At 41.6% G+C, this 57,671-nt stretch carries 53 protein-coding genes (2 of these 53 cut by a window edge); 29 read left to right on the forward strand and 24 right to left on the reverse strand.

Annotation, left to right across the window (positions count from 1 at the left end):
* The 17 genes from BMX56_RS25515 to BMX56_RS25595 form a co-directional block, all read left to right on the forward strand.
* Positions 1-920: the 3' portion of an NAD-dependent epimerase/dehydratase family protein gene (locus BMX56_RS25515; protein ID WP_090652540.1), read on the forward strand. The gene continues 16 nt to the left of window position 1, outside the view; 920 of the gene's 936 nt are visible here — the last part of the coding sequence; its start codon lies off the left edge, out of view; it ends in the stop codon at positions 918-920.
* Between the two features lie 74 nt (positions 921-994).
* Positions 995-2,155 carry an acyltransferase family protein gene (locus BMX56_RS25520; protein ID WP_090652541.1) on the forward strand — a complete coding sequence of 387 codons (1,161 nt, stop codon included), beginning with the start codon at positions 995-997 and terminating at the stop codon, positions 2,153-2,155.
* Between the two features lie 26 nt (positions 2,156-2,181).
* Positions 2,182-3,291, forward strand: coding sequence for a hypothetical protein (locus BMX56_RS25525; RefSeq protein WP_090652542.1), 1,110 nt, complete (start codon positions 2,182-2,184; stop codon positions 3,289-3,291).
* Between the two features lie 39 nt (positions 3,292-3,330).
* Positions 3,331-4,572: a glycosyltransferase family 4 protein gene (locus BMX56_RS25530; RefSeq protein ID WP_090652543.1), complete on the forward strand. Its 1,242-nt coding sequence runs from the start codon at positions 3,331-3,333 to the stop codon at positions 4,570-4,572.
* A gap of 29 nt (positions 4,573-4,601) precedes the next feature.
* Positions 4,602-6,020 carry a hypothetical protein gene (locus BMX56_RS25535; protein WP_177183917.1) on the forward strand — a complete coding sequence of 473 codons (1,419 nt, stop codon included), beginning with the start codon at positions 4,602-4,604 and terminating at the stop codon, positions 6,018-6,020.
* A 29-nt stretch (positions 6,021-6,049) separates the two neighbouring features.
* Positions 6,050-6,649 (forward strand): D-sedoheptulose-7-phosphate isomerase, encoded by a 600-nt coding sequence (locus tag BMX56_RS25540; protein WP_090652544.1) that lies wholly within the window; start codon positions 6,050-6,052, stop codon positions 6,647-6,649.
* Positions 6,650-6,652: 3 nt separating this feature from the next.
* Positions 6,653-7,663, forward strand: coding sequence for a bifunctional heptose 7-phosphate kinase/heptose 1-phosphate adenyltransferase (locus BMX56_RS25545; protein ID WP_090652545.1), 1,011 nt, complete (start codon positions 6,653-6,655; stop codon positions 7,661-7,663).
* A 43-nt stretch (positions 7,664-7,706) separates the two neighbouring features.
* Positions 7,707-8,816 carry a glycosyltransferase family 9 protein gene (locus tag BMX56_RS25550; protein ID WP_090652546.1) on the forward strand — a complete coding sequence of 370 codons (1,110 nt, stop codon included), beginning with the start codon at positions 7,707-7,709 and terminating at the stop codon, positions 8,814-8,816.
* Complete coding sequence (locus BMX56_RS25555) at positions 8,813-10,009, forward strand: glycosyltransferase (protein ID WP_090652547.1); 1,197 nt, start codon at positions 8,813-8,815, stop codon at positions 10,007-10,009. Before BMX56_RS25550 ends, BMX56_RS25555 begins: the two co-directional genes overlap by 4 nt.
* A 51-nt stretch (positions 10,010-10,060) precedes the next feature.
* A complete protein-coding gene (locus BMX56_RS25560; RefSeq protein WP_177183918.1) occupies positions 10,061-10,651 on the forward strand; it encodes an LbetaH domain-containing protein in 591 nt (196 codons plus the stop codon).
* Positions 10,644-12,353 (forward strand): GMC oxidoreductase, encoded by a 1,710-nt coding sequence (locus tag BMX56_RS25565; RefSeq protein WP_090652549.1) that lies wholly within the window; start codon positions 10,644-10,646, stop codon positions 12,351-12,353. Before BMX56_RS25560 ends, BMX56_RS25565 begins: the two co-directional genes overlap by 8 nt.
* On the forward strand, positions 12,350-13,234 hold the full coding sequence (locus tag BMX56_RS25570; protein ID WP_090652550.1) for a glycosyltransferase family 2 protein: 885 nt from the start codon (positions 12,350-12,352) through the stop codon (positions 13,232-13,234). The genes BMX56_RS25565 and BMX56_RS25570 overlap by 4 nt, the downstream gene beginning before the upstream one ends.
* Before the next feature lie 195 nt (positions 13,235-13,429).
* Positions 13,430-14,722 carry a WcaI family glycosyltransferase gene (locus BMX56_RS25575; protein ID WP_090652551.1) on the forward strand — a complete coding sequence of 431 codons (1,293 nt, stop codon included), beginning with the start codon at positions 13,430-13,432 and terminating at the stop codon, positions 14,720-14,722.
* Positions 14,723-14,834: 112 nt separating this feature from the next.
* Positions 14,835-15,083, forward strand: a complete 249-nt coding sequence (locus tag BMX56_RS25580) for a hypothetical protein (protein ID WP_090652552.1) — start codon at positions 14,835-14,837, stop codon at positions 15,081-15,083.
* A gap of 225 nt (positions 15,084-15,308) precedes the next feature.
* On the forward strand, positions 15,309-16,424 hold the full coding sequence (gene gmd, locus BMX56_RS25585) for a GDP-mannose 4,6-dehydratase (protein WP_090652553.1): 1,116 nt from the start codon (positions 15,309-15,311) through the stop codon (positions 16,422-16,424).
* 689 nt (positions 16,425-17,113) lie between these two features.
* Positions 17,114-17,545: a transposase gene (locus BMX56_RS25590; RefSeq protein ID WP_090652554.1), complete on the forward strand. Its 432-nt coding sequence runs from the start codon at positions 17,114-17,116 to the stop codon at positions 17,543-17,545.
* Between the two features lie 98 nt (positions 17,546-17,643).
* On the forward strand, positions 17,644-17,892 hold the full coding sequence (locus BMX56_RS25595; protein WP_090652555.1) for a hypothetical protein: 249 nt from the start codon (positions 17,644-17,646) through the stop codon (positions 17,890-17,892).
* A 258-nt stretch (positions 17,893-18,150) separates the two neighbouring features.
* On the opposite strand, the gene BMX56_RS25600 is transcribed toward BMX56_RS25595, so the two are convergent.
* Positions 18,151-19,836, reverse strand: a complete 1,686-nt coding sequence (locus BMX56_RS25600) for a response regulator (protein ID WP_090652556.1) — start codon at positions 19,834-19,836, stop codon at positions 18,151-18,153.
* 460 nt (positions 19,837-20,296) lie between these two features.
* Positions 20,297-20,896: a single-stranded DNA-binding protein gene (locus tag BMX56_RS25610; RefSeq protein WP_143065528.1), complete on the reverse strand. Its 600-nt coding sequence runs from the start codon at positions 20,894-20,896 to the stop codon at positions 20,297-20,299.
* Positions 20,897-21,204: 308 nt separating this feature from the next.
* On the opposite strand from BMX56_RS25610, the gene BMX56_RS25615 reads away from it, so the two are divergent.
* Positions 21,205-22,065: a sigma-70 family RNA polymerase sigma factor gene (locus tag BMX56_RS25615; protein ID WP_090652559.1), complete on the forward strand. Its 861-nt coding sequence runs from the start codon at positions 21,205-21,207 to the stop codon at positions 22,063-22,065.
* 184 nt (positions 22,066-22,249) lie between these two features.
* On the opposite strand, the gene BMX56_RS25620 is transcribed toward BMX56_RS25615, so the two are convergent.
* The 3 genes from BMX56_RS25620 to BMX56_RS25630 form a co-directional block, all read right to left on the reverse strand.
* Positions 22,250-22,870, reverse strand: coding sequence for a TetR/AcrR family transcriptional regulator (locus BMX56_RS25620; RefSeq protein WP_090652560.1), 621 nt, complete (start codon positions 22,868-22,870; stop codon positions 22,250-22,252).
* A gap of 101 nt (positions 22,871-22,971) precedes the next feature.
* Entirely contained in the window at positions 22,972-23,736 is a 765-nt protein-coding gene (locus tag BMX56_RS25625) for an SDR family NAD(P)-dependent oxidoreductase (RefSeq protein WP_143065529.1), read from the reverse strand.
* A gap of 85 nt (positions 23,737-23,821) precedes the next feature.
* Entirely contained in the window at positions 23,822-24,115 is a 294-nt protein-coding gene (locus BMX56_RS25630) for a putative quinol monooxygenase (RefSeq protein ID WP_090652562.1), read from the reverse strand.
* Positions 24,116-24,442: 327 nt separating this feature from the next.
* Here BMX56_RS25630 and BMX56_RS25635 point away from each other — a divergent pair, with 327 nt between their 5' ends.
* From BMX56_RS25635 to BMX56_RS25650, 4 genes are all read left to right on the forward strand, one after another.
* Positions 24,443-25,015 carry a sigma-70 family RNA polymerase sigma factor gene (locus BMX56_RS25635; protein ID WP_090652563.1) on the forward strand — a complete coding sequence of 191 codons (573 nt, stop codon included), beginning with the start codon at positions 24,443-24,445 and terminating at the stop codon, positions 25,013-25,015.
* Complete coding sequence (locus tag BMX56_RS25640; protein ID WP_143065530.1) at positions 25,012-25,311, forward strand: hypothetical protein; 300 nt, start codon at positions 25,012-25,014, stop codon at positions 25,309-25,311. Before BMX56_RS25635 ends, BMX56_RS25640 begins: the two co-directional genes overlap by 4 nt.
* Before the next feature lie 74 nt (positions 25,312-25,385).
* Positions 25,386-25,679, forward strand: a complete 294-nt coding sequence (locus BMX56_RS25645) for a DUF6799 domain-containing protein (protein ID WP_090652565.1) — start codon at positions 25,386-25,388, stop codon at positions 25,677-25,679.
* A gap of 63 nt (positions 25,680-25,742) precedes the next feature.
* Positions 25,743-26,126: a SnoaL-like domain-containing protein gene (locus BMX56_RS25650; RefSeq protein ID WP_090652566.1), complete on the forward strand. Its 384-nt coding sequence runs from the start codon at positions 25,743-25,745 to the stop codon at positions 26,124-26,126.
* Between the two features lie 74 nt (positions 26,127-26,200).
* On the opposite strand, the gene BMX56_RS25655 is transcribed toward BMX56_RS25650, so the two are convergent.
* From BMX56_RS25655 to BMX56_RS25675, 5 genes are all read right to left on the reverse strand, one after another.
* Entirely contained in the window at positions 26,201-27,484 is a 1,284-nt protein-coding gene (locus BMX56_RS25655; RefSeq protein ID WP_090652567.1) for a tetratricopeptide repeat protein, read from the reverse strand.
* Between the two features lie 152 nt (positions 27,485-27,636).
* A complete protein-coding gene (locus BMX56_RS25660; protein WP_090652568.1) occupies positions 27,637-28,326 on the reverse strand; it encodes a HupE/UreJ family protein in 690 nt (229 codons plus the stop codon).
* 56 nt (positions 28,327-28,382) lie between these two features.
* Complete coding sequence (locus BMX56_RS30585) at positions 28,383-28,664, reverse strand: DUF4331 family protein (RefSeq protein ID WP_255369921.1); 282 nt, start codon at positions 28,662-28,664, stop codon at positions 28,383-28,385.
* 271 nt (positions 28,665-28,935) lie between these two features.
* Positions 28,936-29,598, reverse strand: a complete 663-nt coding sequence (locus tag BMX56_RS25670; protein ID WP_090652570.1) for a DUF4331 family protein — start codon at positions 29,596-29,598, stop codon at positions 28,936-28,938.
* Positions 29,599-29,803: 205 nt separating this feature from the next.
* Positions 29,804-32,074, reverse strand: coding sequence for a TonB-dependent receptor (locus BMX56_RS25675; RefSeq protein ID WP_090652571.1), 2,271 nt, complete (start codon positions 32,072-32,074; stop codon positions 29,804-29,806).
* A gap of 170 nt (positions 32,075-32,244) precedes the next feature.
* Here BMX56_RS25675 and BMX56_RS25680 point away from each other — a divergent pair, with 170 nt between their 5' ends.
* The 3 genes from BMX56_RS25680 to BMX56_RS25695 all read left to right on the forward strand — a co-directional run bounded on the left by BMX56_RS25680 (position 32,245) and on the right by BMX56_RS25695 (position 35,517).
* Complete coding sequence (locus BMX56_RS25680) at positions 32,245-32,703, forward strand: DUF3095 family protein (protein WP_090652572.1); 459 nt, start codon at positions 32,245-32,247, stop codon at positions 32,701-32,703.
* Between the two features lie 1,057 nt (positions 32,704-33,760).
* Positions 33,761-34,813, forward strand: a complete 1,053-nt coding sequence (locus BMX56_RS25690; RefSeq protein WP_090652574.1) for a sensor histidine kinase — start codon at positions 33,761-33,763, stop codon at positions 34,811-34,813.
* Complete coding sequence (locus BMX56_RS25695) at positions 34,810-35,517, forward strand: LytR/AlgR family response regulator transcription factor (protein ID WP_090652575.1); 708 nt, start codon at positions 34,810-34,812, stop codon at positions 35,515-35,517. The genes BMX56_RS25690 and BMX56_RS25695 overlap by 4 nt, the downstream gene beginning before the upstream one ends.
* 426 nt (positions 35,518-35,943) lie before the next feature.
* Here BMX56_RS25695 and BMX56_RS25700 read toward each other — a convergent pair whose 3' ends face one another.
* The 10 genes from BMX56_RS25700 to BMX56_RS25745 form a co-directional block, all read right to left on the reverse strand.
* Positions 35,944-37,080, reverse strand: coding sequence for an alpha/beta hydrolase family protein (locus BMX56_RS25700; protein WP_143065531.1), 1,137 nt, complete (start codon positions 37,078-37,080; stop codon positions 35,944-35,946).
* A 286-nt stretch (positions 37,081-37,366) separates the two neighbouring features.
* Positions 37,367-38,374, reverse strand: coding sequence for a Kelch repeat-containing protein (locus BMX56_RS25705; protein WP_177183919.1), 1,008 nt, complete (start codon positions 38,372-38,374; stop codon positions 37,367-37,369).
* Positions 38,375-38,440: 66 nt separating this feature from the next.
* Complete coding sequence (locus BMX56_RS25710) at positions 38,441-39,808, reverse strand: DUF4270 family protein (RefSeq protein ID WP_090652578.1); 1,368 nt, start codon at positions 39,806-39,808, stop codon at positions 38,441-38,443.
* Positions 39,809-40,373: 565 nt separating this feature from the next.
* Positions 40,374-40,724, reverse strand: a complete 351-nt coding sequence (locus tag BMX56_RS25715; protein ID WP_090652579.1) for a hypothetical protein — start codon at positions 40,722-40,724, stop codon at positions 40,374-40,376.
* 45 nt (positions 40,725-40,769) lie between these two features.
* On the reverse strand, positions 40,770-41,990 hold the full coding sequence (locus BMX56_RS25720; protein WP_090652580.1) for an ABC transporter permease: 1,221 nt from the start codon (positions 41,988-41,990) through the stop codon (positions 40,770-40,772).
* A gap of 10 nt (positions 41,991-42,000) precedes the next feature.
* Positions 42,001-42,747 carry an ABC transporter ATP-binding protein gene (locus BMX56_RS25725; protein WP_304441811.1) on the reverse strand — a complete coding sequence of 249 codons (747 nt, stop codon included), beginning with the start codon at positions 42,745-42,747 and terminating at the stop codon, positions 42,001-42,003.
* Entirely contained in the window at positions 42,747-43,946 is a 1,200-nt protein-coding gene (locus BMX56_RS25730) for an efflux RND transporter periplasmic adaptor subunit (protein WP_090652582.1), read from the reverse strand. The genes BMX56_RS25725 and BMX56_RS25730 overlap by 1 nt, the downstream gene beginning before the upstream one ends.
* A 16-nt stretch (positions 43,947-43,962) precedes the next feature.
* Positions 43,963-45,249, reverse strand: a complete 1,287-nt coding sequence (locus BMX56_RS25735; protein WP_255369922.1) for a TolC family protein — start codon at positions 45,247-45,249, stop codon at positions 43,963-43,965.
* A gap of 192 nt (positions 45,250-45,441) precedes the next feature.
* Entirely contained in the window at positions 45,442-46,194 is a 753-nt protein-coding gene (locus BMX56_RS25740; protein ID WP_090652583.1) for a LytR/AlgR family response regulator transcription factor, read from the reverse strand.
* Entirely contained in the window at positions 46,194-46,952 is a 759-nt protein-coding gene (locus tag BMX56_RS25745) for a sensor histidine kinase (protein WP_177183920.1), read from the reverse strand. The genes BMX56_RS25740 and BMX56_RS25745 overlap by 1 nt, the downstream gene beginning before the upstream one ends.
* Before the next feature lie 687 nt (positions 46,953-47,639).
* Here BMX56_RS25745 and BMX56_RS25755 point away from each other — a divergent pair.
* From BMX56_RS25755 to BMX56_RS25770, 4 genes are all read left to right on the forward strand, one after another.
* Positions 47,640-49,967, forward strand: coding sequence for a TonB-dependent receptor (locus BMX56_RS25755; RefSeq protein WP_090652586.1), 2,328 nt, complete (start codon positions 47,640-47,642; stop codon positions 49,965-49,967).
* Between the two features lie 66 nt (positions 49,968-50,033).
* On the forward strand, positions 50,034-50,783 hold the full coding sequence (locus BMX56_RS25760; RefSeq protein WP_255369923.1) for a DUF4249 domain-containing protein: 750 nt from the start codon (positions 50,034-50,036) through the stop codon (positions 50,781-50,783).
* Between the two features lie 125 nt (positions 50,784-50,908).
* Positions 50,909-51,934, forward strand: a complete 1,026-nt coding sequence (locus tag BMX56_RS25765) for a sensor histidine kinase (protein WP_143065532.1) — start codon at positions 50,909-50,911, stop codon at positions 51,932-51,934.
* A complete protein-coding gene (locus BMX56_RS25770) occupies positions 51,931-52,653 on the forward strand; it encodes a LytR/AlgR family response regulator transcription factor (protein ID WP_090652589.1) in 723 nt (240 codons plus the stop codon). Before BMX56_RS25765 ends, BMX56_RS25770 begins: the two co-directional genes overlap by 4 nt.
* Positions 52,654-52,700: 47 nt before the next feature.
* On the opposite strand, the gene BMX56_RS25775 is transcribed toward BMX56_RS25770, so the two are convergent.
* The 4 genes from BMX56_RS25775 to BMX56_RS25790 form a co-directional block, all read right to left on the reverse strand.
* A complete protein-coding gene (locus tag BMX56_RS25775) occupies positions 52,701-53,285 on the reverse strand; it encodes a TetR/AcrR family transcriptional regulator (RefSeq protein ID WP_090652590.1) in 585 nt (194 codons plus the stop codon).
* 72 nt (positions 53,286-53,357) lie between these two features.
* Positions 53,358-56,501 carry an efflux RND transporter permease subunit gene (locus BMX56_RS25780; protein ID WP_090652591.1) on the reverse strand — a complete coding sequence of 1,048 codons (3,144 nt, stop codon included), beginning with the start codon at positions 56,499-56,501 and terminating at the stop codon, positions 53,358-53,360.
* 64 nt (positions 56,502-56,565) lie between these two features.
* Positions 56,566-57,618, reverse strand: a complete 1,053-nt coding sequence (locus BMX56_RS25785; RefSeq protein ID WP_090652592.1) for an efflux RND transporter periplasmic adaptor subunit — start codon at positions 57,616-57,618, stop codon at positions 56,566-56,568.
* A gap of 48 nt (positions 57,619-57,666) precedes the next feature.
* Positions 57,667-57,671, reverse strand: the 3' end of a protein-coding gene (locus BMX56_RS25790; protein ID WP_090652593.1) for a TolC family protein. The gene runs 1,342 nt beyond the window's last position; the window shows 5 of its 1,347 coding nt (coding positions 1,343-1,347); its start codon lies beyond the right edge, outside the window; its stop codon occupies positions 57,667-57,669.

Here is a 57,671-nt window from a genome sequence, read left to right on the forward strand (position 1 = left end):
CTATACTTATAACAGGTGCATCGGGCTTTTTGGGCACCTACCTGGCCGATGCCGCTTCAAGACAGGGTTACAGGTTAATTGGTATTGACCTTCGGGCACCGCTTCGCCCCCATTTATGGGCCGACTTTGCAACCTCATCATTGGAAAATGCCGATCTTGATCAATTAATTAAAGGAGATGCTTTAGCAGCGGTATGTCATTTGGCAGGGGGTGCCTCTGTGGCATCTTCAGTTAACGACCCCTACGGCGATTTTTCAAGTTTATTACCGGGCACCGCACGCATTGCACTTTACCTTGCTAAAAACCAGCCACAAGCCCAGGTATTTTTCTTTTCGAGCGCTGCCGTGTACGGTAATCCTAAAACACTTCCAATAACCGAATTTACAGCGTTACAGCCCATTTCACCGTATGGTATTCACAAGTCGCTGGCAGAATCGCTGTTATCAAACTATTCCAGGGCAATGGGACTAAAGGCCACTATTTTTCGCATTTTCTCTGTATACGGTCCGGGACTCGGGAAACAGCTTATTTATGATGTAAGCATGCGTGCCATCCGCGCCGCGGCAATTGGCCAGCCAGCCATCAGGTTGTTTGGGACCGGAGCAGAAAGCCGGGATTTTTTATATGTCGAGGATCTATGCCAGGCCGTGCTTACAGTATTAAAACATCCTTCGGATGAAAATTTTGTGATATATAATTTGGGCTCAGGAGTAGAAACAACCGTAGCCGAGGTTGCTAATTGCCTTGTAAAGCATTTAAATATTAATGTTGAGATAACTTTTGACGGTAATGTACCCAAAGGCGACCCCTTAAATTGGCGGGCAGATATCAGTAAAATATCAAAATTGGGGTTCGCCCCAAAGTACAGCATGGATGATGGGCTAAAACAAGTTGCAGAGTGGGCAAAAGTTTCAGCCTAAAAAATCACCAGCTTATATAAATCGATTGTGTTTATATAAAAAATAAACGTTTTCCCCGCGTTAATAAAAATTAGATGAAATACAATCCGCAACTGGATAGCATGCGTGCTTTGGCGGCACTGGCAATAATAGCTCACCACTATCTTCTTTTCCCGGCCGGATGGATAGGGGTTCAATTCTTTTTTGTGCTATCCGGTTTTTTGATATCGGGCATAGTTCTAAAAGGAAAGCAGCAATACCAAACTCAAGGCATGATTACGTTTTTTAAGGACTTTTACAAACGCAGGATGTTGCGATTGTTTCCTCTTTATTACGGATACCTGCTAATACTGGGTGTTATCTTCCTGTTTATACATAAGCCTGAGGCTTTAAGTACCGAATGGCCATGGTTGTTAACTTACACACTCAACTTCAGGTGGTTGTTTGATAGCTACACGTTTCACATGATATACGGCCACTTATGGAGTTTATCTCTTGAATGGCAATTTTACCTGGTTTGGCCTTTGTTTTTATGGAAATTACCCGAAAGCCTCTTTTTAAAAACATTACTTTGGTTGTTGCCGGCAGCAATGGTTATAAGGGTTGTAGTATATTTAGTGTGCAACCACCTGCAATACTTTGTAGGTTTCGACGGAAATGCAATTGATGAAGCGCTGGCTCCTTATGTGCTGCCATTTTCACATCTGGATGCATTTGTATTTGGCGCTTTGTTATGTAACAAACCTTTCAGGGAGATAATGAGTAAAGCCAGGGTTGTTTATTCATGTATTACTTTAACCGTAGTTACGGGTTTGCTTCTGGTTATTTCCATTCCATCTTACCATTTATCTTCTTTTGGCTGGCCAGGTAACCTGCCGCAGGGCTATCAATGGATCTGGGGGTATTCGGTGCTGAACTTAACAAGCGCTGCTATAATAGCTAACCTTTTGGAACAAAAAGATGTGTGGTTGTTTTCTTTTACTAAACTGCGCCTTTTTCAATATTTAGGTAAAATATCCTACGGCATGTATGTTTACCATCCAATTATCATATTTAGTGTAATGGCATTTAGTGCCAAAATGTATGCCTTCCCCGGAAGTAAAATTTTAGAGTTATTAATAGTAATTGCCTTAACTACCGTAACCGCACATTTTTCATACGAGTTTTGGGAAAAACGTTTCATAAAAAAACGAACTGTACCAACACCCCTTACAAAGCCCGAGGACCTGCCTGAGCCCGAAGCCGTTTATAACTAAAGCAAAAAAACAAATCATTTTTACCAATGAACACGAGCACCTACAGGCAGTTGATCATCATCGCGCCTACCTGTCCTCCGGGGGTTTGCGGAGTAAGCGATCACGCATATAAAACAGCATTAGCATTAAACAAATTTTACAAATCGGTTAAAATCGGGGTAGAATATTTTCCCGAAGTAATACGGGATACTCCGCTAACTTTAACAACAGCATACTGGCAAAGTCTGCTTAAGCAAATTGAAAAAAACAGCACTCCCGGCGATTTGCTCTTAAACTTTACACCAACAAGTTATTCCAAAACAGGGTTACCGTTTAAATTGCTGCAGGCATTAAAAAAGTTTAAAAAAGAGTCGCCATACAATCACCTTTATATTTTTTTTCACGAAACATGGGACGATAGCGCTGGTTTGAGAATACACCATAGGTTACGCAATCAACTTATAAAATACACGGTAAAACAACTGAGCAAACTGGCCGATGGCATTACTGTAGTAACCAACGAGCAAAAAGAAAAAATAATATCGCTAACCAATAGCAAAAAAGTAAGACTGAGTTTGGTTGGCGCAAATATTTTGCCGGTTGATAAAGAAAATGGATTAACAAGCATCAGGAAACCGGGCGAATGGGTAATATTTGGCTTAGCCCATACCCGCTTGTGGACACTTCAACAACATCTGCCACTGATACAAAAGCTGCACAAGAATGGCTTGATAAAAAAAATTTACGCAATTGGGCCCCTAAACAATCATTACGCCGATGAAGAACTTAGCCTGGCATCGGGCCAATTAGGGCCTGGTGTTTTAATACAGACAGGAACGCTTGATCCCGGCGAAGTTTCGGCAATGATGTTAACTGCAGAAGCAGCGCTGGTAGGCCAAACTGCCGATAGTCTTCGCAAATCGGGCACTTTCGCGGCGCTGTCTGCACATGCAGTGCCTGTAATTTGCGAGGCACCTGTAACATTAGACGAGCCCCCGGGTGTTGCCATATTTCGCCCGCACGAGTTAATGACCAACCAAACACTGCTATCTACCATTGAAGGAGAAAAAAGACGACTGTTACTGCACCAATGGTTTTGGTTAACAAGGAGTTGGGAAGCTATCGCCCTTGACATGCAAAGCTGGATAAACGGTTAAATTACATTTTGCATTTATATACAACTACTCAAAGGTTTCATGAAAATAAATATTTCTCATCCTACTGGTAACCGCAATGTGAGGGCCGTTATTACCAGCCTTGCCAAAGCGGATATGCTCGGCGGCTTTAATACTACGCTTGTGGCCAATGCGGATGCCTTGTGGCTTAAGTTAATGCCCCAAAATATCCGCACAGAATGGCTAAGGCGCACATTCCCGGTATCAAGGGCCAGTATTCATACCCGGCCAGTTCTTGAACTTGCCCGTATGACTATGCCCAGGCTGGGCTATAATAAATGCATTGAACATGAAAAAGGATGGGCAAGCATTGATGCTGTATACCATGATCTTGACAAGTATAACGCCCGGCAACTTGTAAATAATGCAGCAAAAAATAAGATAGACGCTGTTTATGCCTATGAAGACGGTGCTTTAGAAACATTTAAACAGGCAAAAAAACTGGGGCTAAAATGCATTTATGATTTACCTATTGCCTACTGGAAAACAGTTAAAAAACTCATGAACCAGGAAGCCGCCAGGCTACCACAGTGGGCTGTTACACTGGGCGGAGGTATCAGCGATTCTGAAGCCAAACTGGAGAGAAAAACGCAGGAACTTGAACTGGCCGACGTTGTAGTTGGGCCGGGGTCATTTGTAATTGATTCGCTGCCCTTTTGGGCAAATAAAAAATTGATCGTTTCGCCCTTTGGATCACCGGAAACAACGCCAGGTGGCTTAAATGTCCCAAAAAATACAAATGTCCCGCTTCGCGTTTTATTTGCCGGGTCGATGGGGCAACGAAAGGGGCTTGCAGATTTGTTTGCGGCTATAAAAAAAATAAACAGCAAAAATGTGGAGTTGGTTGTGATGGGTTCGTTACTTGCGCCAATTGAGTTTTACCGTAATGAACTATCGGGTTTTACTTACGAAAGTGGCAGATCACATGATAAAGTGTTGGAACTGATGCGCACCTGCGATGTATTTTGCCTTCCATCAATTGCAGAAGGCCGGGCGCTGGTAATGCAGGAAGCGATGAGCCAGGGCCTGCCGTTAATTATTACCTCCAACACAGGCGGGGCCGATTTGATTGACGAGGGAGAAACCGGTTTTTTGATACCAACAGCCTCGCCCGACAGTATAGCCGAAAAAATCTCCTGGTTTTTAGATAACCGTAACCTGATACCCGAAATGGGATATAAAGCGCAAAAAAAAGCCGCCGGTTACACATGGGATGCTTATGGAGATAAAATAGCCCAATCGCTTCATGAGTATATATCTTAATGCTGGTACCAAAATTATTTAACACCATAATGACTGGTAATATAACAACAATGACCACGCTTCAGGGACTTTCAAAAAGCTTTTACGTTGCCCGGCCGGTTGACCGTAAAGACCCTAACCTTCTTTTAAAGCGGGGTATCTGGGCTTACTTTTTACTGCTGATATTTGAGGGAGCGTTACGCAAATGGGTATTGCCCGGCCTGTCTACTCCCCTGCTTGTTGTACGTGATCCATTAGCTCTTTGGCTGGTTTTACTTGCGTGGAAGCGCAACCTGTTACCGTCAAATTTATACGTTAATGGGATGATAGCCATTGGCGCAATAGGCATAGTTACCGCCCTTGCTTTCGGGCATGGCAATTTTGCCGTGGCCATTTACGGCGCCAGGATCCTGATGTTTCATTTTCCGCTCATGTTTGTTATCGGTAAAGTATTTGACCGTGATGATGTAATCAAAATTGGCAAAGCAACTATATGGATAACAATACCCATGGCCGTATTAATAGCTATGCAGTTTTATAGCCCGCAATCGGCATTTGTTAACCGCGGTGTTGGCGGCGATTTAAAAGGTGGTGGTTTTGACGGAGCTATGGGATTTTTTCGTCCACCGGCTACATTCTCATTCACAAACGGCACAGCCTTGTTTTTTGGTTTTTCGGCCGCGTATGTATTTTACTTTTGGCTAACACCAAAAAGCATAAATCGATTGGCGCTTATTGGTGCAACGCTGGGTGTTATGGTAGCTATACCGTTATCAATAAGCCGCAGCCTGTTGTCTCTTGTGCTGGCTTGCACGCTATTTTCGCTGATAGCCATATCGCGCAATCCAAAATACCTGGGCAAAATGCTGGTGGCGATAGTAGTACTGCTAATTACGTTTACCGCCTTAAGCCAGCTCAGTGTTTTTGCTACCCCGCTGGAGGTATTTACACATAGGTTTACCAGTGCCAACGAAACTGAAGGTGGAGTATCAGGTGTATTTGTTGATCGTTTCTTAGGCGGCATGATTGGTGCTATTATCGAATCGGCGCAAAAACCATTTTTTGGTTACGGGATAGGGATGGGAACGAGTGTCGGCAGCATGCTCATAGCCGGCGATCATACTGTTTACCTGATATCCGAAGGTGAATGGGGCCGCCTGATTGGCGAAATGGGTATTATCATGGGCTTCTCCGTTATTTTTATAAGAATTGTTTTTGTGTGGAATTTAACTATCGATAGCTTCCGTAAACTTGCTATCGGCGACTTTTTACCATGGATGATATGTAGCATTGGCATTTTGGCCATTATGCAGGGGCAATGGGCCCAGCCAACGTCGCTTGGCTTCGACGTGGTGCTTGGTGGTATTACACTTGCCGCATTACGCACACCAAACCGCAAACTATGGGTGGTAAAAACCATTGAGCAGGATAATCCTGTTAACCCAACCGGAAATCAACGCGCCATTTAATCCAATAACTTACCTCAATTTATCTTTTTATGTTAACCCAATTAAACGTGGCTGCCCCCTCTTTTGCCGAATCGCTTGAGGAACTAACAAACGTAATCTCGGCAAGCAAAAAACTTGAGGAATCAGTATTAGCAGCCTGTTCGGCAATTAAATACTCAATTTTAAATGGCGGCAAACTCATCAGTTGCGGAAACGGCGGTAGCGCTGCCGATGCCCTTCACCTTTCTGAAGAACTTGTTGGCCGCTTTAAAGCCGAACGCCGCAGCCTACCCGCTATTTGCTTAAACGCCGATGTAACCGCAATTACCTGTATTGGGAATGATTATGGCTTCGACGCTATCTATTCAAGGCAACTGGAAGGACTCGGCAAGCCGGGCGACGTACTGGTTGGTTTTAGTACAAGCGGCAACAGCCCTAATATCATCGAAGCTTTTGCGCAGGCACGCAAACAAAATATCATCACCATATACCTCGGCGGTAAAAACGGCGGAACCATAAAAGGCACCTGCGATCATGAAATTATCATACCAAGCAATACTACTGCACGCATTCAGGAAATGCATACACTTATCCTGCATCAGTGGCTTGAAGAACTTGACATAACAGACTGGAGCACCTTAAATTATTAACTCATGAACCTATCTTATTTATTAAAAGGGCTAAGCACCATTAAAGTATTGGTCATTGGCGATTTAATGCTCGATCATTACATCTGGGGTAATGTACACCGGATATCTCCGGAGGCTCCTGTCCCGGTGGTACAGGTAAATAAAGACACCTACACGGCAGGCGGTGCTGCCAACGTTGCCATCAACCTATCAAACCTGGGGGTAAAAACCAAAATAATGGGGCATTGCACCATGGACGAAGCGGGTAAAAAGCTTTTAGGAATTCTGTCTGGTAAAGGTGTGAAATATCTACCGCCCGAATTACTGTTCCAGGCACCTACTATTGTTAAAACAAGGGTTATTGTTCATTCACAGCAACTTTGCCGTATCGACCGTGAGGATACTCGCGAGTGTTATACCATAGACTCGGCTCCGGGTTTTGAAAATATGCTGCGGCAAGCCCTTTCGGATGTTGATGCGGTGATCGTATCTGATTATGCCAAAGGTGTTATCTCCCAATCGTTACTTGACTCTATCTTAAAAATAGCCCGCGATTTACCGGACTTGTTAGTAGCTTTAGACCCGAAGCCGGCCCGAAGGTTATCATTTCGCGGCGTTGGGCTGTTAACTCCAAACCGTGCCGAAGCACTTGCCCTTGCAGAACTTCCAGAACCTGCACCGGAAGAAAAATATCCGATAGAAAAAATTTGCAGGCGCATACATGATATTTATAATCCCGAAATTTTGATAGTGACGTTAGGAGCCGACGGAATGGCAATTAGTCACCGTGGCGAAGTGGTTGAACATTTACCAACGGTTGCACGCCAGGTTTTTGATGTATCGGGCGCAGGCGATACGGTTATAGCCACCTTAACCGCAGCTTTGGCAAGTGGCGCCAATGCAGCCGAGGCGGCCCGCTTTGCAAACGCTGCCGCAGGTTGCGTAGTTGCACATGTAGGCACCGCGCCTATAGATTACCAGGAGCTTGAGGATTGGCTGCTTAAAGCCGATATGGAATATCAAAGTATACTATAACAAATATTCATTCGCTTCCCCTTTGCGGTAATTGCCATCAATTATGAGCATTTCTAAAAACAACAAAGTACTTATATACAGGCTTGGCAGCCTGGGCGATACTGTAATGGCTTTGCCCAGCTTCCACAAAATAAGAAATTCGTTTCCACATGCAGATATTACTTTGCTTACCAATAAACCGGTAATGGCCAAAGCTGCTGCAATTGAAGCTATTTTAGGCAGCCATTACTTTTTTAACCGCACCATTAATTACCCGGTGGGCACCAGGAACCTTAAAGTACTTTTTGATCTGATTAAGCAGATCCGCGCATTAAAAATTGATACGGTAATAAATATTAATCCAACCCGATCAAAAAATTCCCTGTTAAGAGATAAGTTGTTTTTCAAAGCTGCAGGTATTGCAAATTTGGTAGGTTTTGATGCAGCCAGGGAAGATTTTGAAGTTTGTGTTGATCCACAAACAGGCATCATGGAATGGGAAGCTAAACGATTAGCCAGGAGGATTAGCCTTTTGGGTGCAATTGATTTATCAGATGACAAAAATTGGGATTTGAATTTAACCGAAAGCGAATTAGAAATTGCCAATAGTTATGAGCTTTTATTAATAAAAGATACTCCTGTACTGGCTATCTCAACAGGCACAAAAAATCAATCGAACGACTGGGAAGTTGGCAACTGGCAAACGTTATTAAGCCAACTATCAAATTTGCTTCCGGGTTGGCAGTTGATGATCATAGGAGCTCCGGACGAAGCAGAAACGGCGGCACAACTTATATCAGCCTGGAAACATCAGTCGATAAATTTGTGCGGCAAAACAACACCCAGGGTATCGGCAGCATTGTTAAAGAAGGCTAAGGCTTTTATTGGCCATGATAGTGGCCCAATACATTTGGCTGCCGGAGTGGGTACACCGTGTGTAGGCATCTACTCTGCGCGCAACTTACCCGGCCAATGGTTTCCGCGGGGAGAAAATAACCAAATACTTTACAAGCTGCCAGCGTGCGCAGGTTGCGGACTTGAAGTTTGCTTGGTTCAACAAAAAAAATGCATTCTGTCTATCACCGTAGATGAAGTAATACAATCGGTATTTAAAATATTAAACAACAAGGCACCTGTTTCTTCGTCCATTTTAACCGCTGCTGTACAATTATGAAAGTACTCCACGTAATTAGCAGTATGAACCCCGAAACTGGTGGCGTATGTGAGGCGGTGAGAATATGCGCAGGCGGTTTGCAAAAGCTGGGTATACAAAACGAAGTTGTTAGTGTAGACGAAGATATTTTTAACAAAACAGACATCTTTCTTCAGCACGCATTAGGCCCGGCAGCAAACGCCTGGCATTATAGCAAATTATTATTGCCGTGGCTTTCTGCCAATATTACCCGGTTTGATGTTGTAATAGTTCACGGCCTTTGGTTGTATCATGGTTTCGCCGTTTATAAAGCATTTAACGCGTTAAAGACAAGCGGTATTAAACCAAAACTATTTGTGATGCCTCATGGCATGCTTGACCCCTATTTTCAACGGGCAAAAGGCCGGAGGATAAAAGCAATCAGGAATGTAATTTATTGGAGCTTAATTGAAAAAAAACTTATTAATAGCGCAGATAAAATTTTATTTACATGCGAAACTGAGCTAATTCTTGCCCGGCTGCCTTTCTGGCCATATAAACCAAAATCTGAGACTGTTGTTGGCCTGGGGGTAATAGCTCCTCCCGCCTACAATATTAAAATGGCTGATGTTTTTAAAAACACAGTACCAGGATTAAATGATAGTCCGTATTTGCTTTTTCTCAGCAGGATACACGAGAAAAAGGGGGTCGATTTAATTATTGATGCATACAAACAAATCGCCAAAAGCCAATTAAGTTCAATAAACGGTAAGGTTAGCAACCTACCTAAACTTGTAATTGCCGGCCCGGGCCTCGACAGTAATTATGGAATACAAATGCAACAAACAGTTGCCGAATCGACACTCCTAAAAAACCTTGTTTATTTTCCGGGTATGCTTACCGGCGAGGCCAAATGGGGAGCATTTTACGGGTGCGAGGCGTTTGTGCTGCCAAGTCATCAGGAAAACTTTGGAATAGCTGTAGTGGAAGCTTTAACATGTAATAAGCCGGTGCTCATATCAAACCAGGTAAACATCTGGCGCGAGTTATGCGAAGCCGGTGGTGCATTGGTTGCCGACGATAATAAAACCGGGACTTATGATATGCTTAGTACCTGGCAGAAGTTATCATTAGTAGAAAAACAAAAAATGGGAGTCAACGCCCGGCGTTGCTACGACCAACATTTTGAAGTGAATGCAGTCATCAATCGTTTTCAAGAGGTTTTATTCAATTAAAAAAGTCCAGGGGCAAAATTGCCCGAACATAATCATAATCAAACAGCAAATATGTTTTCTTATCATAGTAAGGATAGTGTGGATGGATACTTACGGCCCGTATTTTCATTTTCTAATAAGCTACGAAGGGCCATTTGGAACCTGTGTTGGTCACTATTGTGCAGATGGACACCCAAGCCGCTGCATAAATGGCGGGTTTTAATTGTAAGAGCATTTGGTGGCAAAATTGGCGATAAAAATATCATCTACCCCGATTGCAAGATATGGGCTCCGTGGCTACTGGAAACGGAGGATATTGTTACCATTGGCCCGGGGGTCGAGATTTATAATCCCGGTGGTGTTTTTTTGGGCCACCATTCAATCCTCTCCCAAAACGCTTACCTATGTGGCGCTACCCATGATTATAACACGGCCGATTTTACATATATCATGAAGCAAATAATCATATCACCCTATTCCTGGATATGCTCAAAAGCGGTTGTGTTGCCAGGAGTGTGTTGCATGGATGGGAGTGTTTTGGGAGCTGCATCGGTAACATCACGAGATCTGGAGCCCTGGACAGTATATGGCGGACACCCGGCCCTGCCTTTAAAAAAACGAACTAACTTCTTAGACAACCTAAACAACAATCAGGATGAGTAAACATGATTTCCCTTTTGATTTCGACCTATGCATCATTGGCAGTGGCCCGGCGGGCATTATCCTCGCTCTTGAATATTCGCGGCTAAACCCTCATAAATCTGTTGTATTGCTTGAATACGGTGTAAGCGGGCAGCCGGCAGAAAACAGCTTAGATAGTTCCATTACAATAACCAATGTTGAAAATCATCACGCTCCTTCGGAGTGTACGAATAAAGGTTTAGGGGGCACATCTGCAACCTGGGGAGGCCGTTGTGTGATGTATGATGATATCGATTTTATTGACCGCCCAATTTTAAACGGCAACTGTACATGGGATAGCACGTTGTTTAACGAAGTTAAAACCTACGCACCGGCAGCCGCCAAATACTTTGAATGCGGAAATGCCGATTTTAATTTGTCGGCCATACCTGGTGTGCGATATAACACTATAGCCGAAGGGTTTAAACAAGGAATAGTAACCGACAACACATTAGAAAGATACAGTATGCCAACCCGCTTTGGCAAACGTTATGAGAACGATATCAAAGCGCAAAAAAACCTGACTTTATTGCAGGGATTTGAAGCAAGGGATTTTTGTGCCCCCAACGAAAATGATATAGTTGAGTACCTGACAGTAAGAGAAGTAGCTACCAAAATTGAATTCAAAATATCTGCCGGTTCATTTATTATAGCATCAGGCGCCCAGGAAAGCACCCGGATATTACTGCGTAACACACAGCTATTTAACAATTTAGGCAATACACCACAAGCTTTGGGGAAATATTACCAGGGCCATTTATCGGGAAAAATTGCCAGCGTTAAATTTTATGGTAATCCCAAAAAAACAGACTATTCTTTCATAAAACATGCTGATGGAACTTATACAAGGCGCAGATTTCAGTTTTCGACCGATTTTTTAAAGGCTAAAAACCTGTTAAACACAGCTATGTGGCTGGACAACCCTTTATACTTTGATCCTAAGCACCGGAGCGGGGCGATGTCTTTTATGTACATGGCAATGATAACTCCGGTACTTGGCAAAAAACTGGCGCCGCCGGCAATTGCACATTCAATTACCAAAGGCAAAGTAACCAGGGTCCCCGCACATATAGGCAATATTATAAAGGGATTACCAAATTCGCTGTTAAAACCTGCTGCCATTTTCTATAAAAGGTACTGCGTTAAACGTAAACTGCCCGGTATATTTCTTTACAGCCCTAAAAACACTTATGCGTTACATTTTCACGCCGAGCAAATACCTTCTGCAAGCAATTGCATGGAACTGGCTGCCGACGGTGAAACCTTACAAATTAATTATTCAGTTACCGATCAGGACGTTTCGTCGGTGATTGAACTGCACGATGTACTCGATAAGTGGTTAAGAGATTGCGGTTGCGGCGAACTTGAATATTGGTTTGACAAAAACCAGTTACCTGCAGCAATTAAAAGCATGACTAAAGACGGGTTACATCAATCCGGAACAACAAGAATATCCGACTTTCCTGATAGTGGCGTGGTTGATAAAAACCTGAAGCTTTGGGGCACCGGCAATGTATATGTATGTAGCAGTTCGGTTTTTCCCACATCCGGACAAGCAAATCCAACCTTTTTTTTAGGTGCATTTGCTGTACGACTGGCAAGCTATTTAACTGATGTATCACAAATCGATCTGCAAAATAATCACGAGGCTAATGACGCCGGAGTTTTAATATTACAAAAATGATATCGGTAATTATACTTACAAAAAACGAAGAAACGGACCTGCCCGCGTGCTTAAATTCGTTAACCTGGACAGATGACATTCATGTTATGGATTCCTTTAGCACGGATAAAACCTGCGAAATTGCCAGGCAACATGGTGCAAAAATTAGCATGAACGCATTTGAAAGCTTCGGGAAACAGCGCAACTTTGCACTCGAAAATATTGTTTTAAAACATAATTGGGTACTGTTTTTAGATGCTGACGAAGTTAGTACCCCCGCATTTGCCAATGCTATTAAGTTGGCTATCGATAACGCCGACGAAGAAACAGCCGGCTTTTACTGTTGCTGGAAAATGATGCTTGAAGGCATATGGCTTAAAAGAAGCGACAACTTCCCCAAATGGCAGTTGCGCTTATTGCGTAAAGGCCGGGTAACTTTTAAAGATTTCGGGCACGGTCAAAAAGAAGACAAGGTAATTGGGAATGTTTTATACATAAAAGAGCCTTATACGCACTTCGGTTTTTCAAAAGGGTGGTCTCATTGGATTGAAAGGCATAACCGCTATTCATCACTGGAAGCAATTGCGCGACTGGATATATGCCCGCCGTTTAAAAACATATTCAGTAAACATGGAAGCACACGAAATCCGGCATTAAAATCCTGGATGATCAAAGTACCCGGCTGGCCGTTATTAAGATTTATATATACATACATATTCAGTTTGGGCTTTACTGAAGGCTTACCGGGACTTATTTATGCTATTAATCTCTCTTTTTATGAGCATATGATTATGATTAAAACCAGGGAAATTTTATCACAAAGGCATAAAACGTCTAAAGATATCGGCCAGAATTCTATCGCGATAAGTAAACAAGAATCTCCCGAATTGGAACTCATTTAACAGGTTTACAATAATATCGTTTTTTAAAACCGCGCAACATGGCTATGAATATCGATAAGTAAGCGGTTATTTGTCAAAAACCCCTACAAACGCAATAGTCCATCAGCCATTATATTATATAAATAACAACGGCCATTACCATAGGCGCCTGGAAGACCAGCACTCAGGCATTAACTTTACTTGCACTTATATAAAATGACAATTTCAAAAAACAAGAGTGTTATCATTATAGGGATAAACTTTTCACCAGAGCTAACCGGTATTGGAAAATATACCGGCGAAATGGTTGAGTGGTTAACCGAGAATCATTTTTTGTGCACAATGGTTACAGCTTTCCCCTACTATCCTTATTGGCAAACTCAAAAGCCGTATAAAAATCGTTTTTTTAGCCGCGAGACATTAAAGAATGGTAAGTTAAATATTTATCGTTGTCCGCTGTATGTACCAAAACAACCGAGCGGCTTAAAAAGACTTATTCACGAATTTAGTTTTTTTGTATCCGCTTTTGTGATGGTAATCTACCTGCTTTTTAAGCCCAAAAAAGACTATATTTTTTGTATTGCTCCGCCTTTTCACCTTGGTTTTTTGGGATTGATATACAGATTTTTCAAAGGGGGTAAAATCATTTATCACATACAGGACCTGCAAATTGAAGCGGCCCGCGACCTGCAAATAATTAAATCGGACAAAGCTTTTAAAGCACTGTTCGCGATGGAACGGCTAATCATGAAAAAGGTGGATTACGTAAGTACTATATCTACCGGAATGCTTAAAAAGATCTCAAAAAAAACTGTAAAGGACATATTATTCTTTCCCAATTGGGTAGATACCACTGCCTATTGCCCGTTATATGACAACGCAGAAATGAAAATATTGTGGGGGTTTCACGAAGACGATAAAATTGTTTTATATTCAGGAAGTATAGGAGAAAAACAGGGATTAGAAAGCATCCTGACCGTAGCAAAACACCTGGAGTCATCTACGTTTATAAAATTTGTCATTTGCGGAACCGGGCCATACAAGGAGAAACTTATAGCAAAAGCTAAAGAGCAAAAACTTGACAATGTGCATTTTTTGCCCTTACAACAGCCAGACCAATTCAATAATTTTCTTAACATGGCCGATATTCATCTGGTACTCCAAAAAAAGAGTGCAAGCGACCTGGTTATGCCCTCAAAATTAACCACTATTTTGGCAGTAGGCGGGCTGGCGCTTATAACTGCCGAACCTGGTACAAACCTTTTTGAAATTGTTAACGACAACAAAATGGGTGTTGTTATCGCTTCAGAAAATTTAAGTTCTCTCGAAAACGCTATTTTAAAGTTCTGTACTTCAGATAACTCAATATTAAAGCTCAACGGACGCAAATACGCCGAAAATTATTTGAACAAGGATAGTATACTTAATAAACTCTTTAATAAGTTAGAAAACCGAACGCCTGTTGATATTGATGAAAAACGGCCTCTTGAATACCTGGAATTAAAATAGTTGCTCCCATATCAAACAGGCAACACTTTTTTTAATAATTATAAAAACGAATAAAAAAACACAACCAATGATGGCGCCTCACGTATAAAGGTTAATTAAAAGAGCGAAACAAATGCAACTTTTCTTAACTTGTGCTTCCGTAATGGCTACGTCCCAAAATCAAAAAGCTTACGTTACCGATATGGAACGTGATCTGACATTTTTCGGTTCAGTAAAATCGTTAACCGAGCATAACGGGATACTCACTATTTGCATGAGTGAAGCGGCTGTTTATGAATACTCTTCGTCAAATTACCTGTACCAGGAAGTCGAAATTTCCTTTTCAAGGCCTAAAAGTGTTATTCATATAGAAGAGGCTTAATTCTAATCTTACTTAATTTTCATTCTTTTTTTACAATGCTAACTTGTCGGCGTTAACAGTCTGTGCTACAGTATTGTTAGCTCTGGTATTTATTTCGCATTATTGCCACCTATCGCGTCAGCAAATAAATAAAAGTCTCGAAATTTCCAGTTAAAGAAATCCCTTTGTTTAATTACAAGGTAACTGCCTTGCGCAATAATCTAAATCAATAAAACGCTACATTTCATGAAGAAAAAAGCATTAATAACAGGTATAACAGGCCAGGACGGCGCCTACCTGGCCGAATTATTATTATCAAAGGACTATGAAGTTCATGGTATAAAACGAAGAAGTTCGCTTTTTAACACCGAGCGTATTGACCATTTATACCAGGATCCGCATGATGAAGACAGACGTTTCATTATGCATTATGGCGATTTATCCGACTCAACTAACCTGATACGCATCATACAACAAGTTCAGCCGGACGAAATTTATAACCTGGGTGCGATGTCTCACGTTAAAGTAAGCTTTGATACCCCAGAGTATACAGCCAATGCTGATGGAATTGGCACCCTCCGGCTCTTAGAGGCTATAAGAATTTTGCAACTCACAAAAAAAACCAGGATTTACCAGGCTTCAACTTCAGAGTTATATGGACTTGTACAAGCCGTACCGCAATCAGAAACTACACCTTTTTACCCGCGGTCGCCTTATGCTGTGGCCAAATTGTACGCGTACTGGATAACTGTTAATTACAGGGAAGCATATAACATATTTGCGTGTAATGGCATCCTTTTTAACCATGAAAGCCCCTTACGCGGTGAAACTTTTGTTACCCGCAAAATTACACGGGCAGCAGTAAAAATTGCGTTAGGACTTCAAAATAAACTATTTCTTGGAAACCTCGATTCGCGGCGCGACTGGGGACATGCCAAGGACTATGTTGAAGCCATGTGGCTTATTTTACAGCAGGATAAACCAGAAGACTATGTAATTGCAACAGGAGTAACTACAACGGTAAGAGATTTTGTTAAAATGGCTTTCCAGGAACTCGGTATAGAGATAGTGTTTGAAGGCGAAGGTGTCGACGAAAAAGGATATGTATCGGCTTGCCACAATATGGATTATCTGATTGAAATTGGTAAAGAAATAATCTCGGTAGACCCTGCTTATTTCCGCCCTACCGAAGTGGAACTATTAATTGGCGATCCAACTAAAGCTATTGAAAAACTGGGATGGAAAATCAAATATGATTTAAAAATGCTGGTTAATGACATGGTAACGTCTGATATAACTCTTTTCGAGAGACAAAAGCTGTTAAAAGACATGGGATACGAAATTAAGAACCAGTTTGAATAGTTCATTAGATACTTAATATTGTAATTGTAAGTACCGCCTTCTTTTTTGTGGTGTTTAAGAACCACTTCCTTATTTGTAGCCATGCTTACGAAGTTGGCTGTAAAACATTTTCGTTAGTTGAGCAGATTTCGGTGTTAACACTATACACTATCTCTCAACTGACGAATTATATTTTTATGGAATTGCTCTCAGGGCATAAAAAAGCCCTTCTACAATAGTAAAAGAGCTTTTCGAAAAAGGGGGTAAATGATGGGGCTCGAACCCACGACCCTCGGTACCACAAACTCATGGTACATTATCCTAAAGACCTATTTTTCAACAACTTGACAGCCGACTAAAACATCTTGTAAAACAGTTGTAAAACAAGAGACCTGTAATGTCGATTAATCAAAAATAACATTTTTTTCTGTTCCTTGAAAGTAATTGTTAACGAAGTATACGCGTTGCGACTGGATTCTCGCTAAGTTTTGCAAGAAAACTGGTTGAACTATGGCGTACGAACATCCAACTTATAATGGTGGAGTGATAACAGGCTGACCGAGAATTCAGGGCATTCTTAATTTTTGTTAAATTAGTGGTATGCCAAGCAAATTTAAACCACAAAATAATAGACAGTTATTTTTTTTCTACCACCGAGTGTAGATGATTTTATTCCCGAGGGGCATTTAGCGAGAGTAATTGATGAAATAGTGGAAGCTTTGGACACTAAACCAATTGAGAATAAGTATCATTTTCGGGGTCAAAAGAGCTATCATCCTAAAATGCTGATCAAACTCCTGATCTATGGATATTCAACCGGCGTATTTTCAGGTAGAAAAATAGCGATGAAATGTGAGAGTGAAACTGCCTTTATGTATTTGACTGGTATGTACCAGCCCGATTTTAGAACCATCAATGATTTCAGAAAAGGTTATATAACTGATTTCTTTCATCGCACCGTTGTCCCGGCAAAAATTACTAATAGCTATCGCACACTAATATTTAAAAAGCTTGCTGGACCACTATGCAACAAAACCATCCCGACCCACTACGGATCGGGGTGGGTCGCCATGCCCTGTTCATTCGCAACTTTTCAGAATGTATTTAAGCGTCCTGTAACGCTGATCACTTCAACTTACTGAACGAAATATCCAAGGTTCCTGTTTTCTGCCTCGTCGATAAATGCATCCAGTTTTGTTGTGTTGAATTTTTCCTTTAATGCCTGTTCAGTTGCCTTGAGTTGATCATTCAGACACTAAAGGCTGATGCGCCTGACGACGAGCAGTTTCGAATGTTTGTTGTTTCGGCAAGTTATCATGGAAACTATCAGGCAAGGATTATCCTTCGTTATCATGAAGAAGGCGAAAGAAGTATTAGGATCATCCATGATTACCAGTTGGAGCATTTAACCCTGCAAACCGGAACGGATTATTGGAATGCTGCTACCAGTGTAGTTAACGACGCAGGAGAAATAGATAACAGTGCATAGTTACCTATTGTCAACAATATCGGTAATTTGTTTGTCGTTGACCTGGAGACAACAATCAGGTAAAAAACAAGGAATACGAAATCAAAAAAGGCTTTACCAGGAGTATTTAAAAGACTGGTCGCTCGCAAGGGTAACAGCTGCAAACCAGCATGGGGACCATTAGATATTCACGAAAGAGCCACTGCGATATCGCAGTCGGCAATTGCTCATTGGAGTTATTAATATCACAAATAACACTGATATAGTTACTTACCTGGCTTACATATTAGCCCTAAACAAATGAATTATAGGTATCAAATCAAAAAAGTTGCTTACATCTAACAATGCGCTTGTTCCTGTATGCGCAATATCATTACGAATCTTTACAAGGGTTCCTACTTTTCTTAAATAGGTGTCGTCTTTGCTAAACTTAAATGCCATGATAAAGGAAAGTTTCGTTAGCGTAGCATATTGCAATGAAGCATTGGTATCTAATTTTTCTAAATAGTTTCCATTGACAGTATCAGCATGGAAGGTCATGTGATAAGTACTACCAGTCTTTGCATGAATGGTGGTACCGGTTAAATCGACAATACTTTTGGCGTTACTATCAAAAACAATCTCATTGTAGTTTTCAATGATCTGAAAATAATTCATGTATGCCGCTTCAAACATCTCCAGTCTGATTAGCTCAAATGACCGCTTTAGCCCAAATTCGGAAAACGTCAAAAAACCTGCATCTGTAAATGTCGTTTGTGCGATAGCATTTTGATGTGCTGTGAAAATACTTTTAAGATAAATTCTATCAAAACATACTTTAACCTGTTCTTTAAAAGCTTCGTAATTTTTCAAGCTCAAATCATCAGGGATCAAATATTCCGGTGACTCTTTAATATAGTACCCGTCTGCCTTCAGCGCTAATAATTGCTTCATATTCCAGGCTTTATTAGATGCTGTAAAAATTATCACCTGGGTGCCTTCGTTACGAGCTTTGATCTCCCTTAAAATTTCCGTTCCGCTATAACGATCAATTGGTAATACGATGCCCGCAATATCCTCTTTTAGGGGAAGCAATCTTAAGTCCAATAAAATAAGATCCCAATCTTTTCCGATTTCATCGCGAATACGTTTAAAAAATTCAGTTTCAGATAACCCATCCCCGGTGATCGACATAACCGTTCCACCTTTAAATATTACAGATAGAGCGCTTGTCCATCCCTTAAAGCCTTCATCATCGATATAAAGTATCTTTTTACGAATAGCATCTATAGTATTTGGCCCGGCAAGTTGAGCTGGGCTACCCACACCGGCAGAACCAGTAGCCGCTTGCCTGGCCAAAGCCAAGGCTATTGCGCTGTTTTTAGCGCGAAGGTATTTAAAATACAGCGTTTTCGATTTTAAATAGGCAGGTGCGGTGGTGCTTAAACTTGCCAGTTTTGCAACACGGTCTAATTGATAAACGCCCCATTCATTAGCAAGGGAATGGGGGCCCATAGTTTCAGGCTTATTTATAATCAGATTATTAAGAACATTTAAATAATTTTCAGTTCTTAATGGTTGTATGGCATAAAGGTTTGCCCTTATTTCATCGAGATCTTCAGGACAAAGCAGGCAACCTTCCGTAACTGCTATTAACGGATATTTTTCGTTGCGCGATAGTAAAAGAGTTTCCAGAGATTTGTCGGAAATGAAAATTATTGGAACCAAATAATCATCACTTATTTCATTTGAAAACCTGATATGTAAACCGAGTTTAAATCCAATTTGATTATTGGGGGTTTCACCCAATGACACAGGGATAAGGATTTTATCGATTTTATTTTTTTGAAATTTGGGTATTATAAAACCATCCGTCTCAGGCTCATCGACGAGTTCATGAAAATCAAGAGATTTCACCTTTAACTCGTCGATTATTTTTTTAGTGAAGGTATTCGCCTGGTCATTAACTATATATATTTCGCCCATGTCGTAATATTGATTGTATGATTTTTTCTAAATGGTTTAATAATACTCCAGGTGCACTACTATGAGCCGCAGTTTCAAACTTAGCCATAACGGTCGTTCCAGACTCTGCGAGCATAGCAAATTGAGCTGTAAGTTCTTTTATTTCCGGCAGTTTATCCTTAAAGCTATATGAATTAATTAATGAGGAGATCTGAGCGGATATCAAAGACAGATCCTGAGCAATAAAACTTTTACCATAAGTCAAAATCTTAACCTGTGCATTCCCTGTTTCATTAAAATGATAGAGAAAATCTTTCAGATTTGAATAAAATAAGCGTTTATTGATTCGACTTATATTTACAGCCTCGCTTTTGCTTTGGCATCAAAATCGTTTTCCATGATGTGCGTAATTTTTGTCCTTAAATGGTGTTGAAATAGTTTTGAAACAGCACCCCGTTTACAGAGTGCTGTAGGATGGGTTTTAGAATGGCAAATCATCATCACCGCCACCTGCTCCAACGGCTTTCTTTTCAGCCTTTTTATCTTTTGGGGGATCGTTTGGTTTTACACCAGTGGAGCCGAATAGCTTGACGGTATCAACAGCGCATACAAGGTCAGCTTGTACTTTTCCATCGCGGTTTTCCCATGTTTGGGCTTCGACCCATCCTGAAATTTCGACTATTGCGCCTTTGGTGAGGTACACAGCCAAACCGGGATTTATCCAGTATGAGCAGTTTACAAAAGCGGTCTTTTCCTTTTTTTCGCCTGCTTTGGTTTTGTACCGCTGGTTCAGGGCTACGGTAAAATTGGTTACTTGTTTGTCGCCTGAAACTGTCCTTGTTTGAGCGTCTGCGGTAATTCTTCCTGTGAATAACATAATTTTTGTTTTTTTAATAAATGAATAAATCTGTTTTGCTTTCCTTATCCCGCTTTGCTTTTCCTGATTATTTTTAAAAAAGGGAAAAAAGAAAGCCATAGGAAGTGCCGGCTCATAGCCAGAAGGAAACGGAATAAGTCCCGAAGGGTGGATTGGTGAGGTACGAGCCAAGCCATTATGCCGTAGTCTTTTGGCGTACTCCAAAAAAGGAATACGGCAAGACCTTAGCTGCGCTTTTTACCCGTTTCGACTAAAAATATTAATGAATGACGACAATGACGAACTCATTTACGCTGAAAACAAATGGAAGAAAACCCTAAAGCACCCGGATTCCTGACATCCAGTCAACACTATTTTTTGCTTCTGTGCTTATATTTGTGTTGCAAGGATCAGCAACTACCTTTCTCCCGCAAGCACCAGTAAATCACTGTAATCTCATAGAGAACCATTTCTGCTTTCAGCGCATTCTAAGGGACAAGATCTTTAGCATTTCACTTAAAATATTTTCGTAAATGAGGCAACTTAAAATTAGTGAGTCAATCACCAATCGTGAGACAGCATCGTTGAATCAGTATTTGTCAGATATCGCAAAGATTCCGATGGTTACTCCGCAAGAAGAGGTGACGTTGACACAAAAAATCAGGGAAGGCGACCAGGCAGCGTTAGAAAGATTAACAACTGCCAATTTAAGGTTCGTAGTTTCCGTAGCAAAACAATATCAAAGTTCAGGGCTGACACTTGGCGACCTGATCAATGAGGGCAATGTTGGTTTAGTTAAAGCGGCCAAGCGTTTTGATGAAACAAAAGGATTTAAATTTATATCCTATGCTGTATGGTGGATCCGGCAATCCATCTTATCGGCTATAAATGAACAATCGCGCATGATTCGGTTGCCGTTAAACAAAGTTGGGGATATTTCAAAGATTGCAAAAGCGGCATCCAAACTGGAACAACAGTTTGAGCGCCAGCCAACACCGGAAGAAATAGCCGAGAATCTGGAATTAACCGCAGAAAAGATCAGTGACACGTTAGGGCATTCCGGCAGGCACATTTCTTATGATTCACCATTTTCCAGTGAAGAGGAAAACACGTTACTGGATGTGCTGCACAGCCCCGAACCTGCTACAGATAAAGGCTTAATGACCGAATCGCTATCATTGGAGGTATCCAATTGCATGCGTGTGCTTGGCGAAAAAGAAAAAGATATATTGTCCCTTTTCTTTGGACTGGGTACACAACAGGCCCAAAGCCTTGAAGAAATTGGCGATAAATATAACCTTACCCGCGAAAGAGTAAGACAGATTAAAGACAAAGCACTTTCCAGGCTTCGGGAAAATTCACGGGCCTGGGTGTTAAAGGGCTATTTAGATTGACAAAAAAACTCCTTGCGACAACAGGGAGTTTTTTTTTAATTATCCTGGCGGGATTGCCGAATGGCGCATTAGGGATTGAAATGGCATCCTTCGACAGAAGATATAATGGAAAGCCCGACCGAAGGGAATGCCATAATGTTTTAAATTTCCTTAATTAAGCAAATTAAGAAGCTTTGAATTCTTATCATATTTGATCGGAACCCGCCATAAATGCCCAATTCACGATTTGGCCGAGCGTTCCGAGAATGGCAGACCTACCTTCTTCGGTTTTCAGGTTAATGTCTGCAAATTGATGTCCATTATTACGGGTATGCAAAACGATATAATAAATTCCGCCGACCAGGAGAGCTGCTACAGCCCGAAAGTTGACATGCGAATTTTCAAAATGCGGATCGGTCATTTCTAAAAAATCCTGCCCGATGCTTTCCCTTGCGTTATGAATGCTTTGCATCATTTGACTTGTTCCGGAAAGTTCCATCAAGATCAAATTTTGCATTTCCTGTTCTTTGGAAAAGAACTTAAATAATTCCTGCAAAATGTCCGTTATGACTAACTGGCTATTGCCAGGACTGGCATCTTTTAGCAGTGATTTCAGATGCTCCGAAAAGACCATCCAATAATCATTTTCAGTAACATAAGCTTCCGTAAGGTTATCTAAATTACCAAAGTAACGATATACCAATTTTCTATCAACACCTGCCTCGCGAGCAACATTACTGATGCGGACGTCCTTAAAACCCTTTGTTTTAATGATCTGACCTACAGCATCGATAAGCTTTCGCTTGGTTTGTTCTTTATCTTTCATTGGATAAGGTTTAAGGTTATCCCTGTTGCACCTAATAATGTCAATAAGCAAACCTTCCGTCAGCTTATACCATTCTTTTTTCCTGCTTAACCGACAAAAAATTAAAACCGCAACGTGGAAAGAAGCCCGCCATCGACCGATAATATTTCTCCGTATAAATAATCAGAATCTGCTGACGCCAAAAAGAGAGACGCTTTCGCGATATCATCCGGTCTGCCAAACCGTTGTGCTGGTATTCTTTTGAAGGCTTTTACAATCGGTGAGTCCTCGTCATTTATGAATGGTTGAACCATGGGGGTTTGAATTAAACCGGGTGCGATCGCATTAGCTCTTATGCCATCATGCCCCATCTCAGCATTAATTTGCTTTGTAAAGCCGACTATGGCGTGTTTAGATATGGTATAGGCCATTCCCGCACCTCCGCCAATCAGGCCCGCATCCGAGGCCATGTTTACAATAACTCCATATTTATGGTCGATCATGCTTTGCAGAACATATTTAGTCACCAAAAAAGTTCCTACAACATTTACTGATAGTATCTTTCTTAACAGCGGCAAATCTGTTTGTGCCATGGGGATAAGATTGTCAAATACCCCGGCTGTATTGCAAAGAATGCTTATTTTTCCATACGCATTAATGGCTTGTTCATAAAGGGTTATTACTTCCTGTTCGTTGCTGATATCGGTGGTTCTACCTATCGCATCGCCTCCGCCCACTTTAATTTCTGATACTGTTTCCTGTAATTTTTCAGACTGAATATCGGCGGCGATTATTTTAGCACCTTCCCTGGCAAACAGTAAGGCCTGAGCCTTGCCTATGCCAGATGCCGCACCCGTGATCAGAGCCACTTGATTTGCTAATTTCATTTCTTTCTTATTAAGATCTTTTAATTTATTGCATAAAAAGAAACCCACTTAAAACAAACTTCTGGTTCTAAGTGGGCTTCCGGTATTATTTGAAGGCGATTATTTCCGCCAATTCTATAGACGGCTCTGGTTCAAACAGATCGTCCGCTGCCGACATCAGGGCGGCAACAAGTTTTCCGCTCAAATGGGTCTGGCGGCTTTCTTCTGATTCAAATGTATCGAAGATTCCGAAGGTGGTAGGCCCCAGTTTTAAAGCATACCATGAAACGGTTCCAAGTTCCTGTTGAACCAGCGGTAATGCATTAATCAATAATTCTGCTAATTCGTTTTCTTTTCCGGGTTTGGCCTCTAATTTGGCCAGGATCGCTAATTTAACCATTGTGTTTATGTTGAATTGATTTATTTGATTGAGGAATTATCTCGGCTAAGATTACGCTGATACAGCCGAGCATGATCATTCTTGTGATAAAACAGATAAAAATTTCCATAGATTTCGATTTTTGTAAGGGTATCCAGTTGTTTTTAATACCCTGATAGACGATGCAGGCCGCCTCACCTTACAGCGGATTGAAAAAAAATTCAAAATGGCCTCTGTGAAAATATTTACAAACTGTATATCAGTTAATTATGAAAAAAAATTAAATATTATTATTTTCAGTGTAAGGATATGGTTGCAGCAACGTCCGTGTGATAAAACAACTACTATATGTTAGGGACTAACAGGAAACTTGACCCGGGGCTTTGGGTCAAAAACTATGCGGATTATTTGTATAACTTTTCGATACAGAGGGTTAATGATGAGGACATGGCGAATGACCTGGTGCAGGATACATTTTTATCGGCTTTGGAAAATGCCGAAACCTTTGCCGGCAACAGCAGCGAATTAACCTGGCTTAGGGCCATACTTAGAAACAAAATAATCGATTACTATCGAAAAAAGTCTTCCGGCCTGAACGCGGTGACCGAGCGGCGGGATTTTGAAGAAAACCCGGTTGAATATTTCGGAGAGGACGGGATCTGGAAAGCAGAATTCGCGCCGACGCCTTTCGGGCATGACGGGCACCAGCGTTTAGATAAGAAGGAGTTTTATACTGTACTGGAGTTTTGTATGGAAAAATTACCTGCCTTATGGATGTCCATCTTTCGTATGAAACACCTGGATGAGGAAAAAACGGATGTGATCTGCAAGGAACTGCGGGTAACCTCATCCAACTATTGGGTGATCATTCACCGCGCCAAACTGAGTTTAAGGGAATGTTTGCAAAAAAACTGGATATGAAAAAGTGGATCAACAATTTAAGGCTGAAGGCTAACGGACAAAAATACACTTGCCGCCGCGCGACCTATTTTATCGAAAAGCGGCACGAAAAAGCATTGAATATAAATGACCTGACCGAGTTATATATGCATTTGATCATTTGCCCTTTCTGCCGCCTTTACAGGATACAAAGCGCTATGATCCACAAAATGCTCCGGAAGATCATCCGGACAGAATCAGCTAATACCGTTGCCATGAACGGCGATGTCAAAGTGCAGCTACAGCAGATAATCGACGAAAAAAACAGAAATATTTAATTTTCAATGTAAGGATGGTCACCCGGCCTCGTCTGTCAGGTCAAAGATTAATTCCAAACATTAAAATTAAAAACATGAAAAAATTGATGATGGCTGCATTGGCCCTGACCTTAGGCTGCAGCGCAATGGCACAAACCAAAGCTGACACGACCCAAAAACCGGAGAACTTTGTAATGCGTTACCACGGTAAAATGATGAAGATCGTTGACGGAAAACCAACACCGATGACCGAAACTATTACGCTGAACAATGGCGCTAAGGTAGCAGTTGACGGATCAGTTAAATTGCCAAACGGTAAGAAACTGAAGATCAAAGAAAATCAAAAAGTAACCATGAGCGGCAAAATGTCGATGGCCACCGGTAACTAATCATTTATCCGTTTAGCAAAGTCTGGCACCTGCCGGACTTTGCTGATTTAAATACATAAGCACATGTCAACAACTCAAAATAATCCGTTAACCACGGAACAGATCGCTCAGCAGTTTTTTGAACTGGTATCACAAGGTAAATTCGAAGAAGCACAAAATACTTACTTTTCACCTGAGATCATCAGCATCGAAATTCCCGATGCCGACGGATTCCGAAAAAAAGACCAGAGCCTTGGGGCCATTGCCGCTAAACGTGAGGCATTCCAGGCCATTGTGGCCAGTGTGGAAGGCTTAAAAACAGGCCAGCTGATCATCCAGGGTAATTCCTTCGCCTTTGCTTTCGAACTTGATTTTACCGTAAAAAACGGCGGCCCGCAACGCCTCGCAGAAATTTGCGTTTACCAGGTCGAAGCTGGGCAGATTATCGTAGAGCAATTTTTTAATTAATATAGCCGATCCCTTTAATTGAAGACGTCTGGCAACCTAATTGCCAGACGTTTTTTTATTGATGGCCGAATCGTTTAGAGCTCCGGATCATTAGCCAGGGTGGCAGCCATCTCCGGACTCAAATCATATTTATTCTGTAGTGCGGCATTCAGATATTTATTGGCATCATAGCCCTTACCCATACCTTTCAGCAGGCTACCGATATAAAAAAGTTCCAGTCCTTCCAGTGGCCTTCCGGCAACATATTGTTCGTAAACCCGGTAAGCCTCATTCTTTTTATTGTTTTTGAAAAGCGCATACGCCAGCCATGCATAAGTCTGCGGAGTAGCGCGGTTAAGCAGTTCAGCCCTGGCCAGTTTTTCAGCTTCGTTTGGCTGGTGAAGAATGCCTGTATAAATTTCGATCAGGTATTTATTGTACATCATACCATAACGCGGATCGGTTGCGGCATGGACAAAAGCGGCGGCATACTTTTTTTGCATTGATTTATTACCGGATTGTTGCGCCGCCTGATACATTTTAAAAAGAGGGTCGGGAAGTTTATTGTGGGAAAGGACGAAGTTAAATAAGCGGTTTGCCGCCACCGGATCATGGTCATGCACTAAAGCGATCCAGCCTATTCCTAAAATACTATGAAAATCAACACTGTTTATCCTAACACATTCCTTATACGCACTGAGCGCCTTTTCCAGATCGCCGGTATGTAAGTACAGATCGCCTTGATTGGACAGCGCAATATCCTTCAGGTATGGCCCTTTAGCCAATGCTACCGCTTTATTGATGGCGCTTAACGCACTGTCAGTCATTCCCAGGAGATGGTCATATTTTGCGCGCCTGAAGTAGTAATTATAATCCTTGAACGGCTTTAATTGGGCGAGATAAAATTTGGCCTCGTTATAATGGCCCAGTTCAAAGCTGACGTCAAAGGAAACATTATTACTGGTATAATTTTTAATGCCCAGCATTTTTGCCGAATCCAGTAGTAATTGCGCGCTGCTGAAACGGTGTTGCAACATCGCGGCAGCTACCAGGGCCAAATCTGCCGATGCTAATTTATGGCGATAAGTATTACTGATAGACCTGTAGATACTGTCAGCAGATCTGGCATCGTTAATATCACCAAAGTGATGAAAACGCATGATGAGCGTCGCGGCATACCTGGCTTCACTGGTATTTTGCTGGTTCTTCGGGTCAATTCTCCGCTGCCAGAATTTCATATCGGTATTGTTATCGGCAACAGCTGCAGGTATGGTATAATGGTTTATCAGGCTGTCGAGATATATTTTGCCAACCAATGGCTGGCGCTTACAGGAGCTAAAGACCAAGGTCACTGCAATAAGAGGGAAGAAAATTTTCATGATTACATTTTTAAATAAGCATCCGTTAACCGGCTGTCAGGCAGGAAATATCAAGCCGCACTATTGTTTAATTCAATTGGCTTAAGAAACCATTCAAGGGGAGCCGGTATAGTTTCCGCAGGGCATTGTGGTTTCCACGCCCTCAAAAGTTGCTAAAAGAAAATACGCTGAATGGTCCAGAACCCTGCGATAACGACTATAATGGCCGATAACGGCATTACAACGAATTTTCGGTAATTAGGCTTTTTTCCGAACCATTTGGCCAAAAGAAAATACGCTGCGACAATAATGGTAAGCTGGCCAAGTTCAACACCGATATTGAACATGATCAGGCTAAACAGATAGGAAGTTTTAGGAAGGCCAAGCGTACTTAACACACTTGCAAAACCCAGACCATGGATCAATCCAAATAAAAATACAACACCGATACGTGACGCCTTAAGCTTTGGTGAAAATATATTTTCAAGGGCCACAAACAGTATGGATACGGCGATCAACGGCTCGACTATTTTTACCGGAGGCGTAATGACGCCGTACATAGCCAGGCCCAGCGTTATCGAGTGGGCCACGGTGAAAGCAGTAGCCTGGGTCAACAGCGGTTTGATTTTAGGACTTAAAAGAAATAAACTCAGGATAAAGAGAATGTGGTCGAATCCAAGCGGCAAAATATGGCGATATCCCAAACCGAGATAAACCAGCGCCGCTTCCCCGCCAGACATTTTCGATAGTTCTTTTACGACCACATGGGCACTCGCGGGTCCGCTCCATATCGCGATAAGGAAGATAATTATTAGGGCACGGCCCCAAACACTTAAATGCCGGCTTTGTAAAACTTTACCCATTGGATGTTAAAAAAAACAGGCCGGAATCAATCCGGCCTGGGTTAAATATTGAGTTATTACCAGGGAGCAGCTTCGTAAGGAAAGGTGCCCAGGAAGGGTTTGTCATTGTGATCTACGTGATCCGAAACTAATCCCGGATTAGAAGTTCCGTTCGGTCCTCCCCATATCAGCTTGAAGCTGGCATCGATCACATCGTCGGCCAACCCACGACCTGTAAAGGTCCCGTAGCTGGTTGTTCCTGCAGTGCTTACATTAAGCACGTCTGTTGCCAGGGTTTGGCTAAACGCCGCCGCGCTTAAGCCGGCAGCATTGGTTGTGAAACCTGGGTTCAATGCCATGAGTCGGGACTGGATCGTGGATTGATACGCTGTACCCTGAGCAGAGGGGGCGGTCGCATTGAATTTGTCCTGCTGGGCAGCATTAATAAACACAATGTTAACGCCTGGCCGGCCCACCTGGTCACCAGCAACTGAAAATGTAGCACCTGCGTTCGGATCTGACGGCGCTACGTTATGATCTTTATGGCAGGCGCTGATCGTTAGTACTAGCGCACAGCCGCTCAGTAAAAAATATAGTTTCTTTTTCATTTGATTCAAATTTCGGGATTGATTAATTTTTTGTTTTCGTGTCCAGCCATACATTAATTTTGCCGGTGCTGTTCAGTAAGGATTTCGGTAGTTCCAAAACAACGCTCAATACGTTGGTTCCGGCTAATGAATCTGATCCGGGATTGCTGAATGAATTGGCTGCGCCTGTTACCACTTTTACATAAGCGCCAATGTCAAAAAAGAAGGGATCGTCCCGCGGTCCCGCAAAAGCGGTGATACCCTTGGCAGATGTAGTAACAACAGGTGCCGTGGCGGTGTAAGGTGTTACATCAACAACAGCTGAAGCATTGCCAGTGATCGTACTGGTCGTCCCGGTGCTTTGTGGTTTATAGGGACCGTAGAAATACATCTTGCCGGCTTTATAAACACACTGGATCACCAGATCTTCCACATTATCGCCTGTGTTATCGATCTTGAATTCAATCAGCGTGTTTTCATCAAAACCAGCTGTTTTAGTTGCAGTTGGGCTCAGTAAGCCCTGTACATTCGCCGTGAATACCATTTTGTCAGCATTTACCGGGCTTTGGTAAACATACAGGTCGGTAATGTCGGTGCTCTTACCAGAAACTGCAGGTGCATCTCCGTGGTCAGAAGCCCATAAAATCCCGCCGCCGAGCAGCAAGGCTGCGGCAGACAGGGCTGCCACCATTCTTGTTTTTTTCATACTTTTCTTATTAAATTTCAATTGTTATTTGCCCTGACAGACGATGTCAAAATCCTATCCTTACAACCGCAGTGGATTATTTTCTATTAAAGAGGAACAGCGGCTGGCGAAGCATTTAAATGTTACTGATTATCAAAAGGGAAGCAGTCGTTTCCGGCGAAAAAAATAATGATGAAATAATTCAAGGGGTTGGCGGTATGAAATATTATCTGAAAAAATAGCTGATATGAGCAAGGGCGGCGAATTTGGTGCCGGGGGTAAAAGCTATTCCATCAACAGGAGTCACTTCATTTTTTAACCGGGTAACCGTATCGAACTGGGTTTCTTTCCATTTTACATTAAATATGTTGTTGATGGTTAAGCCAATCTCATACTTGCGTTGCGTGTAATTAAGAACCACGTCATTGATAAAATAGCCTATTGCCGTCAGGCTGTAATCTTCGTTTGCCGGTCTTTTTGAAAGATAGCGGTATCTGAAGCTGGCATTTATGCCGCTTTTACCGGAATAGGTTATTCCGGCTGTACTGCTTAATACAGGCGCAAGTGGTATATAGTTCTGTCCATCAGGCTCGTCGATTGCCCGGCCATGCGCATAATTCAAATCCAGGTCGAAGAGGATCGACTTTACCGGTTGGTACCTTGCCGACAGGTCAGCTCCGACGCGCCGGGTCCGGCCGCTGAAATCGACTGTGCCTCCGTCGCCACCATAGACAAATTCCTTTTGAAGATAGATATACCACAGTGAAGCATTGAACAGCAAGTTGTCAAAAGGTTTATACACGACCCCGAAATCGCCGGTATAAGCCGAAGGCAGCGTGCCTGTTCCCTTTTCAGCTACAACTACCCTGGCATCGTTGGAATGAAAACCTTTGCCTAATGAAAGGTATAATTCCGTTTTGGAGGACAGCTGCTCATAAAAGTTCAGCTTGGGACTGAGCGAATGGTTAGAGGCCCTGTATTTCCCGGTCCCGTTAAAAGTGGTATCACCTGCGAAAAGGTTTTGATAATGGTAAGCAAACTCATCAAATCTAAGCCCGGCATTGATACTGAACTTTTCGTTGAACTGAAAAGTTTCAGAAACATAAGCCCCTGTATTCAATTCGTTTATATTACCTAACTTGATCCTGTTCAGTAAGGTATACCTGTTTTTAGTATGCGACAGTTCAGAGCTGTCGGTGACATCAAGCCTGGCATCCAAACCAATTTTGGAAGTTAATTTTATGTTGCCGAGGTAATGTTCATACAGGTAACTGCCATGGTAGCCGTACAGGTTGCGCTTTTCTTTTTGCCGTATTTCATCACCGTTTACCGGGTCTTCCAGGAAGAAAGTAAAATCCGTATGCAGGTCAAACTTATAGCGGGAATAGTAAAACTGATTTTTTAAGATACCGTTATTTTTGAAAGAGGTGATGAATTGGGCGTTAATATTGTTGCGCGAGGTCACCCCGCCCTCATTCGGATCAAGAGCGCCGTAAAAGCCGACGATACCCTGGTCAATGGCCTGATCAGGGATCTGGCCGGAAGCAAACCAGCTACTGTGAAACACCGAAGCGGATAGTAAAAGCCGTGTATTACCGGAAAGCCGGGTACTGAATTTGGAGAATATATTCAGCCTGTTGAAATGCTGCGGGTTATCGAAATAGCTATTACTGAACCGGTATTCAGATGCCACATACCACGACTGGCCTTTTGCTTTGTATCGATCTCCCAGCAGGTCAACCATGGCCAGCGCCCTATAAGTATCAAATTGTCCTCCTTCCACCCGGATTAAATTGCCAGAGATAGCATCCGCAGTATGAAAATCAACAAAACCCGAAGTAACCAGGTCGCCTTTTTCCGCATCATAAGAACCTTTTTTATAATCGGTGCTTTCGATGGTTTCAGGAATAATAAAATGGCTATCGGCATAACCCTGCCCATGCGCATGAGATACCATATTGATCGGCATACCATCTACATTCAAGCTGATATCTGTGCCATGATCTGCATCGAACCCGCGTAAAAATATCTGTTCCGCTTTTCCGCCGCCCTGGTGCTGACCGATGAATAAGCCCGGAACGATACGGAGTACTTCCTGTGAATTTGATACGCCACGCATTTTAATATCGGCATCGCTTATCGTTTTATAAGGGTTACCTGAATTTGCATAAACCACTACATCGGAAAGCTGGGTCTCATGAACGGCAAGCTCAATGACCTCTCCCGGATAGGTATTGTGCAATAAAATTTGCTTCTTTTCATAGCCAACAGCAGAAATGATGATGGCCGTTTCGGCAGCGTTCACTTTGCCAAACTTAAATTGGCCATTTTCACCAGAAAAAGTGGTCCTGCTCCCTGGATTAAGTACGACAGTTGCTCCGCTTAAAGGAGCGCGGGTAAGACTGTCAACAATAACGCCGCTAATGGGGCGGTCCTGAGCGAGCAGCGCCAGACCGGGCAAGCATAACAGTAAAATAGCAGTTAAAAAAATCTTCATATTTATTTCAGGGAATATCCCATATGAAGGAATGGACGACGATATGAAATATTCCTTACATTATATAATGAAATGGGTTGTAAGGTATAGGCAGGCATTACGTCTGTGATCTAAACCCTGTCTTGCATCCTGCTATTTAATGTCGGGGATTACAGGATAAATTTAACCCAATGCATTTATTAAATGATCTAATTGCACCGAACGAGTATTTTTACGCCCGGCTTCCGATCAATCAAATTCCTTTAGGCGAGATTTTGTTAAAGGATGAATTATTTTTTACGGTTCCGGAAAACTGGCATGTCATCGTTACGGATATTAAAGGTTCAACAGAAGCAGTTGCTGCCGGCTTACACCAGCAAATAAACCTGGTGGCAACGGGCAGTACTGTCGCCAGCCTGAATATCGCGTTTAACAAAGGTATTGCCATACCTTTCTTTTTTGGAGGTGACGGAGCTACATTTCTTGTCCCGGCTTCGTTAAAAGAAGAATTGTTAAAATCGCTTCAGCTTTACAAACACAATACCATGATAAATACACACCTGGAACTGCGGGTGGGTGAAGTGTTTGTTCAGCAGATTTATGCCGCCGGATTTAAGCTTCGGTTGTCAAAATTTGGAAGCTCAGACTAATCCGACTTACAGATTTGATAATCAAGTAAGGGTTAAAATATTTAGGATAAGGTGTAGATTAAAAAGTGAAACAATGTAAAATCCAGGGGTGGCAACTTGCTGTTTCGCAATACCTTTGTTGTAGTCTTGTTTATGGTCTCGATCATATTGCTGGTAGGCACTGTCGTAATCTATAACCAGTTTAAACTCATCAGAGACAGGAATCCCGGTTTCGAGAAAGGCAACTTGTTGTATATTCCAATAATAGGAGACATCTGGAGACGAGCAAATAATTCTCTAAACCAACGGGAAGAGTCAGGTACGTCCGCTTTTCCCAAAGTTTTATAAAAATATCCTGAACGATTCCCTCGCATGCAGTCTCGTCACAAAGGCGTTTATAAGCTGCATTAAAGAGTTTATTCCAAAATCTATTATAAACAGCTTCGAACGCTGCCTTATCACCCTATTTAATAACACAGCAAGTTCTTTATCGCTAAGGGCCGAAAATTCGAGCATTGGTTTATTAAATTAAACAGCGGGCAACTGAATATTTTTTAAAGTACGTATTATTTTGCGAGTTTAACAAAACAGAAAAAGAGAATGCAATACTTTCATGCCGACTGTATTTGGAAATATTCATTAGCACTTTTTGTTTCTATAATCAAACGGCACTTTCCTATAAATTATAACGGGTTTGCTATAATTTAAAGAAAAGGAATAACTCATAAAAATACATTTACATCAATAAATAAAAATGGCTTGTATCAATGACTGAAGTTATTCTGTTGGTTGTTCTAATAATAATGGCTACGTTGTCCTTATTGCAAAAAAATAGACAATGAGTGGTATTGTTAAGGTATAAGTAGCCGATAATATCACAAATACTAATGCTGCGGAAGACAGTACAAATGATTCGGACAATGAGTTTTTTACAGACCCTACGTAAAACCATCATGGTTAAGTAATATCGAAAGAAGCTTAAGCTAAATACATACAATGCCTTTCGCCATGATTCATAGGCGTACCGCTCTAACATTCATAAAAAATAGTCGAAGTAAGCCCCAATTAGTCTCATGCTATGAAAAAAACCATTTTTATCAGTAAATATCATTGGCTTCTTCCGATAGTTATCTGGATTGGCGTGTTTTTTTTGCTATTCTTATTTCAAATCATGATTTCATATGAGGAACTGGATCGAGGAAAGGTTCTCAATACATTTTTACTAATCCAATGGGCAGTGTGTCTTTTTTTTGTCCATACTTACTTTTTATTGCCAATCATCCGTAGAAAAAATGGAAAATTGATTTATATACTGTTGCTGATTACCGGCTTAATATTGCATGTATTAATACTGATTAATCTTCAGCCGGATGTGTTCAGCCTGTCTGCAAAAAATATCCTGCCGTTAAAATCCAGAGTTTCTGGTGAACCGTTGTTTTTTCCGTTAGCACCTTACGTAATTGTCATATTTCACAGCTATTGTTATCGCCTATATATTGATCAAGTTAAGCAGAACCATATCCTGAAAGAGCTGGAAACTGTCAATGTTAAGATGGAGCTTCAGTTCTTAAGGTCGCAGATCAGTCCACATTTTATCTTCAACCTCATCAATACACTGGTTTCCCTGGCGCGTAAAAAATCCGAATTATTGGAAGATTCGCTGATCAATCTCGCGCAGTTATTGCGTTACATGCTTTACGATATTAATGACCAGCATATCCCACTGAATAAAGAAATAGAATATTTAAAAACCTATGTCGACTTGCAGCTGCTCCGTTTCGGAGATGGTATTAGCTTCAATTTGTTAGTTAATGGCAGCTTTGAAGGCTATAATATTGAGCCGATGATACTCATCCCATTTATAGAAAACACCTTTAAACATGGTACAGATTCCGTTGCCCATCCGCTAATCGATGTAGCCATTTGTGTTAATGAAAAGAAAAGAATTTTAAATATGACCGTCAAAAACAGCGTGAATAAAATTTCAAAAAACCAGGATCACAGACAAGGCATCGGTTTGGCAAATGTTCAGCGGCGGCTAATGCTCCTATACCCTGGAAGGCACCAAATTCTGCTATCAGAGACAAATGATACTTACAATGTCAATTTAGAAATTAGCTTATCAACATGAATTGCTTAATAGTGGAAGATGAACTTCCTGCGCTGGAATTACTTGCTGACACCATACGTCAGGTCCCCTTCCTGAATCTTTTAGGAACCGCGAGAAATGCTTCAGATGCCATGAGCTGGCTGGATTTGTATAACATTGATCTGATGTTCCTCGATGTTGAGATGCCCGGGATAACGGGATTGGAGTTTTTACGATCCCTTACTCGTCCTCCTTTAGTTATCCTTGTTTCTGCTTATGAGCAATATGCGTTACAGGGTTTTGAACTAAACGTTGTAGACTACCTGGTAAAGCCGGTTCCTTTCTCACGGTTTTTAAAAGCGGTCCGTAAGGCTCAAAGCATTTTAAAAAACCTGCACACGGTGGGTACTCTCACACCATCTGAAACCGAATATGTATTTATCAACGCCAATTATTCCCTGGTTAAGGTTATTCTGTCCGACATCATGTATGTTGAGGGGCTTAAGGACCATGTAAAGATTCACCTTGTTTCCGGAAAAACGGTCATCACCCGTCTTTTATTAAAAGACGTTGAGGAAAAGCTCAGTTCCGGAAAATTCATGCGTGTACACAGGTCATATATCATAGCCCTTGATAAATTGGATACCATACAAAAGACCCAGGTTATGATCCAGGGCATAGAAATTCCTGTTAGTGATGGTTATCGCCAACAATTACAGCACTACGTTACAAGTAGAAATTTCTAAAGTGTCGCGGGCTGGCACAAAGCTTATTCTACGTTATCGAAGGAGAAAAAGATGCAAGTTGATTGATGCTATGACTGTTATAGCGTTAAAGTAAATTTATAATTCTGATAGCCCAGGTTATGTAACGATAGACTCATCATATAATTTTGGTAAGCTACTTGTTTTATGAGTAGCAAGCTGTTACGATGTGGGCGTAATATAAAGCTCGGACCTTTAGTAAGATGAGAATACCGGACGAGAAGATAACGCCAGGTAACAAAACTGGAAAGCCTTGATGGCCACAAATACGTTGTTGTGTACCCAAGGCCCGGCAAAGAGGACAAATAAAAAAGCGAATTGTCTCCTGGATTACTTAAAGTCGCCCGGCTTAAGCTGGTCGGGACTCATGTGCTTAGGATTGCCAATCAAAAATCCGCCTGCTTTTGATTAATGTTTATGCGAAGGTGGTCTTTTGGAACTGTTTGCGTTGAAGACGTAACCTAAGGAAAAATTAAAATTCAAACCGCTAATGGCATCAATTTTTCCTAGTGAGGCAAATTTTGCAGATTGAATATATCGAAGGTTGGTACCTAAAACTAATCTTTTCATAATCCTGAAGTCGATACCTGATCCTAATGTCATCTGCAACGGATGACGGTAGTCTGAATTGAGATTTGGCATGTTGCCGCCTTTAACCTTTGCGCCGGCCGCAAAGATCCAGATCAATCCGCCCCCAGCCATCACATAAGGATGTATGACACTACCAGATAGTAATTCATGTTTAAGTCCTAAACTAATCGGTACAATAAGCCCGCCGCCGACTTTGGTTGTTTCGCCTGCACTTTCGTTTTTTCTTGGAACGCTTAGGTTACCAACTCCCACAAACCAAGCTGTAGAATTGCTGAACCATTTCGTCAAAGTAAAAGCTTTGATCGAATGTGCATCACTGAGGTCCATATTAGTACCGTCTTTTATATTCGTTTTAACTGATCCGAACATGTAGAGTCCTCCGGCGCTGAAATCGATTACCCAGCGTTTATAAAAACTATATTGCATGACAGAGTCAGGAGTAGGCTCTGCCAAATCATCGGCAACCCATAAATTGTATTTTTTCGATGTCTTTGTTTTGGCAGCAAGCATCTCCTTCAAATTCTGCGAAAGCTCCTGCGACATCGAGACTACTGAACGGCTTTCAGCTATCAGGTCAGGATATTTAATCTTTAGATTTTCAACCAGGCAATAACCCCCTGTGTCGCTAACAATATAAACGCGATTTCTGTCATGCTGAAAATCTTGATAAGTATCTGCAATAATTGTGTTTAAGAATTCAATGTCGTTCTCGACTGCATCATCGGCACAACTCCATTGGCCACGTAGGCCAGCGGGGAACAACATGTTACAGGGATATTTAGAAAGCTGTTTTTGGGCCAACAGGTAGGTCTCATTTGCATCACTTCCATTTTGGTGAAGCACAATGACTAACGGAAGATTGGTGGTTTCCTGTTGGTCATTAATGTTGGTGTAGTACAAGTAACTTCTGTTTTGCCCGTTAATTTTTTTAATAAACGTCTGCTGTGCTCTCAAAGCGTGCGAGGCTACGGTTAACACCGCAGTCAGTACTACGATGTGCCTGATTATACAGGTTCTATAGAGACAAAATCTATGCGTTATTGAATTGTTCAAAATGGTCTTTAATTAAATGCTTTTAATTGGTGGTTAATAGGTTGAACAGTTTGCTTAGCAAACCGAGCTCCATTCCACTATTGGATGGGATTGTCCTCAACGCAGCGTTGAGATGCCCAGCGTCGCGAACTATGTCTCAGCGCTGCGCTTATCTTTCAATGCAAAAAAAATTAATAGTGGTCAAGTCTTAATCATCATCATCGACAGCATTTGGATCAAATACCCAGGTATCATCTAATCTGGTACTGCCGTTATTACCCGTGGTCACATAGGCGAGGTTTTTAATGGTAAATGCTACACCGTAAGCACGATTAGTACCTTCAAATGTATCGACCTGAGTCCAAAAATCTTTAACAGGGTCGTATCGCCAGGTATCATTCAAGGCAGAATACTTCATTCCACAGGTTATATAACCATTGCCTCCGATTGTAAAGGCCATAGTATTTGACCGGCTGAGGTCATAATTGTCATCATCATTTTTTTCATCATTATCATCGTCATCAAATCTGTTAAGATCGCGTTTTATTATCCAGCTGCCGTCCACTGGGTTAAACTCATATAGTTCAGGAGTGTACGAACCATTGTTCGTACCACCTCCAACATATACATTACCGTTAACAGTAAATGTAAAAGCGCCTGACCGTTTAACCGTGAGGCTATTTTCCTTTTTCCAGGTATCGGTGTTAGGATCATAGCTGTAAAAATCCGATTGTTCTTTACTATCATTATCTTTCCCCGTTCCAACATAGCCTTTGTTATTTAATGAGAAGGCTACTGCATCATAGCGGCCGACATTGATTGGCATGTCTGCTATCTTTCGCCATGAATTAGTAGACGGAGTATATTCCCAAAAATCCTTTAACGCAGTATCCCCATCGTAGCCCGTACCAAAATACCCTTTTTCGTTTATAGTAAATGCAACACCATTACTCCTTGCCTTACCCGGAAAGACGGCCATAGGGTACCAGGTTTTTTTGTCTCCATCAAACATCCATACATCATTAAACCGATCATCCCCGTCATATCCTGTACCAACATAGGCTTTATTGTCTATCGTAAAAACGAAAGCGCCATTTCGCGGTTCCCCTTCAAAATCGGCCGATCTGCTCCACGCCCCGTCCTTATCGCTGTCTTCTTTTTTGCAACCCACCAACGTGGTAAATAATAACATTATCCAATAAATGCTTCTTTTCATCTTTGTCTGTTTTATAGTCATATAAATTGATTCTTTCATTCTGCGGGTCAATTATTAACCGGTATTTTAGTCCGGAATCTGGTACTTGGTATATTTAATTTTGAGTTTGATTTTTGCCTGAGGACTACCTGGCGAGCCGAGGACAACCCGCTCAACAGAAGTTGGAAGCGTTGAAAGGGGTACACTGATCAGTAAAGAGAGATCTGCGTTATTAGCTGTTTTCCTTAAATTATTAAGGAACTGCGTAATGTTAAAAACATACCGCATTTTGCCCTGTATATCACCATCATAATTTTTCTGTAGTATTGCGGCCTGGTCACCCTCCCCGTAGAAATTGTTAATTGTTGATTGCGGTTTATTTCTCTTGTTAGCAACGAACAAGTTGAGTACTGCAGGTGGATCAAAAACGTTATTTGCATCCTTGGGAATTTCAATGATTAATGTTGCCTGGTTGATTGCATTGACCTTTTCATTCAGCCACTCCAGTATAAAAGGGAATTTGACTTTGGTAACCAATCCAATTCCAGATTGGACAAAACACCTATTGCCAGTGGCGGTATAAGTAAGAGGCTTCTTTCTGATAATGCTTTCTATCGCGGTACCGGTACGGTTACCGGTTATCCCGTTAAACTGCAGGGCGGAATTTGTCAGATTAAAATCAATCGACTTCGCTTCCCTGTTTCCCTGATCTGTCTCTTCTGAATAATAAACCTGAACTGAAGTACGGCTGGCCTTAAAATTAAGTACATTATTCCCTGTGCCTTGACCGGCAATCAACGCGATCCCTTTAAAATAATCATCGAATTTATCCTGCGTGGTAATTACCTGGTCGTTGTCCTTTACAAGATTGAAAAGAGACTCGCCTAAGCTGTTAGTCAGTTTAATTGTAATTGAATCAACTCCTTTAGGCCTTGGCCGGAAGCTTTTGCTCCCAAGTAATGTACGTTCAAACCTGACACTGCTGTTATTGTATAATGCAGATGTGGTGTTGATTAATGACTGTTCATCAGGATCACTCACTTTCAAGTTATCTTTAAGCTTAAGCTTTTCTGCAAGCTGATGAACTTCTATTCTGGACATTTGGGTAGTATCACCATAGTATGACCCCGAATAGGCCAGTTTAAGGGTCACCGAATCAAATCGCGCCGTCTTTGAATTTTTGAGGTCCGGACGGTTTGCAGGAACCGCCAAAGGTAGATATGATGACGTTTCAATCACGCCAAAATCCGGATCATTCAATTTTCCTATCAGTATTGTTCCTGTGCCAGAGGTTTTGATAGAATCAAGCAATAAGGTAGCAGCCTGAACCGTCGTCGTGTCGATTTCACTGTAACCCTCACCTGTGTCTTTTCCAAGGTGGATTTCATGAGTATTTTTATTACAGGCAGTTAGTATCATTAGGAGCACCACGTATATCGTTGCCGTTTTATTCATTGTTTTTATTCGCTGTTTCTTTTTTTAATCAGAGTAGTTACCCGCTATACCTGTGCGTGAGAACCGTTACACCAGAATATGACGTGATGATATTTACTATCCGGATATTTCGTAGGTAAACATCCGAAAGCTGCATGTTAATAAATGTTAAACACGACGAACCCCCTATATTTCTCCGTCCACGGGCTGTTTTTTCGAGAAGATTGAATTTATTTGATAGCTGTTTTCAGGCTAGGACGCCTGGAAGTATATCCGTTTCAAATGGGAATTATAGGTTTTAATAGTGAATCAGCGCGAAGCTATCGGCCTCGTTTTCGGAATCGGAAGATTATCGCGCCCCTTATGTTACACCTCTTTGTTCTAACTCTTATATCGAGTAAAAAGATAGCTGTTAATTCGCTGTCTTCTTACTTTAGTGATCATAGGGATTTCCCGATGTTCAATATTGTATAACCTGCTTTTTGAGTAGCAATAAGTACCCTGAAAAACAGGCGAAATGTTTGTGCTGTAAAATCAGATCGGGGTGAACTACTGATGAATCTACCCCGATCTTAATGGAATTCGTTTACTTTTCTTTCTTTAAAACCAGGGTTATGGCATCCCCACCGTTCATGCCCGGCAGTGTCAATGTGATCACATTGTCCTTGACCTTACCGGTAACTTTGGTGGTATTGCCCATCAAGTCCATGGTGAACGACAGGTCATCATCTTTGATAACACCATTTTGAAGGGTGACGGACGTTCCGTCAGGACCTGTAGTTGTTCCCGTTAGCTTTTCGCCATCAACTTTAAATATATAGGTCACGTCGAATTGATTCATTACTTTACCTGTCCATTTACCGGTAATATCTGCACCAAAACATGTGGCGATTACGGCGAGAGTGAATAATGCGGTTGTTAGCGATTTTCTGATCATTTCAGTTAATTTAAGTGTTTATAAATTGGGTTAATTTGGTTTTGCTTATTCATATCGCAGCGCTTCTATCGGGTCAAGTTTTGAGGCTTTTAGCGCCGGGTAATATCCAAAGAACACACCGATCACCGTACACACGGTGAATGAAACGATAATCGACGATTCATTTAAAACAGGGGGCCATGCCAATGCCTTGGCAATGATGAATGCTAAACCCTGCCCAATTACAATCCCGATAACCCCGCCTGTAATACTGATCATAATGGCTTCGATCAAAAATTGGTTGAGTATGTCTTTTCCACGGGCACCAATAGACATCCTGAGTCCAATCTCTTTGGTGCGCTCTGTCACTGAAACATACATGATATTCATGATACCGATACCTCCGATAATTAATGATATACCTGCAATAGCGGTCAGCAGGGCAGTTAGTAAGCCGGTAATGGTTCCCAATGTTTTGATCAGTTCTGCCTGCGTCCTGATCACGAAATCATCATCTTCCGTAGCACGCAAACGGTGTGTTACCCTCAATATCTTTGAAATCTCATCTGATGCAGCTTCTGACAGGGCCTCGGATTTTGCCGAAGCGTAGATACTCCCGAAATAAATAGACGCAATTACACGCTTCTGTACTGTGGTATAGGGTGATAAAATAATATCATCCTGATCCTGCCCAAAAGTATTTTGCCCTTTTACGGCTAAGATCCCGATGACCTGGAAAGGAATCTTGTTAAAGCGGATGATTTTGCCCAACGGGTTAACGCCTTTCGGAAAAAGGTTTTTCACCACCGTTTGTCCAATTAAACAAACTTTTGCAAAGGTCCTTACGTCCCTGTCGGAAAACATGATACCATCGCTAATGGACATATTTTTTATAGCGAGATATTGTGAATTTACTCCCTCTATGGTTGTTGGCCAGTTTAACGAACCGTTTATGGCTTGCCCTTTGGATTGAGAAGATGGCGAAATCCCATTAATATAAGTAGCACTTTTTTCAATCGCTAATATATCTTTTATCGTCAAGGTCTCTACATTGGCGCCTTGCAGCCTTGCACCACCAGGCACATTACTGTTAGGCATTACTGTGATCAGGTTGGAACCTAACCCTGCAAGAGAATTATGTATGCTTATTTTGGACCCTGCCCCGATGGCGCCAATGGTAATTACAGCGGCAACACCAATTATGATCCCCAGCATCGTCAATACAGCCCTGAGTTTATTACGCTGTAACGCTCTCAAAGCAAGTCTTATTAAATTTATTATTTTCATGATCTATAAATCAATAATCATCTGTTACCGGTAAGGCGGCAAGCATTTCTTTTGCCGATTTCCTGTTCTTGTGAAAGGTGTCTTTTACCACCCTGCCGTCTTTAAGGATAACCGTCCGGCTACTGAAGGCAGCTATATCTGGTTCATGCGTAACAAATACTATGGTTTTGCCTTGTACTTCATTAAGTTCCTGCATCAGCGCCATGATTTCGTAGGAGGTACGCGAATCTAGGTTACCTGTGGCCTCATCTGCGAGTATCATCACCGGCTCGTTAACCAAAGCTCTTGCGATGGCTACCCGCTGCTGCTGTCCACCTGAAAGCTCATTAGGCATGTGATGCATTCTGTCAGCAAGCCTTACAGCCTCCAATGCGGCTATCGCGCGTTCTTTGCGAATTGCTGGACTAATTGTTGGGTTGTAAAAAAGGGGTAGTTCTACATTTTCGAGCGCTGTTGTTCTGGGCAATAAATTATAGGCCTGAAATACAAATCCAATTTTTTCGTTACGCAGTTTGGCCAGCTGGTCGCGGTTCTGCCCCCCAATGTTGACGCCATCCAGCAGATAAGTCCCTTCGCTTGGTTTATCCAAACATCCAAGTGTATTAAGCAGGGTAGTTTTACCAGACCCGCTACTGCCCATGATGGTGACAAACTCACCAGCCATTACATCAAAGGAGACACCCTTTAAAGCACGAACTATTTCCGTTCCCATCTGGAACTGCCTTTTGATGTCGCTCAGTTCAAGTATCTTTTTCATTATTGCTTCTTCTTTGCGCCAGGAGGGGCCGGTAAGATTGAACTGGATTCGGCAACTACACCACCTGGTACAGGCAACGAGGAAACAACCTCATCGCTAGTATTTAGCCCTTTCAGTATCTCCGCGTGGGTATTGTCATCCAATCCGATTATTACAAGCGTTTGAACCAGTATATTGCCTTTCTTAATCCAAACGGAACCTGCTTTACCTACGTTGGAACCGGCTTCCTTTGTTTCCGCTTTTGCCTTGACGGGCTGTAAAACAAATTGCTTGTTTATAATGGAATCCGGTGTAAAGTTCAAAGCTTTAGAGCTTATCAATAAGGCATTGTTTTGTTCTTTGGTGTAAACGGTAATATTCGCGGTCATGCCTGGCTTTAGCTTCATATCATCATTCGGGGCATTAATGATTGTCGTATACGTTACTACATTTGAAGATACTTTAGGGTGAAGCCTTACTTCAGCAACTGTTCCCTTAAATGAATCTTCAATATAAGCATCAACTGTAAAGGAAGCACGCTGTCCCTTGGCTACATTGCCGATGTCAGCTTCGTCAATGGCAGCCTGCACCTGCATTTTGGTGATATCTTTAGCCAGCACAAATAATGTAGGCGTGCTAAAGCTTGCAGCCACAGTTTGGCCAATACTAATGTTCCTAGATAATACAACCCCGTCAATAGGTGAATAAATATCGGCATACGAAAGGTTTTTTGTGGAAGACCTCAGTTGCGCCTCCGCGTTGGCAACCCCCGCAACAGCTGCATTATAAGTATTTAAAGATGTCTCATAATCCAGTTTGCTGATAGAGCCGGTGGAGTACAACAGTTTTTGCCTGGCAAAATTGCTTTGGTTAAAGATCAGTTGGCTGCGTTGGGTTTGCAGGTTAGCGCGGTTCTGGTCAACTACGGCCTGTAGCAATGTTTTATCCAGTTGGGCCAGCAATTGCCCCTTTTTAACTCTGGAATTAAAATCCGCATTTACCGCACTAATGGTGCCTGAAACCTGTGTACCCACTGAAACCGTATCTAACGGCTGAATAGTACCCGTAGCAGTCACCGATTGCGATATATAACCGTAGGTTGGTTTCTCGGTTGGTAATACAATGGGTTGTTCTTTTTTCTTAAATGCAACGAACCAAACCAGGCCTGCAATTACGATAACCGATAATGTGATCAGTATCTTTTTATAACTTTTTTTCATCTTATTTCTTGGACTGTTAAAGTTTAACGGGTTCACCTTTATAGAAATCATAGATCTCTATGGTTAATGCGGCATTATATTTTGCCTGTATATATTGTTGTAATGCCTGTATGTAAAGTGTTTTCTGCTGTAAGAACTCCACCATATTAGAAACCCCTAATTTGATCTGCTCATTCGCTACCCGGTAAGTTTCCTGGTTGGATTTAAAAGCTTCTTCGGCGGCGTCAAACTGGTTCTGCGCGTTAATCACATTGATGTATGCCTTTTCGATATTTAATGAAAGGGCCGTCTTGGTATCTTTAAGGGTTAGCTGTGCCTGGTCGATATTGATCTTTGCCTCGGCTACATTTGTTTTATTGAGCCTTTTAGTAAAAATCGGCACGGATAAAGAAAGGCCGACCTGCTGATTAAAGCCATTACTCAACTGCGTAAAATAACCCGGTGTTGACCCGGCATAACTCGACCCTATAAAACCGGAGGCGGTTAACGTAGGTTGGTAGCCGGATTTGGCTTTGTTTAAACCCACTTTCGCGATATCAATCCCCAGCTGGCTGTTTTTTACTTCAGGGCGGTTCGCAAGCGCTATTTGCTGAACCGAATACAAGCTAACGATCGCTTTTTTTGAAAGGATAGTATCCGGTACCACGATATCAAACTGAGTGGAAGTAGGTACTTGCAATAGCTGCTTTAAATTAATCAGATCCTGCCGCTGCGCGTTCTCAGAAGTGATTAGGGAATATTTATCATTGGCATATTGCGCCACCAGTTGTGTTACATCCTTCTTGGCAATGCTGCCGGCTTTAAACCGTTCATTGGCCTGATCAACCTGTGCCTTAGAAGTGCTAAGGACATTTTGCTGATAAATGATTGTTTCCTTATCCAATAGTACGTTCAGATAATATTGCGTGATCTGAAGGGTAATATCGTTTTCCTGTTGTAAAATGCTCAGGTTAGCGGATTCTACCGATAAGTTTTTTTGCTGTATATCGCTTCTTAAATATCCTCCTTGGTATAATGTCCAGGAAGATGTTAAACCATAATTGCCTGAGCCAAATACGCGGGACTTGTAATCTCCGGAAGTGCCTGCTGGGGTATTATTATGGGTAGCGTACTGTGTTGCCGAACCATATAGGTTAGGTAATACTCCCGCCTGGGACAGCAGCAATTCTTGTTCACTTGTTTTTTGGCTAAGTCTGAGGCTGTTTAGTTGAATGTTATTCTTTTTGGCATAATCGAGACAGGTTTGCAGATCCCATTTAAGAGAGGCCATCTGGGTTGTATCCTGCGCAATTACTGGATTCATAGGAATGACAATACAGCAAAGCCCCATGAGTAGGTACGGCATTATTTTAGTCATTACATTGATGATATTTTCTTTGATCCTTAACATGAGTATCAAAGGAATAAGGAATGTTGTACTAAAAAAAGCGTTATAGACACTCAGCAGCAGAACATAGATAGAATGAGGGTTTCAATCTATGGGGCCAGTCTGCAATCAGGTCCATGTCCTTAAAAAATGAGTGAATACTTCTTTGTACTGTTCGGTTACGTGAATAGTAGTCTGATTGATTTGCACTGAATTTTTGGTAACTGATTTGATTTTATCGAGCGCAACAATAAAGGAGCGGTGAATCCGAAGAAAATTACTGGGAGGTAATTTTTCTTCCAGATTTTTCAGACTGGTCAATGTAAAGATGGGGTTGGCTTCGTTAGACAGGTAAACCTTGATATAATCCTTGAAACCTTCGATATAGAGAATGTGACTGATGTTGACCTTGACAAGCTGGTATTCGACTTTAAGATAAATGTATTCCTGTTCCGCTAAATAAGCTGCCTGAGTTTGTTGAGTCGCCGGTTGCTGGTTTTCCCGCATGGCAAAGTATTCCTGTGCCCGCGTTACCGCTTTGGAAAAATCCACAAAATTAAACGGCTTCAGTAGGTAATCTAGTGCGGCCACTTTATAGCTTTCCAACGCATATTGGTCGTAAGCGGTTGTGAAAATGATGCGCAGGCTTTGCTTATTCGGCGACTGCTCGATTATCCTGGCCAGTTCAATGCCACTAAGGTCAGGCATCCTGATATCCAGAAAAACGAGTTGGATTCCTGGCAATTCATGTATCGCTTTTAAGGCCGTTAACGCATTTGAATATCGTCCCGACAACTTCAAAAAGGGTGTTTGGCTTATATACGAGGAGATGCGGTTTAAAGAGATCGGCTCATCATCAACAGCTATACAGTTTATAATCATTACAGGGTGAGATTTAATTGTACCGTAAATTCATTGGCTACTTGGCTACTTTCTACTTTTAACTGATGCTTACCGGGATAAATAAGATCCAGTCTGCGTTGCGTATTGATCAGTCCAATACCATTACTTTCTTCCAGGTTTTCTGCTTTTTCAATGAAAATCGAATTGCGTACTTCAATATTTAATGTTCTGCCGATTTGTTTTATACCGATGTAAATGTAGCTGGGATGGATCGAACTAATCCCATGCTTAAATGCATTTTCGATAAACGGCAGGAAAAGCATAGGTACAACTTTAACATTCCTAAGATTATTGGGTTTGTCAAATATGATCTGAACCTGATCCGTTAGCCTTAATTGCATCAATTTGATATAATCCTCAACAAAATTGACCTCTTTTTCAAGCGTTGTTTCATCGTTTTTGGTATCATACAATACATAACGCATCATATGAGATAAGGTATATATGGAATCCCCGGCCGACCGGGTATCGGTTTCGGTTAATGCATGGATGGTATGCAAAATATTAAAAAAGAAATGTGGGTTGATTTGCGCCTTTAAGAAAGCTAACTCGGAACTGATCTTTTCCTTTTCTGAATTTTGTACTTTAAGCTGGTCCTGCTGGATCTTTTGCACTACTGCTATAATGATACCGACTCCAAAAACAACCAGCGTAATGATAATGATGCTAAAATCAACAACCGGATCATTTTGAAAATTAATGTGAGCCCTTTGCTTTGCAAAAATTTTCTCCATCATTACCGGAAGGTTAAGCAACGCACTTATCAGGCGATTAAGCAGCACCATAATTACCAAGGAACACGTTACCAGTACGGCAAACAAAAAACTTTTGCTTTTATAAAGTATCCGCGGAACGAAAACATTAAGGTTGAGATAAAAAACACCTGCCCATAAAAAATAATTGATTCCCTGCTTTATCCAAAATTGTGGAGGCAAACTTATAGGCCAGCTAAGCGGTAGGCACGTAATTACCAATAATCCTAATAGCAAAAAAAAATGGACTGATAATACCAGTTTCTTTAATGAGGGTAGCGTCATTGCTTATAATTGATGGTCTTTATAAAATTAGCTCATCCGGAATATATATCGCAATTGACAAATTTATCTCAATTAATGTCTATGCAATAGATATAAAGGCATACAAAATAGATGAAATGATGGTTTTACTCTACGGAATAAATCACGCTGATGCCTTGGCAATTACAGAACCATTGACCGCCTATTTCTGAGATGTTCAGTGCTTCGCCCTTATTTACAAAAAAATATGTGCCCTGCAAGAAATTTTTAAATATTCGTACTAACGCTTTTTATTTCTATAAACAAACGCCACTTTCCTATAAATTATAACAGGTTTGCTATAATTCTTAAACTCCTGATTGCCGCTAAAATTACTTTCGTAGTAATTACTCGAAATAATCCGCATCAATGACAAAAACAATACTCCTGATTGTCCTATTTTTAATAGCAACATCATCCTTTGCGCAAAAAAAATACACGATAAGTGGTACCATTAAGGACGAGGTCACCGGTGAGCAACTAATAGGTGCTACAGTAAAAATAAAGGAACTTCCGCAAAGTGGGACAGCAACAAACACCTATGGTTTTTATTCCTTATCAGCCGTTGATGGTGAATATACTTTATTGTTTACTTATATAGGTTATGAAACCGTTGAACGCCGGATTTCTCTGCATCAAAGTCAGACCATTAATATTGGATTATCGCCTAAAAGTGAACTAAAAGAAGTGGTTATCAGTGCCAATAAACCCAACAATGATAATATCGTCACGCCGCAAATGGGGGTTGAAAAATTAAACATGGCGCAAATTAACCAGGTGCCTGTACTGCTGGGAGAAAGGGACGTATTAAAGACCATATCCTTAATGCCGGGCATAAAATCGGCTGGTGAGGGGAACACCGGTTTTTATGTCCGGGGCGGCGCGTCAGACCAGAATCTGATCCTATTGGACGAGGCCACCGTGTACAATGCATCACATTTTTTTGGCTTTTTCTCAACGTTTAATTCTGATGCTATTAAGGATGTCAGCATTTACAAAGGCGGAATGCCGGCGGAATATGGAGGCCGGTTGTCATCTGTGCTCGATATTAAAATGAATGAAGGCAATAATAAAAGTTTCACTGTACAGGGCGGCTTGGGTTTGATCTCCTCGCGCATCAAAGTCGAAGGTCCCTTAGTCAAAGACAAAGGATCGTTTATGATCAGCGCCAGAAGAACCTATATTGACCTTTTCCTGAAGGCTTCGTCTGACTCTACCATTAAGGGTAGTTCGCTTTATTTTTATGATCTTAACGCCAAGGCAAACTATCATTTCGATGACAAGAACGCTATTTATCTTTCCGGATATTTTGGAAAGGATGTTTTAGGGTTAAAAAACACCTTTGGCACAAACTGGGGTAATTCTACCGGCACGATTAGATTCAACCATTTATTTAGCAACAAGCTATTCTCCAATACTTCCCTGGTATACAGTAACTATAATTACACTATACAAAGCTTTCAAAGCAATGACAATTTTAAGGCTACTTCAAAAATTACCGACCTCAATCTGAAAGAAGATCTGCAATATTCGGTTGCAGATAGCCATACGTTAAAGTTTGGGTTGAATGTTTTGCATCACTCGATTGCGCCGGGTAGTATTAGCACAACATCTTCATCCAGTTTTAACACCAGGAGTACTGAACAACGGTACGGCCTTGAGAATGCGTTGTATCTGAGCGATGAATGGAAGGCGAATAGCCAGTTGACATTCTTGTACGGCGTGAGGTTAAGTGGTATGTTCCTTTTAGGGCCGGGGACATTCAGTACCTATGATGCCTCAGGGAATATTGTTACTTCTACTACCTATGGCTCGGGACAATCGGTAAAATCCTATTTTAATCTTGAACCCCGCTTTTCTGCCAGTTACCAGCTGAATGATGAGAGCTCGGTTAAGACATCTTATAACCGCAATACTCAGAATATTCACCTGTTAACTAACTCGACCAGCAGCACGCCTACTGATCTTTATGTAATGAGCAGCAACAATATCAAACCTGAAATAGCTGACCAGGTATCTGCGGGGTGGTTTAGAAATTTTAAAGACAATACCTATGAATTTTCGGCTGAGGTTTATTATAAATGGATGCAGCACCAGATCGATTACAAGGATGGAGCACAATTGATCGCCAATCAGGATGTGGAGTCGCAACTTACTTTTGGTTCGGGAAGGGCATATGGACTGGAATTGTTTTTTAAAAAGAAATACGGCCGTTTTAACGGCTGGATTGGCTATACGTTATCCCGCACAGAACAAAAGTTTGCCGCCATCAATAACGGTAGTTATTACCCGGCGCGGCAGGATCGCACACATGACTTATCTGTAGTGGGTATTTATCAGCTGAATAAGCGCTGGTCGTTTTCGGGAGCCTTCACTTATGGAACCGGGAATGCTGTTAGTTATCCGACCGGTAAATATGAGGTTGGCGGCCTGACTACTTTTTCTTATTCACAGCGTAACGGGTACCGGATGCCCGCATCGAACCGGCTGGATATAGGCGCCACATTGGAAGGAAAGGAGCACAAAAGATTTCATTCCAGCTGGACATTCGGGATATATAATGTCTATAGTCACCGGAATCCATATCTTATTACTTTTCGGGATAGCAAGACCGTGCCAAATACTACAGAAGCGGTGGAGACCAGCATTTTTGCAACGCTTATTCCTTCTGTTACCTGGAACTTCAAATTTAAATGATCAAACCGCATGAAAATAATGAACTTAAAATATCAGATCGTCATACTTTTTTTATTATTCGTAACAATGTCATGTACCAAGGTCATTGACCTTAAATTAGGCGACGATACCGGTAAACTGGTTATAGAGGGCAATATTACCGACATGAGTGGTGTTCAATACGTTAAACTCAGCCGTAATGTTACTTTTACAACTACAAATACCTATCCTCCTGTAAGTGGTGCGGTCGTTTCGGTTAGTGACGGTAACGGCACTAACTATATGTTTACCGAAGGACCTTCTGGCACCTATTCTATCGCCTCAATGAAAGGGATCACAGGTAATACCTATACCATGACCGTTTTAACGGGAGGAAAAACGTATACAGCCAGTTCAACTATGTCCGGGTTGATACAATTGGATTCTATAACAGCAAAAACCAGGGAGCTGGATAATAGCAAGAACCAAAAGGAGATCACTGTACACTATCAGGACCCAGCCGGGACAACTAACCAGTATCGTTTTGTGATGTATGTAAATAATATCCAGGTGAAACAAGTCTTCGCTTTTAACGATGATTTTACAGACGGTAGATATGTTCATAATAATCTGCGCGAAGATGATATTGATATTTACCCCGGCGATACCGTAACTGTGGAGATGCAATGCATCGATAAACCAGTCTATACCTATTGGTATACTCTGATGCAGCAAGGAGGCAGTAACGGCCCCGGAGGGGCAGTTGCGCCGGCAAACCCACCATCCAACATTTCCCCAACTGCATTGGGCTATTTTAGCGCGCATACAACACAAAGCAAATCGATTATCGTAAAATAGACGGTTGACATGGAGTAAGCAGAGTATTCAAGGTGATATAAATGAACGTTTTTATATTAAAATCGAACTTTCATCCTATACAGTGGTCGTATATTTGAATGAACAATATCATAATTTAATTTATCGTGGACGAGCAGCACAGGCCATTGAATAAAAATTCCCCCTGGGGATTATGGACAAATCCCAGATACAGGTTGTTTCGGCATTTCATTGCCTTATTTGTAATCAGTGCAATGGTTTATAATGTCCCTATTTTGCCTGACGAATCTTTCGCATACTATATCAAAATCAGTCTCTTGTCTTTACTGTTGTTCATGTTTTATACGAATATGTACCTTTTGGTGCCGAAGTTTTTGCTGCGCAACCGGTACTATGGATATGGCTTTGGGATTGTAGCATATCTTGGACTGGCCTACTTGCTGGTAAGCCATGTAAAACCATATTTGGAAGCTGACCGCAAAGATCAAATATTAGTGCCCACTATATTTTGGATTGTTGTGCTGGTTGCCGCGTCTACAGCGATCAAACTCTTTCAACGTTGGATAAGAGATTCGGAGCGTATCAATGAACTGGAGAAAACTACTATACAGGCTGAATTAGAACAGCTCAAGAATCAGATTAATCCACATTTTCTGTTTAATATGCTGAATAATGCTAATTTGCTTACTCAGAAAGATCCCGTAAAAGCTTCACAGGTATTAATGAAACTTAGCGATCTTTTGCGCTACCAGTTGTATGACAGTACAAGGCCAAAAGTGCTGGTTACGGCCGATATTCAATTTCTGACTGATTTTCTTAACCTGGAAAAAATACGCCGGGATAACTTCGATTTCCAAATAAATCAAGAGGGTGAAATTAATGGGGTACAAGTAGCGCCGTTGTTATTTATTACCTTTGTAGAAAACGCCATCAAACATAATGTGGATGCTGAAAGACTATCTTTTGTTGATTTGAATTTTAAAGTAAAGGGTGACGAGTTGTATTTTAAATGCATCAACTCAAAGCCACCGGTGAAAGTGAAAAGCAACCCAGGTGGTTTGGGATTAGCTAATTTAAAGCGAAGGCTTGAATTACTTTATCCTGGCCAGCATGATCTGTATGTAAGAGACGAAGCACATCTTTTTTGCGTAGCCTTAATGATAAAGTTATGAATTGCATCGTAGTAGATGATGAACCGCTAGCCAGGGAGGCTATTCAATTGCTGGTTGAAAAAACAAAAGACCTGCACCTTTTGGGTAGCTTCAACAGTGCCAATGCGGCTTCAAAGTTCATGGCGGACCATGCAGTTGACCTGATCTTTCTCGATATACAAATGCCAGGTATAAGCGGTATCGAATTTGCAAAAACTGTCCCTTATGAAACGTTGGTTATTTTTACAACGGCGTTCAGTGAATATGCTCTTGATAGTTATGAGGTTGAGGCCATCGATTATCTGGTTAAACCCGTTCAAAGCGAGCGCTTCCAAAAGGCCGTGAGTAAAGCAGCTTCCTACCTTCAGCTTTTAAAAACAGATCATTCCGGCGATCATATAGAGACGGTAGCTAACGATTACTTTTTTGTAAAAGCGGAACGAAAAATATTCAGAGTCGCTTTAAAAGATATCCTATTTATCGCGAGCTTAAAAGATTATGTCATATTGCATACCGACGAACAGCGGATTATTACTGCTATGAATATAAAAACGATTCACAAACAATTACCTCAGAGCTTTTTTGTACGTATCAGCAAAGGTTATATAATTAATTTAAGGGAAATCGACTCGTTTGATAATAATACTGTTTTTATCCGTAAACATGAGATCCCGATAGGGAATGCTTATCGGAATTATTTTTTTGACGAGTTTGTCGCAAAGAAACTCTTCAGCAGATAATCGGGGTAATTTCAAACCATAGTTTATTATTATCTTTTTGGCTTCTTTTAGGCAAAGCTGTCTTTTGTTTTATGGTTTAATAATCCCTGACGAAAAAATAAATTAGCTGATTGAATGGATAGCGGTTTGTCATTGAAAAAATCAGGTGCATTCTCCATTATGTTTTTTAGTAACTGACAATATAGCGTCGTCGCGGCCCCAGCTTCTATTTCAATTTTGAAAACACCTTCTGACTGGCCATTTTTAACAATCCCAACCAGGAATGGGCTTAAAGTGAACACCCCAAACTCGGCAAGTAAATGATACCCCATGGGCGCCTGCTTTCTTATTCCATGAAAGAATGCAGGCGTTAAAATAGTTAGCATATTTTGAATAACGTTTAAAAAGCGGTCTAATTCATGCAAAGCATCAGGCTTTGCTCCCTCATCTGGTCTCCATGATAGTATGCTTGTATCAAATAAATTTTTAAGAATACATACAATCAGCATCTCTTTATTTTCGAAAAAGCGATAAAGCGTTTTTTTAGAAATCCCGCACACGGATGCGATGTCATCCATGGTAACTGCTTGTGGTCCATAAGCAGCAAATAGGGATGTTGCATTTTCAACTATGTACTTTTCAATATCAGCCATAAAAATTCTTAACTAATTTAAACAGGCACTTACCCGGAAGCAGGTGCCTGTTTGTTTAAATTTTTTAGATGATCAATGATGGTTAGACGTTGTTACGAACTGACTGGTGGTCACTTCTTTTTTTGGAAAGCGCTGTCTGAATTTATCGCCGAAACGGTCAACGCAATAGTAAACCATAGGTACGACGAAAACAGTAAGGCAAAGACTTGACGATAGGCCGCCTATGATCACCCATGCCAGTCCGTTTTTCCATTCGCTGCCCGCCGCGCTTGATGTAGCTATTGGTAACATACCAATAATCATAGCCATCGTTGTCATAAGTATAGGACGTAAACGTTCTTTTCCAGCTTCTATTAACGCCTGCCAACTGGTATAGCCCTTCTCTTTAAGGTGGTTGGCAAAGTCAACTATCAGGATAGCATTTTTGGCCACCAGCCCCATTAACATAATCATACCCAATATGGTGAAAATGCTCATAGAGGATTTGGTTAACGCCAATAACAGAAATACGCCTATGAAGGCCACCGGTAGAGAAAATAATACCACAAAAGGATAAACAAAATTATTGTACAAGGCGACCATTACCAGGTACATGAGTATTACAGCTGCCATAATAGCGAGTCCCATAGCTCCAAATGAATCGCCCTGACGTTCCACATCGCCGCTCCAGCGCAAATCAATGCCTGCAGGTAATGGTTTTTCTATCAATAGTTGTTTGATACTATCGGCAACTACACCTGATGTAACTCCAAGCACGTTGCTTTTGACAGTTACGGAAGTACGCCTGTCCTTACGTTCCAATACGCTGGGCCCGCTGCCTTGTACCACATCGGCAAATTGTGATAACCTGATCAATTGGCCAGATGCATTGATAAACTCAATATTTTTTACATCTTCTACACTGTGCTTGTCAAAATCGTCAAATTTTACCCGGATATCGTATTCGTTGGTGCCCACTCGGTATTTGGCATCAGTATTACCGGCATAGGCATTTTGCAAAACAGCCCCTACCTGGTTAACGTTCAGGCCGAGCTGGCTCATTTTTTCCCGATTGATCCTTACTTCGGCCTCCGGATTACCTTCTTCAACGCTTAGCGTAGTGTTAATTGCGCCAGGCATAGCTTTAATTTGCTGCTTCAACTGATTAGCAGTTGCCATCAGTTGGGTGCTGTTCTCGCCGTTTAATACCAGTTGAATAGGTTCGCCGCCATTAACCATATCTACCATCGTCGGGCTTATCTTCACCCCTGGAAAGTGTTGGGCGATGTCCTGACTCTTCTGCAACATTATTTTCTCTGTGGGAAGAGTCCTCTCTTTTTTGTCAACTAAGGTTACCGTCAGCTCTGATTTGTAATCAGAACCTACGCCAGATACCAATGACGATGTACTTGAACCCGCTACGTTACTAAAAACCGTCGTTACGTCTTGTTGTCTGCGGAGGTAGTCTTCTATTTGTAACGTGCGTAAATTGTTTTGTTTTACAGTTGTATTTTTATCGTACTCCAGCGCAAGTCTGAACTGTCCCTTATCGGTAGCGGTTACAAACTCGCTACCGATAACCCCTAATTTCATAACCTGGCTTAGCAATATAAAAAGCAACACTACAAAACCGCTCATAATCAACTTATGGCTGAGCACCCATTTTAAAGCATTGGTGTACCAGTTGGTTAATCCGGTAATCATTTTTTCGAATAGTAGAAGGGGTTTATGCTGAAGCTTTCTGTTATCCAGAATGGTTATCTTTCCAAAACGCGAAGCAAGCCATGGCGTAAGTGTATAACACACAAAAAGGCTCATTAATGTGGCCACCACAATGGTGGATGAATAAGCGCGCAAAATAGAGCCTACCGTATTTTGAATCAGGCAAAGCGGGCCAAAAACAACCACATCCACCATGGTAATGGCTATGGCCGAGAAACCTATTTCGGAACGTCCATCCAGTGAAGCTGTAACTTTGTCCTTGCCCATTGCTAGATGGCGATGTATATTTTCGAGTACTACTATGCTATCATCCACCAAAATGCCTATTACTAATGACAAGGCAAGCAGGGTCATTAAATTCAGTGTATAGCCAAAAAGATACATCGAAATAAAGGTTGCGACAAGTGATGTCGGGATAGCCAGAAGTACGATAAGCGAATCACGGAGGCTGTGCAGGAACAGCAGCATGATGATCGCCACCAAAATTACAGCCAGTATCAAGTCATCTACAACCCCGTGTGCGGCTTCTAATGTATAATCAGAAGTATCATCAGCGATAATAAATTTTACGCCTTTTGATACATATGTTTTTTCAATGCCGGAAATCTTTTGTTTGATCAGCTGGCTGATGGCAACCGCGTTGGCATCGTTTTGTTTTTTAATCAGCAAGCCAATACCATTTTGCCCGTTATAACGGAACACAGAGGTGACGTCTTTTGTAACATCAGCTACACTCGCTACATCTCTTAACCTGATAGGGCTGCCAGTGGAAGGCATACCGATTACCAGGTCATTCAATTGCGCTACTGAGCTATATTTGCCCGAAAGGCGTACTGTCATTTGCCCGGTCGACTCGGATTTTACTTTACCCGCCGGAAGCTCTTGGTTACCATTGGCTACAGCAGCGGTCACATTAAGGATAGAGAGCCCGTAATAGTCCAGCTTACTTTTATTAATGTTCACCTGGATTTCCCGTTCTTGTCCGCCTATCAACGTAATCTCACCGACACCCGGTATTTGTTGAAACAGTGGATTGATCTGATTTTTGATAATATCATAGAAATCGGCATTGTCCAGTGATGATGTCGCCATCATTTGCATAATAGGCTGGTCGCTTGGGGTTACTTTGCTGATACTGGATGCTTTTACATCCGTTGGCAAATCGCCTTTGATGTTATTTATTTTCCGCTGTGCATCCTGCTGCTTCTCGTCAATATTGCTGCCAGTAACAAACTCGGCGGTTATAATCGATGTACTTTCCAGTGACTGCGACGTAATGGTTTTTATACCATCAACTGTGCTCAGCTCGTCTTCTATTTTTTTAGTAACTGTTTGTTCTACGTTAGCTGGCGCGGCGCCTGGGTAACTGGTAGTTATCACCAGTGTAGGATTAGAGATATCAGGCAGTAATTCGTAACTCAGCTGCTGATAACAAAACAAACCGCCCCCTATTAGCACCGTGAATATAACGATGATGAGTGAGGGTCTTTTTATGGCTATTTCGGTTAATGACATATTTATATTTTTTTAATTTTATGGTTTAAAAGCGTGGTGGTAAAAATTCCTCTACCGGTTTTAGCTATTTCACATCTATTTTAGTGCCGCCGGTCAGATTTACTAATCCTCCTGTGATTACGATATCATTGACTTTCAATCCATTGGTTACTTGAACATCTGTTTCATTGCTGGCACCGATTTCTATATCGCGAAGTTTCGCCACGCCGTTTTGTGCCACATAAACTTGCGGTTTTTGTGAAGAGCCTAACAAAGCAGAGCGGGGAATACTGATCGCGTTTTGCAATGCAGAACTGCCGACGATAACATTACCGTACATGCCTGCCCTTAGTGGCGATTGCACGGTGTTGGTTACCAAAACTTTTACAGTATAATTGTGCGAAGCATCAGCGTTACTGGATATGTAATCTACAGCTCCTTTAAAAATTGTATTAGGGTACACATCCGTTTTTACGTTCAGGGACATATCTTTCTTAAATTGCATTACATATTTCTCCGGAACGCTTATCTCTAGTTTAAGTGTCGCTATGTCAATAAGCGTAGCCAGCGTTGTTCCAGGTGATACTATCGCCCCCAAATCAAAGTTGCGTGCCGTTATCACACCGGCAAAAGGTGCCTTGATTGTATATTGATCGATTTGTCTTTGTAATTGCTCAATTTGGGCCTGATTAGTAAGTACCTGGGTATGGGCGTTGTCCATTTGCAATTGGGTAACACCGGTCGGCGCCGCGTTATAACGTTTTAATGTGGTTGCCGCGTTGGCAAGGTTTGCCTTCGCTGAACTGAATTGGGCCTGCAATACAGCATCATTAAGGTGAGCGATCAGCGTTCCCGCAACAACCTGGCTGCCCTCTTTTATGCCAACGGTGATCACTTTTCCTGATGTTTCAGAAGCTATGGATACTTCCCTGCTTGGCGAAAAGGTTCCAAGGAAGGTGGTTGATGCTCCAAAAGACGACTCTTTAACAGTATCGACCTGAACTAAGGCCTTAGCATTGATATTGGCATGGTATACCCTCTCCGTAACTTCTTTCTTATTGGAAGCCAACTTGAATATCGTAAGCGCTACTAAGCCCAGAACGGCAATGATGACAATAAGTCTGGTTGTTTTTTTCATTTTATTATAATTGATATGTGTGTTGTTATTGATTTTTACTAATGAGTTTTAGT

Source organism: Mucilaginibacter sp. OK283, from assembly GCF_900110415.1.
GTDB lineage: Bacteria > Bacteroidota > Bacteroidia > Sphingobacteriales > Sphingobacteriaceae > Mucilaginibacter.

Bases quoted from the DNA above. Each gene is read 5' to 3' on its own strand.
- BMX56_RS25520 (WP_090652541.1), top strand. From the start codon at position 995: ATGAAATACAATCCGCAACTGGATAGCATGCGTGCTTTGGCGGCACTG.
- BMX56_RS25525 (WP_090652542.1), top strand. From the start codon at position 2,182: ATGAACACGAGCACCTACAGGCAGTTGATCATCATCGCGCCTACCTGT.
- BMX56_RS25530 (WP_090652543.1), top strand. From the start codon at position 3,331: ATGAAAATAAATATTTCTCATCCTACTGGTAACCGCAATGTGAGGGCC.
- BMX56_RS25535 (WP_177183917.1), top strand. From the start codon at position 4,602: ATGACTGGTAATATAACAACAATGACCACGCTTCAGGGACTTTCAAAA.
- BMX56_RS25540 (WP_090652544.1), top strand. From the start codon at position 6,050: ATGTTAACCCAATTAAACGTGGCTGCCCCCTCTTTTGCCGAATCGCTT.
- BMX56_RS25545 (WP_090652545.1), top strand. From the start codon at position 6,653: ATGAACCTATCTTATTTATTAAAAGGGCTAAGCACCATTAAAGTATTG.
- BMX56_RS25550 (WP_090652546.1), top strand. From the start codon at position 7,707: ATGAGCATTTCTAAAAACAACAAAGTACTTATATACAGGCTTGGCAGC.
- BMX56_RS25555 (WP_090652547.1), top strand. From the start codon at position 8,813: ATGAAAGTACTCCACGTAATTAGCAGTATGAACCCCGAAACTGGTGGC.
- BMX56_RS25560 (WP_177183918.1), top strand. From the start codon at position 10,061: ATGTTTTCTTATCATAGTAAGGATAGTGTGGATGGATACTTACGGCCC.
- BMX56_RS25565 (WP_090652549.1), top strand. From the start codon at position 10,644: ATGAGTAAACATGATTTCCCTTTTGATTTCGACCTATGCATCATTGGC.
- BMX56_RS25570 (WP_090652550.1), top strand. From the start codon at position 12,350: ATGATATCGGTAATTATACTTACAAAAAACGAAGAAACGGACCTGCCC.
- BMX56_RS25575 (WP_090652551.1), top strand. From the start codon at position 13,430: ATGACAATTTCAAAAAACAAGAGTGTTATCATTATAGGGATAAACTTT.
- BMX56_RS25580 (WP_090652552.1), top strand. From the start codon at position 14,835: ATGCAACTTTTCTTAACTTGTGCTTCCGTAATGGCTACGTCCCAAAAT.
- gmd (WP_090652553.1), top strand. From the start codon at position 15,309: ATGAAGAAAAAAGCATTAATAACAGGTATAACAGGCCAGGACGGCGCC.
- BMX56_RS25600 (WP_090652556.1), bottom strand. From the start codon at position 19,836: ATGGGCGAAATATATATAGTTAATGACCAGGCGAATACCTTCACTAAA.
- BMX56_RS25615 (WP_090652559.1), top strand. From the start codon at position 21,205: ATGAGGCAACTTAAAATTAGTGAGTCAATCACCAATCGTGAGACAGCA.
- BMX56_RS25620 (WP_090652560.1), bottom strand. From the start codon at position 22,870: ATGAAAGATAAAGAACAAACCAAGCGAAAGCTTATCGATGCTGTAGGT.
- BMX56_RS25625 (WP_143065529.1), bottom strand. From the start codon at position 23,736: ATGAAATTAGCAAATCAAGTGGCTCTGATCACGGGTGCGGCATCTGGC.
- BMX56_RS25630 (WP_090652562.1), bottom strand. From the start codon at position 24,115: ATGGTTAAATTAGCGATCCTGGCCAAATTAGAGGCCAAACCCGGAAAA.
- BMX56_RS25635 (WP_090652563.1), top strand. From the start codon at position 24,443: ATGTTAGGGACTAACAGGAAACTTGACCCGGGGCTTTGGGTCAAAAAC.
- BMX56_RS25640 (WP_143065530.1), top strand. From the start codon at position 25,012: ATGAAAAAGTGGATCAACAATTTAAGGCTGAAGGCTAACGGACAAAAA.
- BMX56_RS25645 (WP_090652565.1), top strand. From the start codon at position 25,386: ATGAAAAAATTGATGATGGCTGCATTGGCCCTGACCTTAGGCTGCAGC.
- BMX56_RS25650 (WP_090652566.1), top strand. From the start codon at position 25,743: ATGTCAACAACTCAAAATAATCCGTTAACCACGGAACAGATCGCTCAG.
- BMX56_RS25655 (WP_090652567.1), bottom strand. From the start codon at position 27,484: ATGAAAATTTTCTTCCCTCTTATTGCAGTGACCTTGGTCTTTAGCTCC.
- BMX56_RS25660 (WP_090652568.1), bottom strand. From the start codon at position 28,326: ATGGGTAAAGTTTTACAAAGCCGGCATTTAAGTGTTTGGGGCCGTGCC.
- BMX56_RS30585 (WP_255369921.1), bottom strand. From the start codon at position 28,664: ATGGCATTGAACCCAGGTTTCACAACCAATGCTGCCGGCTTAAGCGCG.
- BMX56_RS25670 (WP_090652570.1), bottom strand. From the start codon at position 29,598: ATGAAAAAAACAAGAATGGTGGCAGCCCTGTCTGCCGCAGCCTTGCTG.
- BMX56_RS25675 (WP_090652571.1), bottom strand. From the start codon at position 32,074: ATGAAGATTTTTTTAACTGCTATTTTACTGTTATGCTTGCCCGGTCTG.
- BMX56_RS25680 (WP_090652572.1), top strand. From the start codon at position 32,245: ATGCATTTATTAAATGATCTAATTGCACCGAACGAGTATTTTTACGCC.
- BMX56_RS25690 (WP_090652574.1), top strand. From the start codon at position 33,761: ATGAAAAAAACCATTTTTATCAGTAAATATCATTGGCTTCTTCCGATA.
- BMX56_RS25695 (WP_090652575.1), top strand. From the start codon at position 34,810: ATGAATTGCTTAATAGTGGAAGATGAACTTCCTGCGCTGGAATTACTT.
- BMX56_RS25705 (WP_177183919.1), bottom strand. From the start codon at position 38,374: ATGAAAAGAAGCATTTATTGGATAATGTTATTATTTACCACGTTGGTG.
- BMX56_RS25710 (WP_090652578.1), bottom strand. From the start codon at position 39,808: ATGAATAAAACGGCAACGATATACGTGGTGCTCCTAATGATACTAACT.
- BMX56_RS25715 (WP_090652579.1), bottom strand. From the start codon at position 40,724: ATGATCAGAAAATCGCTAACAACCGCATTATTCACTCTCGCCGTAATC.
- BMX56_RS25720 (WP_090652580.1), bottom strand. From the start codon at position 41,990: ATGAAAATAATAAATTTAATAAGACTTGCTTTGAGAGCGTTACAGCGT.
- BMX56_RS25725 (WP_304441811.1), bottom strand. From the start codon at position 42,747: ATGAAAAAGATACTTGAACTGAGCGACATCAAAAGGCAGTTCCAGATG.
- BMX56_RS25730 (WP_090652582.1), bottom strand. From the start codon at position 43,946: ATGAAAAAAAGTTATAAAAAGATACTGATCACATTATCGGTTATCGTA.
- BMX56_RS25735 (WP_255369922.1), bottom strand. From the start codon at position 45,249: ATGAATCCAGTAATTGCGCAGGATACAACCCAGATGGCCTCTCTTAAA.
- BMX56_RS25740 (WP_090652583.1), bottom strand. From the start codon at position 46,194: ATGATTATAAACTGTATAGCTGTTGATGATGAGCCGATCTCTTTAAAC.
- BMX56_RS25745 (WP_177183920.1), bottom strand. From the start codon at position 46,952: ATGATGGAGAAAATTTTTGCAAAGCAAAGGGCTCACATTAATTTTCAA.
- BMX56_RS25755 (WP_090652586.1), top strand. From the start codon at position 47,640: ATGACAAAAACAATACTCCTGATTGTCCTATTTTTAATAGCAACATCA.
- BMX56_RS25760 (WP_255369923.1), top strand. From the start codon at position 50,034: ATGTCATGTACCAAGGTCATTGACCTTAAATTAGGCGACGATACCGGT.
- BMX56_RS25770 (WP_090652589.1), top strand. From the start codon at position 51,931: ATGAATTGCATCGTAGTAGATGATGAACCGCTAGCCAGGGAGGCTATT.
- BMX56_RS25775 (WP_090652590.1), bottom strand. From the start codon at position 53,285: ATGGCTGATATTGAAAAGTACATAGTTGAAAATGCAACATCCCTATTT.
- BMX56_RS25780 (WP_090652591.1), bottom strand. From the start codon at position 56,501: ATGTCATTAACCGAAATAGCCATAAAAAGACCCTCACTCATCATCGTT.
- BMX56_RS25785 (WP_090652592.1), bottom strand. From the start codon at position 57,618: ATGAAAAAAACAACCAGACTTATTGTCATCATTGCCGTTCTGGGCTTA.